Annotated in this window: 57 protein-coding genes and 2 tRNA genes (2 of these 59 cut by a window edge); 27 read left to right on the plus strand and 32 right to left on the minus strand. The window is 71.4% G+C overall.

The genetic code is table 11. The annotated features are described in order from the left end of the window. Together GA0111570_RS10635 and GA0111570_RS10640 are read left to right on the plus strand one after the other, a co-directional pair. On the plus strand, positions 1-498 hold the 3' portion of the coding sequence (locus GA0111570_RS10635; RefSeq protein ID WP_092610529.1) for a type 1 glutamine amidotransferase. It extends 255 nt beyond the left edge of the window; the window shows 498 of its 753 coding nt (coding positions 256-753); its start codon lies off the left edge, out of view; its stop codon occupies positions 496-498. A 39-nt stretch (positions 499-537) separates the two neighbouring features. Beyond that, on the plus strand, positions 538-1,065 hold the full coding sequence (locus tag GA0111570_RS10640; protein WP_092610532.1) for a hypothetical protein: 528 nt from the start codon (positions 538-540) through the stop codon (positions 1,063-1,065). A 13-nt stretch (positions 1,066-1,078) separates the two neighbouring features. On the opposite strand, the gene GA0111570_RS10645 is transcribed toward GA0111570_RS10640, so the two are convergent. The 3 genes from GA0111570_RS10645 to GA0111570_RS10655 form a co-directional block, all read right to left on the minus strand. Continuing rightward, positions 1,079-1,765, minus strand: coding sequence for an exonuclease domain-containing protein (locus GA0111570_RS10645; protein ID WP_092610535.1), 687 nt, complete (start codon positions 1,763-1,765; stop codon positions 1,079-1,081). A gap of 39 nt (positions 1,766-1,804) precedes the next feature. Continuing rightward, positions 1,805-3,682, minus strand: a complete 1,878-nt coding sequence (locus GA0111570_RS10650) for a DUF294 nucleotidyltransferase-like domain-containing protein (RefSeq protein WP_175557447.1) — start codon at positions 3,680-3,682, stop codon at positions 1,805-1,807. Positions 3,683-3,900: 218 nt separating this feature from the next. Then, the gene (locus GA0111570_RS10655; RefSeq protein ID WP_092610541.1) at positions 3,901-4,251 is read right to left on the minus strand and encodes a Rieske (2Fe-2S) protein; all 351 of its coding nucleotides are present in this window, start codon (positions 4,249-4,251) and stop codon (positions 3,901-3,903) included. Positions 4,252-4,393: 142 nt separating this feature from the next. Here GA0111570_RS10655 and GA0111570_RS18075 point away from each other — a divergent pair, with 142 nt between their 5' ends. Continuing rightward, the gene (locus tag GA0111570_RS18075) at positions 4,394-4,885 is read left to right on the plus strand and encodes an FMN-binding protein (protein ID WP_092610544.1); all 492 of its coding nucleotides are present in this window, start codon (positions 4,394-4,396) and stop codon (positions 4,883-4,885) included. A gap of 41 nt (positions 4,886-4,926) precedes the next feature. Here the strand turns inward: GA0111570_RS18075 and GA0111570_RS10665 are convergent, their stop codons facing one another. Further along, complete coding sequence (locus GA0111570_RS10665; protein WP_092610547.1) at positions 4,927-5,631, minus strand: Crp/Fnr family transcriptional regulator; 705 nt, start codon at positions 5,629-5,631, stop codon at positions 4,927-4,929. Positions 5,632-5,816: 185 nt separating this feature from the next. On the opposite strand from GA0111570_RS10665, the gene GA0111570_RS10670 reads away from it, so the two are divergent. The 3 genes from GA0111570_RS10670 to GA0111570_RS10680 are packed head-to-tail and all read left to right on the plus strand — an operon-like array spanning position 5,817 to position 10,532. Then, entirely contained in the window at positions 5,817-7,052 is a 1,236-nt protein-coding gene (locus GA0111570_RS10670) for a hypothetical protein (RefSeq protein ID WP_175557448.1), read from the plus strand. A 1-nt stretch (position 7,053) separates the two neighbouring features. Beyond that, positions 7,054-9,825, plus strand: a complete 2,772-nt coding sequence (locus GA0111570_RS10675; protein ID WP_217634114.1) for a multicopper oxidase domain-containing protein — start codon at positions 7,054-7,056, stop codon at positions 9,823-9,825. 59 nt (positions 9,826-9,884) lie between these two features. Further along, on the plus strand, positions 9,885-10,532 hold the full coding sequence (locus tag GA0111570_RS10680; protein WP_092610550.1) for a PIG-L deacetylase family protein: 648 nt from the start codon (positions 9,885-9,887) through the stop codon (positions 10,530-10,532). Between the two features lie 39 nt (positions 10,533-10,571). On the opposite strand, the gene GA0111570_RS10685 is transcribed toward GA0111570_RS10680, so the two are convergent. Further along, positions 10,572-11,594, minus strand: a complete 1,023-nt coding sequence (locus tag GA0111570_RS10685; protein ID WP_092610553.1) for an ArsO family NAD(P)H-dependent flavin-containing monooxygenase — start codon at positions 11,592-11,594, stop codon at positions 10,572-10,574. 195 nt (positions 11,595-11,789) lie between these two features. On the opposite strand from GA0111570_RS10685, the gene GA0111570_RS10690 reads away from it, so the two are divergent. From GA0111570_RS10690 to GA0111570_RS10700, 3 genes are all read left to right on the plus strand, one after another. After that, complete coding sequence (locus tag GA0111570_RS10690; RefSeq protein ID WP_175557449.1) at positions 11,790-13,067, plus strand: DUF2254 domain-containing protein; 1,278 nt, start codon at positions 11,790-11,792, stop codon at positions 13,065-13,067. A gap of 89 nt (positions 13,068-13,156) precedes the next feature. Next, positions 13,157-13,567, plus strand: coding sequence for a hypothetical protein (locus GA0111570_RS10695; protein ID WP_092610559.1), 411 nt, complete (start codon positions 13,157-13,159; stop codon positions 13,565-13,567). A 31-nt stretch (positions 13,568-13,598) separates the two neighbouring features. Beyond that, positions 13,599-13,979: a COX15/CtaA family protein gene (locus GA0111570_RS10700; protein ID WP_092610562.1), complete on the plus strand. Its 381-nt coding sequence runs from the start codon at positions 13,599-13,601 to the stop codon at positions 13,977-13,979. Positions 13,980-13,983: 4 nt separating this feature from the next. Here the strand turns inward: GA0111570_RS10700 and GA0111570_RS10705 are convergent, their stop codons facing one another. After that, on the minus strand, positions 13,984-14,418 hold the full coding sequence (locus GA0111570_RS10705) for an OsmC family protein (protein WP_092610565.1): 435 nt from the start codon (positions 14,416-14,418) through the stop codon (positions 13,984-13,986). Positions 14,419-14,541: 123 nt separating this feature from the next. Here GA0111570_RS10705 and GA0111570_RS10710 point away from each other — a divergent pair, with 123 nt between their 5' ends. From GA0111570_RS10710 to GA0111570_RS10720, 3 genes are read left to right on the plus strand one after another with little or no spacing between them, the layout of a single operon-like run. After that, complete coding sequence (locus GA0111570_RS10710; protein ID WP_092610568.1) at positions 14,542-15,930, plus strand: uridine kinase family protein; 1,389 nt, start codon at positions 14,542-14,544, stop codon at positions 15,928-15,930. 2 nt (positions 15,931-15,932) lie between these two features. Further along, positions 15,933-16,934 (plus strand): ABC transporter ATP-binding protein, encoded by a 1,002-nt coding sequence (locus GA0111570_RS10715; protein ID WP_092610571.1) that lies wholly within the window; start codon positions 15,933-15,935, stop codon positions 16,932-16,934. Then, on the plus strand, positions 16,931-17,734 hold the full coding sequence (locus GA0111570_RS10720; protein WP_092610574.1) for an ABC transporter permease: 804 nt from the start codon (positions 16,931-16,933) through the stop codon (positions 17,732-17,734). Before GA0111570_RS10715 ends, GA0111570_RS10720 begins: the two co-directional genes overlap by 4 nt. A 16-nt stretch (positions 17,735-17,750) precedes the next feature. Here the strand turns inward: GA0111570_RS10720 and GA0111570_RS10725 are convergent, their stop codons facing one another. Next, positions 17,751-18,596, minus strand: a complete 846-nt coding sequence (locus tag GA0111570_RS10725; protein ID WP_092610577.1) for a hypothetical protein — start codon at positions 18,594-18,596, stop codon at positions 17,751-17,753. Positions 18,597-18,720: 124 nt separating this feature from the next. On the opposite strand from GA0111570_RS10725, the gene GA0111570_RS10730 reads away from it, so the two are divergent. After that, a complete protein-coding gene (locus tag GA0111570_RS10730) occupies positions 18,721-19,485 on the plus strand; it encodes a DUF5995 family protein (RefSeq protein WP_217634115.1) in 765 nt (254 codons plus the stop codon). A gap of 61 nt (positions 19,486-19,546) precedes the next feature. Then, positions 19,547-20,005 (plus strand): group II truncated hemoglobin, encoded by a 459-nt coding sequence (locus GA0111570_RS10735; RefSeq protein ID WP_092610580.1) that lies wholly within the window; start codon positions 19,547-19,549, stop codon positions 20,003-20,005. A gap of 31 nt (positions 20,006-20,036) precedes the next feature. On the opposite strand, the gene GA0111570_RS10740 is transcribed toward GA0111570_RS10735, so the two are convergent. Continuing rightward, positions 20,037-20,942, minus strand: a complete 906-nt coding sequence (locus tag GA0111570_RS10740) for a DUF4253 domain-containing protein (RefSeq protein WP_092610582.1) — start codon at positions 20,940-20,942, stop codon at positions 20,037-20,039. Between the two features lie 83 nt (positions 20,943-21,025). Here GA0111570_RS10740 and GA0111570_RS10745 point away from each other — a divergent pair, with 83 nt between their 5' ends. After that, positions 21,026-21,793 (plus strand): PIG-L deacetylase family protein, encoded by a 768-nt coding sequence (locus GA0111570_RS10745; protein WP_092610585.1) that lies wholly within the window; start codon positions 21,026-21,028, stop codon positions 21,791-21,793. A 94-nt stretch (positions 21,794-21,887) separates the two neighbouring features. Here the strand turns inward: GA0111570_RS10745 and GA0111570_RS10750 are convergent, their stop codons facing one another. Beyond that, positions 21,888-22,310: a hemerythrin domain-containing protein gene (locus tag GA0111570_RS10750; RefSeq protein WP_092610587.1), complete on the minus strand. Its 423-nt coding sequence runs from the start codon at positions 22,308-22,310 to the stop codon at positions 21,888-21,890. Between the two features lie 161 nt (positions 22,311-22,471). On the opposite strand from GA0111570_RS10750, the gene GA0111570_RS10755 reads away from it, so the two are divergent. The 3 genes from GA0111570_RS10755 (at position 22,472) to GA0111570_RS10765 (ending at position 26,630) form a co-directional block, all read left to right on the plus strand. Next, positions 22,472-23,788: an MFS transporter gene (locus GA0111570_RS10755; RefSeq protein ID WP_092610590.1), complete on the plus strand. Its 1,317-nt coding sequence runs from the start codon at positions 22,472-22,474 to the stop codon at positions 23,786-23,788. A gap of 45 nt (positions 23,789-23,833) precedes the next feature. Further along, positions 23,834-24,661, plus strand: coding sequence for an IclR family transcriptional regulator (locus tag GA0111570_RS10760; RefSeq protein ID WP_092610593.1), 828 nt, complete (start codon positions 23,834-23,836; stop codon positions 24,659-24,661). A gap of 64 nt (positions 24,662-24,725) precedes the next feature. After that, positions 24,726-26,630, plus strand: a complete 1,905-nt coding sequence (locus GA0111570_RS10765; RefSeq protein ID WP_175557450.1) for an alkaline phosphatase family protein — start codon at positions 24,726-24,728, stop codon at positions 26,628-26,630. A gap of 99 nt (positions 26,631-26,729) precedes the next feature. Here GA0111570_RS10765 and GA0111570_RS10770 read toward each other — a convergent pair whose 3' ends face one another. From GA0111570_RS10770 to GA0111570_RS10785, 4 genes are all read right to left on the minus strand, one after another. Beyond that, positions 26,730-27,548, minus strand: a complete 819-nt coding sequence (locus GA0111570_RS10770) for a TspO/MBR family protein (protein ID WP_092610595.1) — start codon at positions 27,546-27,548, stop codon at positions 26,730-26,732. A 177-nt stretch (positions 27,549-27,725) separates the two neighbouring features. Further along, positions 27,726-27,801: transfer RNA gene (locus tag GA0111570_RS10775), tRNA-Lys, on the minus strand. Positions 27,802-27,877: 76 nt separating this feature from the next. Continuing rightward, positions 27,878-28,174, minus strand: a complete 297-nt coding sequence (locus GA0111570_RS10780) for a GroES family chaperonin (RefSeq protein WP_092610970.1) — start codon at positions 28,172-28,174, stop codon at positions 27,878-27,880. 58 nt (positions 28,175-28,232) lie between these two features. After that, complete coding sequence (locus tag GA0111570_RS10785) at positions 28,233-28,625, minus strand: DUF3618 domain-containing protein (RefSeq protein WP_175557451.1); 393 nt, start codon at positions 28,623-28,625, stop codon at positions 28,233-28,235. Positions 28,626-28,750: 125 nt separating this feature from the next. On the opposite strand from GA0111570_RS10785, the gene bcp reads away from it, so the two are divergent. The 3 genes from bcp to GA0111570_RS10800 all read left to right on the plus strand — a co-directional run bounded on the left by bcp (position 28,751) and on the right by GA0111570_RS10800 (position 30,063). Next, complete coding sequence (gene bcp, locus GA0111570_RS10790; RefSeq protein WP_092610601.1) at positions 28,751-29,236, plus strand: thioredoxin-dependent thiol peroxidase; 486 nt, start codon at positions 28,751-28,753, stop codon at positions 29,234-29,236. 64 nt (positions 29,237-29,300) lie between these two features. Next, a tRNA-Leu gene (locus GA0111570_RS10795) sits at positions 29,301-29,385 on the plus strand. Between the two features lie 72 nt (positions 29,386-29,457). Then, positions 29,458-30,063, plus strand: a complete 606-nt coding sequence (locus tag GA0111570_RS10800) for a pentapeptide repeat-containing protein (protein ID WP_245703155.1) — start codon at positions 29,458-29,460, stop codon at positions 30,061-30,063. A 138-nt stretch (positions 30,064-30,201) separates the two neighbouring features. Here the strand turns inward: GA0111570_RS10800 and aqpZ are convergent, their stop codons facing one another. From aqpZ to GA0111570_RS10820, 4 genes are all read right to left on the minus strand, one after another. Then, entirely contained in the window at positions 30,202-30,969 is a 768-nt protein-coding gene (gene aqpZ, locus GA0111570_RS10805; RefSeq protein ID WP_092610607.1) for an aquaporin Z, read from the minus strand. A 129-nt stretch (positions 30,970-31,098) separates the two neighbouring features. Continuing rightward, positions 31,099-32,307 (minus strand): MarP family serine protease, encoded by a 1,209-nt coding sequence (locus GA0111570_RS10810; protein WP_175557452.1) that lies wholly within the window; start codon positions 32,305-32,307, stop codon positions 31,099-31,101. 85 nt (positions 32,308-32,392) lie between these two features. After that, positions 32,393-33,178: a PIG-L deacetylase family protein gene (locus GA0111570_RS10815; protein ID WP_092610613.1), complete on the minus strand. Its 786-nt coding sequence runs from the start codon at positions 33,176-33,178 to the stop codon at positions 32,393-32,395. Between the two features lie 78 nt (positions 33,179-33,256). Further along, a complete protein-coding gene (locus GA0111570_RS10820; protein ID WP_092610616.1) occupies positions 33,257-34,465 on the minus strand; it encodes a metal-dependent hydrolase family protein in 1,209 nt (402 codons plus the stop codon). 266 nt (positions 34,466-34,731) lie between these two features. Between GA0111570_RS10820 and GA0111570_RS10825 the strand changes: the two genes are divergently transcribed. Next, positions 34,732-35,004, plus strand: coding sequence for a DUF6458 family protein (locus GA0111570_RS10825; protein WP_175557453.1), 273 nt, complete (start codon positions 34,732-34,734; stop codon positions 35,002-35,004). Between the two features lie 91 nt (positions 35,005-35,095). Here GA0111570_RS10825 and GA0111570_RS10830 read toward each other — a convergent pair whose 3' ends face one another. The 9 genes from GA0111570_RS10830 to clpS all read right to left on the minus strand — a co-directional run bounded on the left by GA0111570_RS10830 (position 35,096) and on the right by clpS (position 42,059). Continuing rightward, entirely contained in the window at positions 35,096-35,578 is a 483-nt protein-coding gene (locus GA0111570_RS10830) for a dihydrofolate reductase (protein ID WP_092610642.1), read from the minus strand. Continuing rightward, positions 35,575-36,390, minus strand: coding sequence for a thymidylate synthase (locus tag GA0111570_RS10835; protein ID WP_092610645.1), 816 nt, complete (start codon positions 36,388-36,390; stop codon positions 35,575-35,577). Before GA0111570_RS10835 ends, GA0111570_RS10830 begins: the two co-directional genes overlap by 4 nt. A 111-nt stretch (positions 36,391-36,501) precedes the next feature. Then, positions 36,502-37,164: an RdgB/HAM1 family non-canonical purine NTP pyrophosphatase gene (rdgB, locus tag GA0111570_RS10840; RefSeq protein WP_092610991.1), complete on the minus strand. Its 663-nt coding sequence runs from the start codon at positions 37,162-37,164 to the stop codon at positions 36,502-36,504. Positions 37,165-37,166: 2 nt separating this feature from the next. Continuing rightward, positions 37,167-37,949: a ribonuclease PH gene (rph, locus tag GA0111570_RS10845; RefSeq protein ID WP_092610648.1), complete on the minus strand. Its 783-nt coding sequence runs from the start codon at positions 37,947-37,949 to the stop codon at positions 37,167-37,169. A gap of 21 nt (positions 37,950-37,970) precedes the next feature. After that, the gene (locus GA0111570_RS10850) at positions 37,971-39,368 is read right to left on the minus strand and encodes a glycoside-pentoside-hexuronide (GPH):cation symporter (RefSeq protein ID WP_092610651.1); all 1,398 of its coding nucleotides are present in this window, start codon (positions 39,366-39,368) and stop codon (positions 37,971-37,973) included. Positions 39,369-39,434: 66 nt separating this feature from the next. Continuing rightward, complete coding sequence (locus tag GA0111570_RS10855; protein WP_092610654.1) at positions 39,435-40,205, minus strand: MBL fold metallo-hydrolase; 771 nt, start codon at positions 40,203-40,205, stop codon at positions 39,435-39,437. Positions 40,206-40,224: 19 nt separating this feature from the next. Next, positions 40,225-41,031, minus strand: coding sequence for a glutamate racemase (gene murI, locus GA0111570_RS10860; protein ID WP_281245200.1), 807 nt, complete (start codon positions 41,029-41,031; stop codon positions 40,225-40,227). 19 nt (positions 41,032-41,050) lie between these two features. Beyond that, a complete protein-coding gene (locus tag GA0111570_RS10865; protein WP_092610659.1) occupies positions 41,051-41,743 on the minus strand; it encodes a DUF2017 domain-containing protein in 693 nt (230 codons plus the stop codon). A 4-nt stretch (positions 41,744-41,747) separates the two neighbouring features. Next, positions 41,748-42,059 (minus strand): ATP-dependent Clp protease adapter ClpS, encoded by a 312-nt coding sequence (clpS, locus tag GA0111570_RS10870; protein ID WP_092610664.1) that lies wholly within the window; start codon positions 42,057-42,059, stop codon positions 41,748-41,750. Positions 42,060-42,257: 198 nt separating this feature from the next. Here clpS and GA0111570_RS10875 point away from each other — a divergent pair, with 198 nt between their 5' ends. Both GA0111570_RS10875 and GA0111570_RS10880 read left to right on the plus strand, forming a co-directional pair. Then, positions 42,258-43,754 carry a hypothetical protein gene (locus GA0111570_RS10875; protein WP_092610667.1) on the plus strand — a complete coding sequence of 499 codons (1,497 nt, stop codon included), beginning with the start codon at positions 42,258-42,260 and terminating at the stop codon, positions 43,752-43,754. Between the two features lie 163 nt (positions 43,755-43,917). After that, complete coding sequence (locus tag GA0111570_RS10880; RefSeq protein WP_281245201.1) at positions 43,918-45,225, plus strand: nicotinate phosphoribosyltransferase; 1,308 nt, start codon at positions 43,918-43,920, stop codon at positions 45,223-45,225. A gap of 3 nt (positions 45,226-45,228) precedes the next feature. Here GA0111570_RS10880 and malQ read toward each other — a convergent pair whose 3' ends face one another. From malQ to GA0111570_RS10895, 3 genes are all read right to left on the minus strand, one after another. After that, positions 45,229-47,436, minus strand: coding sequence for a 4-alpha-glucanotransferase (gene malQ / locus GA0111570_RS10885; RefSeq protein WP_092610670.1), 2,208 nt, complete (start codon positions 47,434-47,436; stop codon positions 45,229-45,231). Positions 47,437-47,569: 133 nt separating this feature from the next. Then, positions 47,570-48,556 carry an RDD family protein gene (locus GA0111570_RS10890; RefSeq protein WP_092610673.1) on the minus strand — a complete coding sequence of 329 codons (987 nt, stop codon included), beginning with the start codon at positions 48,554-48,556 and terminating at the stop codon, positions 47,570-47,572. 43 nt (positions 48,557-48,599) lie between these two features. Beyond that, entirely contained in the window at positions 48,600-50,405 is a 1,806-nt protein-coding gene (locus GA0111570_RS10895; RefSeq protein ID WP_092610676.1) for a DEAD/DEAH box helicase, read from the minus strand. A 121-nt stretch (positions 50,406-50,526) separates the two neighbouring features. On the opposite strand from GA0111570_RS10895, the gene GA0111570_RS10900 reads away from it, so the two are divergent. Both GA0111570_RS10900 and GA0111570_RS17685 read left to right on the plus strand, forming a co-directional pair. Then, positions 50,527-50,787 (plus strand): DUF3039 domain-containing protein, encoded by a 261-nt coding sequence (locus GA0111570_RS10900; protein ID WP_092610679.1) that lies wholly within the window; start codon positions 50,527-50,529, stop codon positions 50,785-50,787. Continuing rightward, positions 50,784-51,473, plus strand: a complete 690-nt coding sequence (locus GA0111570_RS17685; protein WP_092610682.1) for a hypothetical protein — start codon at positions 50,784-50,786, stop codon at positions 51,471-51,473. Before GA0111570_RS10900 ends, GA0111570_RS17685 begins: the two co-directional genes overlap by 4 nt. 39 nt (positions 51,474-51,512) lie before the next feature. Here the strand turns inward: GA0111570_RS17685 and GA0111570_RS10910 are convergent, their stop codons facing one another. Continuing rightward, the gene (locus GA0111570_RS10910; protein WP_175557454.1) at positions 51,513-52,100 is read right to left on the minus strand and encodes a TetR/AcrR family transcriptional regulator; all 588 of its coding nucleotides are present in this window, start codon (positions 52,098-52,100) and stop codon (positions 51,513-51,515) included. Between the two features lie 215 nt (positions 52,101-52,315). Between GA0111570_RS10910 and GA0111570_RS10915 the strand changes: the two genes are divergently transcribed. After that, a complete protein-coding gene (locus GA0111570_RS10915; protein WP_092610688.1) occupies positions 52,316-53,956 on the plus strand; it encodes an MFS transporter in 1,641 nt (546 codons plus the stop codon). 15 nt (positions 53,957-53,971) lie between these two features. Here the strand turns inward: GA0111570_RS10915 and GA0111570_RS10920 are convergent, their stop codons facing one another. Together GA0111570_RS10920 and GA0111570_RS10925 are read right to left on the minus strand one after the other, a co-directional pair. After that, positions 53,972-54,871, minus strand: a complete 900-nt coding sequence (locus GA0111570_RS10920) for a transglutaminase family protein (protein ID WP_092610691.1) — start codon at positions 54,869-54,871, stop codon at positions 53,972-53,974. Beyond that, positions 54,868-55,067: the final stretch of a circularly permuted type 2 ATP-grasp protein gene (locus GA0111570_RS10925; RefSeq protein WP_092610694.1), read on the minus strand. It continues 2,476 nt past the right edge of the window; only the last 200 of its 2,676 coding nucleotides appear in the window; its start codon lies off the right edge, out of view; it ends in the stop codon at positions 54,868-54,870. Before GA0111570_RS10925 ends, GA0111570_RS10920 begins: the two co-directional genes overlap by 4 nt.

A 55,067-nucleotide genomic window follows, 5' to 3' on the forward strand; every position in this document is an offset into this window, starting at 1 on the left:
GGCTCGGTCGTCTTCGGGGTCTGCGCCGGCTACCAGATCCTCGGCACGACCTTCACGGTCGGCGAGATGGACCGGGTGATGCCTGGGCTGGGCCTGCTCGACGTCTCGACCCGCCGCGGCACCACCCGCGCCGTCGGCGAGGTACTGACCCGGCTGCGCCCGCTGCCCGGCGACGTCTCGCCGCTGGCCGGCGACGACGCGCTGGTCACCGGCTTCGAGAACCACGGCGGCTTCACCACCCTCGGCGCCGACGCGCTCCCGCTGGCCGACGTGGAGATCGGGATCGGGAACGGGGACGCCACCCGGACCGAGGGCGCGATCCAGGGTTCGGTCATCGGCACCTATCCGCATGGCCCGGTGCTGGCCCGCAACCCGGCGCTGGCCGACTTCCTGCTCGAGACGGCCCTGGGGCACCGTCTCGACCCGCTCCCCCGCCCCGAGATCGACAAACTCCGCCAGGAGCGGATCGGCACCATCCGCCGGTCCTCCCGAGGCTGAGCCCTGACCGCCCCCTCCCCCCATCCGACGGAGATCGACGTGGACGTTCCTGACGAGGACATGCCCCCGACGCCCGACGACGACCTGCTCGCGCTGGTCGCCGCCGTGCTCAGCCGGGCCCAGGACCGCGAGGCCGCCGCGGTGGTGAGCGATGGCGACGAGCGCTACGAGGTGGCGGTCGCCCCCGGGGACCGGTGGGTCGTCCAGGCCTCGAGCACCGAGTGGATCGGCACCGGCGACTCGGTGGTCTCGTACGAGACGCAGCTGGCCGCCGGCGCACGACAGCGCACCGAGGAGTTCCCGCCCGGCTGGTACCACCCGGCGCTGGCCCTGCTGTGGCCCCACCTGCTGCCGGTATGGGGCCGGCTGGGAGACGAGTACCGTCCCGCGCGCATCATCGACGGCCTGAACGGGCCGGCCGGGATCGTCTGCGAGGCACTCGACGCCCCGGTCGTCGGCGGGGAGTCGCTCGGGCCCTGGGCGCACGTCCTGCTGAACGACGACCTGCGGATCACCCTGGTGGAGCTGGAGCAACGGACCTGGACCCTGCTCGACATCCACGAGTGAGGCCCGGCCGGGCTCAGGAGCGTACGGAGCGCAGCGGCTCGGACTCCAGGCCCAGCTCGGCGACCTGGGCCAGGTAGAGCTCCGCCGCCGCCAGGGCGTCGTCCAGGGCGTCGTGCGCGCCCATCACCGGCAGCCCGAACCGCGCCCGGGCGTTCCAGAGCCGCAGCTCGTCCGACCGCGGCTCGTCGTCGAAGCCGGGCGCCACGATCCGCTGCTGCAGCCGCATCGTGTCGACCACCGCGACATCGGGTCGTACGCCCCACAGACGCTGGCAGGCCGCCGTCAGGAAGCCGGTCTCCAGACCGGCGTGGTGGGCGACCAGCACCCGCCCGCGCAGCGCCTCCAGCAGTTCGCCGACCGCCTCGCCGAGCGGCTCACCGGCGGCGAGCCGGTCATCGGTCAGCCCGTGGATGGTCGCGCTCTGGCCCACCCCCGTCGCCCCCAGCTCCTCGCCCGAGACCAGCACCAGACCGGCCCCGCCGAGCACGATCGTGGTCGCCTCGATCGGCACCCAGCCGATGCTGAGGATCGCGTCGCTGCGCGGGTCGAGCCCGGTGGTCTCCATGTCGACCGCCAGCAGGGACAGCTCGGCCAGCGGCGTACGCCCCGAGGGGATCGGCGCCGCCAGGTACCGCTTCAGCGGGCCCTCGGGCAGGTTCGCCGCGCGCCGGCGCCCGCCACCCCCGAACCATCCGGCCATCAGTGCATTCCCCGTACGTCCGCGTGCATCGGGCCCGCCTCAGGAGACCGCGTGCAGGCGGTAGGTGTAGGCCAGCTCCTGCTGGGCGTCCCGGATGATCTTGAACGCGTCGCGCAGGCTGTTGCGGTCGATCGTCGGCAGTGCCGAGGGATCGATCACGTTGTCGGTGGGCTGTCCGTGCTCGGCCTGGTCGGACTGGTGGCGCAGCCGCAGGTGGCTGATCATGTCGTACGCCCCGCGCAGGTCGTCGGCGCGCTGCTGGGAGATGGTGCCGGTGGCCGCCGCGGCCCCCAGCCGGGCCCCGGTGCTGACCTCGGGCAGCCCTGCGGCCAGGGCGTGGATACGGGCGATCTGGACGATCGGGGCGATCCCGCCGGCCTTGAGGTCGAGGCCCTTGGTGCCCTGGCCGGCCCGGTCCAGCACGAAGCCGCGGAAGAAGCCGATCGGCGGCTGCCAGCTGACCGCCTCGCGGGCCAGCCGGGCCAGGAAGCGCGGGCTGGCCGAGGACCGGTGCACCGCTCCCAGCAGCGGTTCGACCAGTTCGGGGCCGGTCAGCGGGCGCATGTCGAAGAACGTGTCCGCGTTGAGCACGGCGGTGGAGTCCGGCTCGTTGATCCAGCCCCAGAACACGTGCTGCCACTGGTCACGGGTGAGGCGCCAGGCCGGGTTGGAGGCCATGATGTCGCCCGGGCACAGCGGATAGCCGCACGCGGCCATGCCCTGGGTGACCCGTTCGGCCAGCCCGGCGAACCACGCCGCGGCCGCCTCGTCGGGTTCCTCGGCGAGCACCAGCGCGTTGTCCTGGTCAGAGGACAACCCCAGCTCCAGCCGCCCCTGGGAGCCCAGGGCCACCCAGGCATATGCGAACGGCGCCGGGCCCAGGTCCTGCTCGGCGATCCGCAGCAGCGTACGGGTCACGGCGTCCCCGACCGCCGTGACGATCCGGCCGATCTCCGGGGCGGAGACATCCTGGCGGACCAGGTCGTGCACCAGGGCCGGCAGTCGGCCGCGGGCCGCGATGAGTTCCTCCAGGGAGCCACTGCTGGCGATGGTCCCGACGATCGCCACCGGATTGGCCTGCTGCAACCGCATCAGGTCGCCGCTGGTCACCATCCCGACCGGTTGGCCCCCGGAGACCACCGGCAGGTGGTGGAAGCCGCGCTGCATCATCGCCAGCATCGCATCGACGGCCGTCGCCTCGGTGCCGATGGTGAAGGGGTCGGCGGTCATGATCGTGGCAACCGCCGCATCGGCGGGGCGGCCCTCCCCGACCACCAGCCGGCGCATGTCCCGGTCCGTGACGATCCCGCTGAGCACGAGCCGGTCGGCCCCACCCTGGTCCGCACGGGTGACCAGTAGGGCGGAGACGCCCTGGCCGGTCATCAACCGGGCCGCGTCGCGGATGGAGACGGCCTCGTCGACGGCCACCGGCGGGCGCGCGACCAGGTCCCCCAGCTCGGTGCGCAGGACGTCGTGGCCCGCCTCCGGCGTACGCAGCGCCTCGACCGCGGCCCGGACCCGCTCGGCCGACTGCACGTCGAAGAACCGGGAGAAGTCGCGGTGCTCGGCCAGCAGCCGCCGGAAGTCCTCCGGCGACATCAGCAGGGCGAGGCTGTCCTCCAGCGCGACCATGGTGAAGCGCGACGGCGAGTCGTCGCGGACCGAGGAGACGCCGAAGACGTCGCCCTCGACACACCGGTCGGCGAGGGCTCCGTTGGTATCGGTGATGTCGACCACCCCGCTGCGCAGCACGTACGCCGCCTCGGCTCGCCGGCCCGCGGTGAGGATCACCGTGTCACGGCGGTAGTACCGGCTGGTCATCCGCGTCACCAGGTCCTCGAGGACCGGGCCGGGCAACCGGTCGAAGGGGTGGTGGGCGGCCAGGAAGTCCCGGATGGCGGTGAGCTCGACGTTCATCGGTCTCCTGTCACGGGTGGCAGGGCGGCCACACCAGCAGGCGTGGTCCGCGCTCTGCGGCAAGGATCTCATGCCTGCACCGGAGCGTCCCGGCTTTCCCGGTCCGGGTCGCCAGGCCTGGTAGGAGGATCCTGGTCGCCGACGGGTCCGAGCGCGGCGCCAGGATCTACGGGTGGGAGTACTGCCTGGAGTTCACGGTCGGCGGAGTCCGCCCCGGGTCAGAGGACCGGTGCCCCCTCGGCGGGGACGCCGGGGAACAGCCAGAGCTCCTCGTCACGTACCTCGACCCGGTGCGTGGGGGTGGGCCAGTTCGCCGGGAAGCAGGTCGGCATGCCGTCGGTCAGCCGGAACCGGGCCAGGTGCAGCGGGCAGACGACCTCGCCCTCCTCCAGCCACCCACGCGACAGCAGGGCCTCCTGGTGGCTGCACATGTCGTCGAGCGCGTAGTAGGCCTCGCCGTCCCGGAACACCGCGATGTCCTCCACCGTGCCGGTCGTCGCCTTCGGAACGACCAGGACCCCCTGGTCGGCGATGTCGCCCACGGCGGCGATCCTGATGCCCTCGGCCATCGTTGCGTCCCTTTCCCTGTGCTGCGATCGACCCATGGATCGTACGCGGGAAGCTCCCAACCTCGCCCCACACGTCTCACAGCACCGGCAAAGCCTCCCGGCGTGACATGGAGTCACCAGTCCGAGTCGCAGGAGGAACGCCATGAAATTCGCCAAACCCGCCGCCATCGCCGGGGCCACACTGGCCGCCGTCACCGGCGTCCTGGTCCTCAACCCGACCCAGAGCACCGTCTCGGCCCTCTCCCGCACCACCACGTCGGGACAGTCCGTCGGCACCACCAGCACGAGCGGAACCACGTCCGGCTCCGGTTCCACCAGCTCCAGTGGCTCCAGCAGCAGCTCCAGCTCCAGGGGCACCAAGACGGTCACCGGCGCCGCCGCCTCCTCGCCGTACGGGGACATGCAGGTGCAGGCGACGATCACCAACGGCAAGATCACTGCCATCAAGTGGGTCTCCCTGCCCAGCGACGGGCACTCGCAGCGGATCAACAGTTACGCGGCCCCGGCCCTGGTCCAGCAGGCACTGACCGCACAGTCGGCCAACGTCGACGGGGTCTCGGGCGCGTCGTACACCACGGACGGCTTCCGCACGTCCCTGCAGTCGGCGCTGACCCAGGCCGGCTTCACGTCCTGACGTCCCCTCCCTCCTGACCGCGACCGCGACCGTGGCCCGGGCTATCGCCCGCCGACCAGGTCCACCAGGGTGCCGGGCTCCAGCAGGTCGATCTCGCGCGTGCCGTGCAGCGCGACCACCCCGTCGTGGGCCCACCGGGCCAGGGTGCGGCTGAGAGTCTCCGGGGTGGTGCCCAGCAGTGAGGCGATGTCCTTCTTGGCCAGCGGCAACCGGAGGCGTACGCACCCCTCGATCCGCTCCGAGGGAAGGTCCAGCAGGTAGTCCGCCAGGCGTACGTCCACGTCGGCCGAGCTGAGGGCGGCGAGGCGGTGCTCGGTCTCGGAGAGCCGCCGGCTGATGGTGGTCAGGATGCCCAGGCCGATGCTGGGGTGCCCGGCGACCAGGCCGGCCAGGTCATCGTGCCGGAAGACGCACATCCGGCTGTCGGTCATCGCCGTGGCCCAGTGGTCGGGCCGCTCCCCGGTGAGGAAGGCGCCCTCGCCGATGAAGTCACCAGGTCCGAGCACCCGGATCAGCTGCTCGTGGCCGTCGGGGCTGTACCGGGAGATCCGGACCTTGCCGGTGTGGACGACCATCAGCTGCGAGGTCTCCTGGCCGGCGCGGTAGATCACCTCGCCCTTGGCCACCGTGGTCGAGCGGGCCAGCCCGGCGACGGCGTCCTGGTCCTGGGCCGACAGGGCACCGAAGATCGGCACCCTGCTGACGCAGGTGTCGCCGCGCGGCGCGAGCGGGAGGGTCGTCCTCATGGTGTCGTGCTCCTGACTGCCGGGACGCCGACCGTCCCGACCCGGGCGCGGTGGTGTCCACCACCTGCCTACCCCACGGGTGCCGACCCGTCCGGCGATCCGTCGGATCGGCGGCGTCCGGTGCTGTCCGACACCCACGTCGGCCCCGAGTGGCAGCGCTTCGACATTATTTATACACTCGTTCCGTGATTAATTTGAGCGCCTCCCGCCGCAGGTCGCTGGCGCGTGGCCGGATGGCCCTGCTGGTCCCCAGCGGGATCGCCCTCCTGCTCGGCCTGGACGCCGGACTGCTGCTGCTCGGGCTGCCGGCCCCGCTGAGCACCCGGCGCCTGCCGGAGGTGCACGGCATGGTGATGACGATCGGTTTCGTGGGATCCCTGATCGCCCTGGAGCGCGCGGTCGCCCAGGGCCGCAAGCTCGCCTATACCGCCCCGCTCGGCATGTCGCTGGGGGCGCTGCTCGCGCTCTCCCCCGCCCCGTTGTGGGTCGGCCAGGCGGTGATGCTGGTCGGCGCGTTCGCGATGGTGCTCGGCTACCTGCCGCTGTGGCGCCGGTCGTACGACCCCGCGGTGGCGATCCAGTTCTCCGGCGCCTTCCTGGCCGTCGGCGCGACCGGTCTGTGGCTCGGCGGGGTGGCGATCCCGCAACTGGTGCCCTGGCTGACCGGCTTCCTGGTGCTCACCATCGCCGGCGAACGCGTCGAGCTGGCCCGGATCGGCCAGCTGACCGCCGACCCCACTCGCCAGGAACGCCATGACGGCCAGGCGCTCGCCCTGGCCATGGCACTCGTGGTCGTCATCGCCGCCGCGAGCCTGTGGCCGGATGTCGGCCTGCCCGTCTTCGGCGGGCTCCTGGTCCTGGTCTCGGCGGTCTTCGCGTTCCGTGACATCGCCCGCCGGACCGTACGCTCCACCGGCCTGCCCCGCTTCAGCGCCGCCTGCCTGCTGGCCGGCTACGCCTGGCTGGCGGTGGCCGGGGTGCTGTGGTTCCGGCCGGCGCTCTCCGGACTGCGCTACGACGCGGTGCTGCACGCCACCTTCCTGGGCTTCGTGATGTCGATGATCCTGGCGCACGCCCCGGTGATCCTGCCGGCCGTGCTGCGCCGCCCCTTGCCGTACACGCCGGCGTTCTGGGGGGTGGCCGTGCTGCTGCACGGCTCCCTGCTGGTCCGGGTGGTCGGCGACCTCGCCGGCAGCGAGCCCGTCCGGGCCGTCGCCGGCACCCTGAACGTGTTGGCACTGCTCGCCCTCGTCGCCACAGCAGTGGCGAGCAGTGCCAACGCAACCCGTGTGGCGGGCCTGGCTCCGGCAGTGCCGGTGGGACGCCCGCGACGTACGCCCACGCCGCCGACCCCCGTGGCCGAGCCGAACCCGACCCCTGCCGCCGACCCGGCCACCCCCGACCAGCACCAGAAGGCCTGACATGCAGATCGCCGAACCGACCCGGACGCCCGAGCGTCGCCCCACCGGCCGTCGCCGCCGGATGCTGGTGCGCTCGCTGCCGATGTTCGCCTGGCTGTTCGCCGACGTCGTGATCGTGATGATGCACCGGTTCGTGCCGGAGCCGCGCTGGCTGATGGTCCACCTGCTGCTGCTCGGCGCGGTGTCCAACGCCATCGTCGTCTGGTCCTCCTACTTCGCCGACGCCGTCCTGCGCGGCACCGCCGACCATGCCCGCCGCGACGCGCTCGTGATCGGCCTGCTCAACGTCGGCGCGCTCGGCGTGGTGGCCTCCGCCGTGACCGACCGGCACGACCTGCTGTACGGCGGAGCCGTCCTCGTCGGGCTCGCCGCGGTGGTGCACGCGGCCGCACTGGTCCGCCAGCTGCGCACCTCGCTGCCGGCCCGCTTCACCATCGCGGTGCGCTACTACGTCACCGCCGCGCTGATGCTGCCGGTCGGAGCCTGGCTGGGCACCCGGCTGGCATCCTCCGAGGGCGAGGTGTTCGCCCGGGAACTGCTGGCCCACCTGGCGCTCAACCTGCTCGGCTGGGTCGGCCTGACCATCGCCGGCACCGTCATCACGCTCTGGCCGACGATGTTGCGCACCCGCGCGGACGACGCCACCGTCATGGTCGGGCGCCGCGCCTGGTGGCTGCTGACCGGCTCGACCGTCCTGCTGGCGGGTGCCGGGCTGGCCGGCTGGCGCTGGATCGCGGTGCTGGCGGTGCTCGGCTACCTCGCCGGCCTGGCCACGATCGCCGGCCCACTGGTCCGCGAGGCCCTCGGCCGTCGCCCGTCCGACTTCGGCACCTGGTCGATGCTGGCCGGGCTGCTGTGGTGGGCCGGCTGCATGGTGGCGGTCGGGGTGCAGCTGACCGGCGCCCGGGACCTGACCGCGGCGCTGGGCGGCATCCGGACCCTGGTCGGCCCGTTCGCCGCAGGCTTCGTGGCCCAGGTCGTCCTGGGCGCGCTCAGCTACCTGCTGCCGGTCGTGATCGGCGGCGGACCCTCGATCGTCCGCCGGACCACCGGGGTCGTCGACGCCGGTGCCGCCACCCGGGTGGTGCTGGCCAACGCCAGTGGGCTGGTTTTCCTGCTGCCGGTGCCGAGCCTGGTCAAGGTCACCACCTCGCTGACCGTGTACGCGGTGATGGCCTGGACGATCGGCCTGCTGGTCGCCACCGTCGTCACCGGGCTACGACTGGTCGGCCGCCGCAGTGGCGTCGCCCAGGCTTCGTACGTCCCGGCACCGTACGTCCCGGAGGACGACGCGACCCGGCGCCGCCGGGCCCAGGGACAGTCCGCGGCGGCGATCGGCGTGCTCGCCCTCCTGGTCGTGCTCGCCGGGGTCGTCGACCCGGTCGCCGTCGTCCGCTCCCCGACCCCGCGCGCCGCGGCGATGACCGGGACCGCTGCGCAGCAGACCTCCTCGATCCCCGCCACCGGCCACACCACGACCGTGCAGGTCAGCGCGGCCAACATGCGCTTCACCCCCTCCTCGATCGACGTCCCGGTCGGCGACCGGCTGGTCCTCGAGGTGACCAACACCGAGACCAGCGGCCAGGTGCACGACCTGGTCCTGGCCAACGGCGCCACCACCGGCAAGCTCGCCCCTGGCGACACCGCGACCCTCGACGCGGGGATCATCGGGGCCTCCACCGAGGCCTGGTGCTCGATCGCCGGACACCGCCAGATGGGGATGACCCTGACGATCAACGCGGTCGGCGCCGCCGGGGCTCCCGCTCCGGCCACCGGCTCCGCGGCTCCGGCCGCCGGGTCCGCGACGCACGGCATGGCCGGCATGTCCGCCGCAGCCACCGCCCCGGGTCCCGACGCGGTCTGGAACCGCAGCGCCACCCCGGCGGCGGGCCGGCAGGCGTACGCCCCCGAGCTGCCCCCGGTCGGGCCGGAGCGTACGCACAAGCTGACCTTCACCGTCAAGGAACTCCAGCAGGAGGTCGCCCCGGGGGTGACCCAGGAGGTCTGGACGTTCAACGGCACCGTGCCGGGCACCCCGCTGCACGGACGGATCGGGGACGTCTTCGAGATCACCCTGGTCAACGACGGGACGATGGGCCACGGCATCGACTTCCACGCCGGCGCACTCGCCCCCGACAAGCCGATGCGGACGATCGCCCCGGGCCAGTCCCTCACCTACCGGTTCACCGCGACCCGGGCCGGGGTCTGGATGTACCACTGCTCCACCATGCCGATGTCGACCCACATCGCCAACGGCATGTACGGGGCGGTGGTGATCGACCCGCCCGACCTCCCCCCGGTCGCCCACGAGTACCTGCTGGTCCAGGGCGAGCAGTACTACGGCCCGCAGGGAGCCGCCGGGAACGCCGACAAGATCGCCGCCCGCACCCCCGATGCCGTCGTCTTCAACGGCTATCCCAACCAGTACGACACGACCCCGCTGAGGGCCCGTACCGGCGAGCGCGTCCGCCTCTGGGTCCTCGATGCCGGACCGAACGAGTCGCTGGCCTTCCATGTCGTCGGTGCCCAGTTCGACTCGGTCTGGAAGGAGGGTAGCTGGCTGCTGCGCTGCGGGCGCGGCCCCGGCGAGGTCACCGGTTCCACGGCGTGTACGGACCAGGGTCCGGGCGGCAGCCAGACCCTGGACCTGCTGGCCAGCCAGGGCGGCTTCGTCGAACTGGTCCCGCCCGAGGCCGGCCACTACTCCATCGTCAACCACGAGATGACGCTGGCCGAGCGCGGCGCACACGGCACCCTGGCCGTCACCGACTGATCCGCCGGGCCGGGGTGGCCCGGCTCGGCCGACCGCCGGCGCTCTGGCATGCTGGCCCCATGCCATGGTCGTCAGTCCTCGCCGTCGTCGCCCATCCGGACGACGAGTCCTTCGGTCTCGGTGCGGTGCTCGACACCCTGGTCAGCCAGGGAGCGGTCGGCGGCGTGCTCTGCTACACCCGCGGCGAGGCCTCCACGCTGCACGGCGTGGAGGGCGACCTGACGCAGATCAGGGTCGCCGAGCTGACCGAGGCCGCCGACCACCTGGGCCTGACGCACGTGCGGCTGTGCGAGTTCCCCGACGGCGACCTGGCCTCGGTCGACCGGGCCGAGCTGGCCGCCCTCGCGGTGGAGCAGGCACGCGCCCAGCAGGCCGACCTGGTCATGGTGATGGACGAGTCCGGGATCACCGGCCATCCCGACCACCGGGCCGCGACCGCGGCCGGCCTGGCCGCCGCCGACGAACTCGGGCTCCCGGTGCTGGCCTGGACCCTCTCCCCCGCCATCACCGACCAGCTGAACGCCGAGTTCCCGGCAGGCTTCATCGGCACGACCGGTGACGAGGTCTGGCGGGTCTCCCGCGAGCACCAACTGGAGGCCGCCAAGGCCCACGCCAGCCAGGCCCTGCCGACGTCGGTGCTGTGGCGTCGGCTGGAGCTGATGGGCGACGAGGAGCACGTCCGCTGGCTGCGCCGCCCGGTCGCCTGACCCCCGCCGGCTCCGCCCGGTCGTACGCGCCGCGGGCGATCAGTGCCCCAGGAAGGCCCCGGCCTGCTCCGCCGCCGCCCGGGCCCCCGGCGCGACGCCGGCCAGGGTGGCCGACCCCGGGCCGGTCCAGTCCCCGTAGCCGACCAGGAACAGTCCCGGGACCGTCGGCGTACGACCCGCCAGCAGCCCTCGCAGGTGCCGGAGCGCCGGCCGGAAGCCGGTGCACCAGATCAGGTGGTCGGCCTCGATCCGGTCCAGGCTCGTGACCATCGGGGTGGCGACCAGGCGCCCCGCGTCCCGTGCCTCGCGGACCGGCGGGACCATGACGATGTCGCCGAGGCGGTCGGCGGGACCGGGGTCGGGCTCGCCGCGGACCAGGGCCAGCGCCCGCACCCGGTTGCGCCGGAACAGCACGCGCCCGTCGACCTCGTCGGGCATCCAGCGCGGCGGCCATGTCGTGTACCAGGTCAGGTCGGCCACTGCCCCCAGCTCCGCGGCGATCTGGGCCCCCGAGTTGGCCCCGCCGACGACCGCCACCCGAGAGCCGGCGAAGGGCTCGGTCCCGGGGTAGTGCGCACTGTGCCACTGCCCGCCGCGGAAATGGCCGGGATACCAGGGCACGAAGGGCCGCGACCAGGTACCCGTCGCGCTGACCACCGCCCTGGCCCGCCAAGTGCGCCGGCCGGTGCGGACGTGGAAGACACCCTGCGAGTGGGTGACCTGTTCCACCCGGACGGGGCGCTCGATCGGCAGGTCGTAGCGGGACTCGTACGCGGCCAGGTACTCGATGACGTGCCGGGCAGGCGGAAAACCGTCGTAGCCGGGCATCATGATGCCCGGCAGGTTGGAGAACTCGGCGGTGGAGAACAGCGTCAGGCTGGGCCAGGTGTGCTGCCAGGCGCCCCCCGGCGCGGGCTGGTCGTCGAGGATGACGAACGAGAGGCCGGCCCGCCGCAGGTAGTAGCCGGTGGCCAGCCCGGCCTGGCCGCCACCGATCACCACCACGTCCGGATCGTACGGGGATCCGACGTCCTCGGGTGCGTGGGGCGCACGACCGGACATGACGACTCCTGGGGGACGGCGGGAGGACGGGAGGGCGGCGCTGCGTCGCCTCGGGCCACCCTACCGAGCGCGCACCGGCCGATACGGCGCCGGCTCGTCGGGCGGCTCGTGGGTCGGCTCGTGGCTCGGCGACCTGCTGGAGGAGTCCGCTCTGGTTGGATGAACCTGTCAGACCCCGACACGAGGAGGTGGGACATGGACCGGCATGCCGACATCCAGCGCCGACGCGGCTCGGTGCCCCAGGTGGACAGGCCGACGCCGTGGCAACGGATCTGGCGGCGCTTCTGGGCCCTGCCCTTCGCCATAGTGATCGGCGCCCTGCTGCTGGCCTGGCTGCTGCCCTGGCTCGACCAGCACGTCTCCACCAAGATGCCGCTGCTGTTCGAGGGCGGCCCGGACGGGGCACGCAGCCTGCTGTCCACGATCGCCAGTGCGATGATCTCCGTCACCGGCCTGGTGTTCTCCATCACCATGGTGGTGCTGCAGCTGGCGCAGTCGCAGTTCACCCCCCGGCTTCTGGACAGCTTCCTGCAGAACCGGGTCACCCAGACCACCCTGGGCGTCTTCACCGCCTCTTTCGTCTACGCGCTGGCCGTGCTGCGGACCGTGCGGGGCGCCAACTCGGGGGGACAGGACTTCGTTCCCCAGTTGTCGGTCTCGGCCGCCTTCCTACTGGTGCTCGCCGCGGTCGCGATGTTCATCGCCTTCATCCACAACATCACCACCAGCGTCCAGATCGCCACCGTGGTCGACCGGGTGGGTGGCCGCGCCGCCGAACTGGTCACCGAACAGTTCGGCGAACCCGAGGACGAGGCCATCGGGTTCGGTGCCACCTGGTCCCCGTACGAGGGCGAGGCGCGAACGGCGCTGGTCACGACCGGCCGCCACGGCACCCTGGACCACCTCGACCTGCCCCGGCTGGTGGCGCTGGCGCGCAAGCACGACGTCGTCGTGCACCTGGACGTCTGCCTGGGCGACTTCATCGCCTCCGGCCAGCAGGTCGGCACCCTCTGGGGCAGCGACGACCTGGACCGGGACGTGATCGCCTCCTTCGACAGGACACTCGGCATGGCCCGCACGCGGACCATGACCCAGGACATCTCGTTCGGGCTGCGCCAGCTGGTCGACATCGCCGAGCGCGCCCTGTCACCCTCGATGAACGACCCGACCACGGCGGTCCAGGTGCTCGACGAGCTCCACGCCCTGCTGCGCGAGGTGGCACTCCGGCGCAGCATCTCGCCCTACATCGCCGACGCGGACCACGTCGTCCGGGTGGTGCACCGGCCCCCGAGGTTCGCCGACCTGCTGGACCTGGCCGTGGACGAGATCCTGCACTACGGCAAGGACGGGATCCAGGTGCCCCGCAAGCTCGAGGGCATGCTGGGCGATCTGCAGGCGACGGCCCGGCCCGAGCACCGGGCGCCGATCCAGGCCAAGCTCGCCCAGGTCCGCGCGGTCTGTGATCGGCCCTGACTGCCGTCTGTGAGCGGCCCTGACCTGCCGGTGCAGCCCGGCACGGCGCCGTACGATGGAAGGGTCCAGCCATCGATCGGAGGTGCGCGATGAAGCGTCTCCTGTTCACCGTCCTGTGGGGCCTGGCCGTCTACGTCGCGGTGATGCTCGCCGAGTTCGCGGTCACCCTCCCCTTTCCGATGGGCGAGGACACGACCCCTGACCTGACGGTGGAGTTCGGGCTGACCGCACCGCTGGCCTTCCTGATCACCTGGGTTCTGGCCCGCCTGCTGCACACCACCCGGAAGGACGGCACGCTCCGCGGGGTCGTCTGGGCGGCAGTGGCGCTGGTCCTCTACGTGGTCGTCGGGCTCGGCAACGGCACGCTCGGCCTGTTCATGGTGTGGACCTTCCCGCTGCTGATCCTCGCGATCCTGCTGGGCCCGATCATCGCCGGACAGGTCGCTGGTCGCACCCGGACACCGCACCTCCCCCGGACAGGGCACCACACCCCTGCATGAGTCGACGTCGCCGGTCTGCCACAGTGGAGCCATGCCCCTGCCGCATCCGCACCTCATCGTGCTCCGGAGCGCCGCGACCGTGGTGCTGAGCTGCCTGATCGCCCAGGCCGGCTGGGCCGCGGCGATGCTCGGCGACGACCCCGGCTACCGGTGGAACCACCGGGTCGGCGCCTGGGTGACACTTGTCATCTGCCTGCTGTCGGCGCTGGTCTACCTGGTGCTGCGGCGCTCGGCCGGACCGGTGAACGTGACGATGGCGCTCCTGCTGGCCGCCGGCGTTGCCGTCCAGTTCTTCCTCGGCGCCACCGACCGGGAGGCGGTCCACATCTTCCTCGGCGTCCTGCTCGCGATGCTGGGTACGGCGCTGACCTCCTGGACCTACCGGCACAGCCTGCCCGTCGCGGCCGGCTGAGGGCTCAGCCCTCCGCCAGGTGGAGGTCGATCGTCGTCGGCGCGCTCAGCGAGTTGCTGACCAGGCAGGCACCCTCGGTCTTGTCGACCAGGGCGCCGATCCGGTCCGGGTCGGTACCGGCCGGGACCGTGAGGTGGACGGCCAGCCGGATCTCGGTGAACCGGGTGACGCGCTCGACCCGGTCCAGCACGCCGCTCGCCTCCACCCTCAGGTCGGACCACTCGACGTGGTTGGCGGTCGCCACGGAGCGCCAGGTCAGCGCGAAGCAGTCCGCCGCGGCGGCCACCAACAAGGTCTCGGGTGACCAGTAGCCCGCCGGGCCCCCGAACTCGGGGGGTGACTCCACCGGCAGGTCGGGCAGCTCGGGCGACGACATGGTGAGGGATCCGGTCGGGGTCCCGGCCACCGACGCGGAGTACTGGTGCGGGAACCTCTGCATGTCCGCAGGCTAGTCCCCAAAGGCGTCCGGCGGGAGCGATTCGCGGGTGCACAGCGGTTCCATTGCCCACGCCTGCCAGAAGTCCTACGCTCGGATGATCCGAACCTCGGGACGGGGACCACGATGAGGGAGACCCACCTGCGCCAAGGGCGCCAGACGGTGAAGCTCGGCCTGATCAAGGTCGTGCAGGACCTCTTCCCCGAGGAGCGCCTCAAGACCTCCTACTCCATCCTCGAGGGCGTCTTCTGCCACCTGGACGGCTCGGTGCTCTCGACCCGCGAGGTACGCCTGATCGGGGAGCGGCTGGCCGCCTGGGTGCAGCGCAACGAGCCGATCCAGCTGCTGGGGCGCGCCGGCGGCTACTACGTCTACGACGTGGACGGGCTCGTGGTGAACGCCCTCTATCCCGCCCTGACCGCGCCGGCGGAGGTGGAGCCCTTCACACTGGTGCCGTTCTCGGACGGGTTCATCGTCGACTTCGGCGACGCGGACAAGGGCGCTGACCTCCCCCTGATCCCGCCGGTCAAGCTGCAGGCGACGTACACCGAGCGGCGCCGCTGGCTGGCCCAGGTCGGCATCACGGTGGTCGGGGACGTCAACGCCTACATCCGCTCCGGGCAGCACCAGGAGCTGATCAGCATCTCCGAGGCGCTGCACGAGAAGAAGATCTCGCTGATCGCCGACTCGATCCTGGCCGAGCAGCGCGCGCTGCGCGTCCTGCTGATCGCGGGCCCCACGTCCTCGGGCAAGACCTCCTTCCTGCGCCGGCTCAACACCCAGTTGCTCGTCAACGGCTTCCAGCCGGTGGGGCTGTCCCTCGACAACTACTTCGTGGACCGCGACGCGACCCCACTGGGTCCCGACGGCAAGCCCGACTTCGACGTGCTGGACGCGCTCGACCTTCCCCTGCTGCGCGAGCACATCAGCCGCCTGGTGGAGGGCGAGAGGATCGAGGTGCCGCGCTTCGACTTCGTCACCGGCCAGCGCAGCCCCGTCCACCATCCGTTGCAGGTCGGCCCGCACCAGATCCTGGTGATCGAGGGCCTGCACGCCCTCAACCCCGAACTTGTCGGCCGGATCCACCGCAACCAGCTGTACAAGATCCACGTCAGCCCGCTCGGGGGGCTCAACATCGACCTCGTCAACCGGGTGCCCACCACCGAGGTACGGCTGATCCGCCGGATGGTCCGCGACGACCGCAGCCGCGGCATCTCCCCGGAACGCACCCTGGACCAATGGTCCAGCGTGCGACGTGGGGAGTACGACTGCATCTTCCGCTTCCAGGAGGACGCCGACGCGATGTTCAACTCCAGCATGGTCTACGAGCTGAACGCGCTGCGCCGCCCGGCCGAGGCGGTCCTGGACAAGATCGGTGACAACAGCCCGCACCGCGACACCCGCGACCGATTGCTGAACCTGCTCAGCTTCTTCGACCCGATCGACACCAGCAAGGTGCCGTTCAACTCCCTCCTGCGCGAGTTCATCGGCGGCAGCCTGTACGCGGAGGACTGAGCGTGATCACCGCCCGCGGCCTGACCCGGACCTTCCGACGCGGCAAGGACGTGATCGAGGCGGTCCGGGCGATCGACGTCGACGTACGCCAGGGCGAGCTCGTCGCCTTCCTGGGCCCCAACGGTGCCGGGAAGTCGACCACGCTGCGGATGCTGACCAGCCTGCTGCTGCCCACCTCGGGCACGGCGGTGGTGGCCGGGTACGACGTGGTCACCGACCCCGCCCGGGTCCGGGCCCGGATCGGCTACATCGGCCAGGGGACCGGCGGCGGGTACTCCTACCGGGTCCTCGACGAGCTCCACAACCAGGGCCGGTTCTACCACCTGCCCCGCCCCGAGTACCGGGCCCGCGCGCGGGACCTGATGGAGACCCTGGAGCTGACCGGGCTCGACAAGCGCAAGGTCAGCTCGCTGTCCGGTGGGCAACGTCGCCGCCTCGACGTCGCCCTCGGCCTGATGAACCGGCCCCCGCTGCTGTTCCTGGACGAGCCGACCACCGGCCTGGACCCGCAGTCCCGGGCCAACCTGTGGCAGCACATCACCGGGATGCGCGAGCAGTACGGCATGACGCTGGTGCTCACCACGCACTACCTGGAGGAGGCCGACAGCGTGGCCGAGCGGGTGGTGATCATCGACCACGGCCGGATCGTCGCCGACGCCCCTCCCGACGCCCTGAAGCGCGACCACGCCGACGACGTGGTCACCCTGCAGGTGGCCTCGGCCGATGCCGCAGCGGTCCGGGCGGCGCTGCCCGACGGTCTCGGCCAGGTCGCTGTCCACCCCGGGAACGCCCAGCCGGGAGCCGTCCACCCCGGCGCCGAGCCGTACGCCTCCGTGCGCGCCACCATCGCCACGACTCACGGCTCGCTGGTCCTGCCCGCCGCCATCGAGCAGCTGCGCAACCACGGGCTCGTGGTGACGTCGGCGGAGCTGGCACAGGCGAGCCTGGACGACGTGTTCCTCAACCTGACCGGCCGGAGCCTGCGCGAGGAGGCGAAGGCATGAGAGCCGGTCCGGGCCCGGCCAAGTTCGTCGGCGACACCGCCGCGGTCTTCGTCCGCGAGATCCTGTTGTTCCTGCGCGATCCGTTCTCGCTGGTCTTCTCCCTGCTGCAGCCGCTGATCTTCCTGGCCCTCTTCGCGCCCCTGCTGCGCGGCGCGGTCGCCACCGGCGGGGCCGGGGCGGCCGGGATGGGAACGGGTGGGACGGGCACCCTGCAGTGGTTCGTCCCCGGGGTGATCGTGATGATCAGCCTGTTCGGGACGTCGATGACCGGGTCGGGCCTGTTGTACGAGCTGATGACCGGCTCGTACGAACGGGTGCTCGCCACGCCGCTGGACCGGTCGGCGATCCTGGTCGGACGGTCCCTGAAGGAGTTCGCGCCGCTGTTCATCCAGGGCCTGCTGATCGCGGTCTTCTGCGTGCCGTTCGGCTTCCGCTTCTACCCGGTGCACCTGCTGGTCGGGCTGGTGCTGCTGGGGGTCTTCGGGATCGGGCTCGGCGCGCTGTCGTACGCCCTGGGGCTGGCCTGCAAGGGCCGGGAGTGGCTGTTCTGGAGCGTCCAGCAGACCCTGCTGTTCCCACTGCTGATCCTGTCCGGGATCATGCTGCCGCTGGAGACCGGGCCCGAGTGGATGCGGCTGGTCTCCCGCTTCAATCCGCTCACCTACATCGTGGATGCGGAGCGGACCCTGCTGGGCGGGACGCTCGGCTCCACCGCGGTGCTGTGGGGAGCGGTGGCGGCGGGGCTGATCGCGGTCGTCGGCCTGGTGGTCGGGATCCGTACGACGCGCACGACCATCTAGGCCCCGGGGACGTCTCCTAACCGGATCTGCGGGTTCCGCGGCGGGTAGCAGCGATCTCGAAGCGGTACCACAGGTAGGCCGAGCCGGCGAGGACCCCCATGAAGCCGACGAACAACAGCCAGGTGAGTGGCCGTTCAGGGTGGAACTCACCCGAGGCCCGCAGCGCCGCGATGGCCATCAGCACGATCATCAGCGCCTCCACCTGCAGCATCAACCGGATCGTGATCCACCGGGGATCCCGAACGACCCCGAGGCCCGCGCTGCCAAGGCAGAAGATCGCGCCCACCACCCGGCAGGTCAGCGGCGTGAGTGCCCATGGCCAGACCGGGATCATCTGGCCCGGCGCCACGAACATGGTGATGCCGGTGGACAGGGCGGCCAGCCCCACAAGCGCGACCATCCAACGGGAGACACCTCCCAGCCGCAGTTCCGACGCTTCCGTGGGGGCAGCGAACCGGCGGTTGGACAGGTAGGCGAAGATCACGAGGAAGGGCGCGGTGAAGTACAGGCCCGTCCAGAGCCAGAATGCGAAGTGGTGGTGGTTGAACTTGTCCCAATGGATCACAGTGGCCACACCGAGCAACGTCGCGAACAGCGCCACCGACAGGAAGCCCACCCGCAACGAGGACCACCGCGCTGTCCACAGGGCGCGGACGAAGAAGTAGAAGCCGCCGAGATAGGCCGAGGCGAGCACCATGGGAGTCATCGTGGGGCGCATGGTCCACGCGAAGAGGCGACCGGTCTCAGTGGGAAATCCGTACAGCACGACGAAGGCGACGATCAGGAATGGCGCTATGAAGGCTGACAGGCCCTTCGTGAACCGCAGGACCCGATCATCTGCCCCGCGTTGCTGGACTTTCATTCCCCTGCCCCCGTCCGGCTCCAAGGGCCACCGCCCATCGGGCCTGGAGGAACCAACGGTGACACCGCACTGAGCCGTGACTACATTAAGCCCACACTGGTGGCTGGCTGGCAAGGGGAGACAGATGACCATCGGACCGTCCAGCGGGCGTTTCAGGTCCATCGCCGGGCTGATGACCGACATGCGGCGCCGGCTCGGCGCGCTGCCCGCCGACGATCCTGCGCGAGCCTTCCTCTCCACCTACCTGCGCACCACCGCAGCCGTGGCAGAGGCGATCGATGCCGGGACGTTCGAGGACCCGGTCTGGGTGGAGGAATGGGATCTCGCATTCGCTGATCTCTACCTGCGCGCCCTTGACGCGCACCTGTCCGGAGCCGGTACGCCGGCAAGCCCCTGGCTGCTCGCCTTCGATGCCGCCCCTCGCCTGACACCCCTGCTGAACGTGTTGCTCGGCATCAACGCCCACATCAACTACGACCTGCCCCAGGCACTGCTCGCGGTCATTTCCGACACCGAGGTCACGGACGGTGACCTGCTGGCACGACGACGACGGGACCACGAGCGCATCGACCAGATCCTGGCCAGCCGCGTGGCCGCGGAAGACCTCGAGATCTCGGCACGCTCCGTCCGCAGCCTGCTGGATCGCGCGCTGCGGCCGATCAATCGATGGGCCGCCAAGCGGTTCCTCAAAGAGGCACGCGCAAAGGTCTGGAGCAACACCCTGCAGCTGTCGCAGGCCAGGGCCGCCGGTGCTGATGTCTACGAGTCACGGCTGCGCGAGCTGGAACTGCTCGCGGCGGCCAGGATCGCCGACCTGCTGGCGCCGGGTCAGGTGTTGCTCCGACTGGCCAGGGTCGGCTTCGGGGTGACGTTGCCATTGCAGCGCTAGGCCGCCGCGCCCCAGTCAGCGGATCCTTGTGGAGACCAGCTCCGGTCCCCATCATGAGGACATGCAGACCGTGTACGAGGCCGCCGGAGGCGAGCTGGGCGTGCTGCGCCTCGCCCAGGCCTGGCATGACCGGGTGATGGCCGACGAGGTCGTCGCGCACGCCTTCAGCCACGGCTTCCACCCTCGGCACACCCAGCGGCTCGCCGCTTACTGGGCCGAGGCGTGGGGCGGTCCGCCGACCTACTCCGCGCAGTACGGGGACGAGACCACAGTGGTCCGGATCCACAGCGGCAACGGCCTGCACGAGGACATGGACCGCCGCGCGATCGCCTGCTTCGATGCGGCGATGGCCGACGTCGACCTGGCCGACGACCTGCGTACGGTCCTGCACGACTACTTCGCCTGGGCGACGACCACCACGATGGGCGGCTACCCCCGCTCCCCCGACGACGTCCCGGAGGGCCTGCGCCTGCCGCACTGGTCCTGGGACGGGCTGCAGCCCGACGGCCTGTCCGACTAGCACAGGTCACCGCAGCGGCGCACGACGATTCTCAGTCCCACCAGAAGGTCCAGTGGTGTGCCCGGACGACGGGGGCGTACGCCGGGAGCGACCCGACGCCCTGGTCGATGTTGTCGGGGCAGAAGGCGTAGTGCTCCAGGATGAGGGTGGCCACGTCGTTGCTGCTGGAGGGCGGAGCGGCCACCTCCAGGTGGATGGTGTCGAAGCCCATCGCCACCAGCGTCGCGCCGAACCGGTCCTCCCAGCTGCGCAGCACCGCTGCGACGTCCGAGCCGTCCAGGTCCACGTTGGCGGTCCCCCACCAGCCGATGGCGGAGGGCACGTCAGCGGGACGCCCAACCGGGACGAGGGCGAGTCCACTCGTGCCGGCGCCCAGCTCGAGCTGCACCGTCGCCCCGACCGGCTGGGCCGGGGCCAGGGCGAGGACCGGCCCGGCATCACGCACCCGACGCTGGTCGTCGTCGAGCTCATCCTCGTCGTACTCCTCCAGCACCTCCACGGCCTCGCTCCAGCGCTCCTGGAGCACCTCGGCAACGTCGGGGACCGGACCCTGTGGGCCGTCCAGCTCCCCTCCGTACCAGGGTCGCTCCAGGTCCTCGCCGAGCCCCTGGACCAGCACGGGCCACAGCCCGGTCTGCGGGAACCGTGCCGCGAGGGCGGCCCAGGTGGCGCGGTGGTCGGCCACGGAGTCGGCGAGCCAGAGCACCGGATCGGCTGTCTCGTCCTCGTCCGGGCGGACGATCCGGCCCGGGGGGAGTCCGAGCGCCCCCAGGCTGCCGAGGTCACCGGGACGCTCGGCCCGGATCGGCCACGGCAGCTCGACCCGCAGGTCGCCATCGCCGTCCTCGTCCGTCGTGCGGTGGCCGGGGGCACCCGGCCGGGTCCGCCGCTCGGTACTGAGCCCCACGAACCGCAGCATCGACTCCAGGATTCCCATGGGCACGAAACTAGGGCATCCGGGGCTCGCCGTGCGTACCGTTGGGGTGTCCGAAGCCCGCTGCCTCGCCCAAGGACTCCCCCATGACCGACGACGCCGCTGCCGCACCGCAGCACCTCCCCGTCCTGCCGGATGCCGACTGGGCGCGGGTGCTGTGCGCGGTCGCCCATCCGGACGACATGGAGTACGGCACCTCGGCCGCCGTCGCCACCTGGGCCGGCCGCGGCGTCGAGGTGACCTACCTGTTGCTCACCGCCGGGGAGGCCGGGATGGACGAGCCGCCCGAACACGTCGCGCCCCTGCGCGCCCGCGAGCAGCGGGCCGCCTGTGCTGCCGTCGGCGTGAGCGACCTGCGGATCCTCGACCATCCCGACGGCATGCTCGAGTACGGCCTGCGGCTGCGCCGGGACGTGGCCCGGGTGGTCCGGCAGGTGCGGCCCGATGTCGTGGTGACGGCGAACTTCGACCTCGAGGCGTACGGCGGGCTGAACCAGGCCGACCACCGGGTGGCCGGCCTCGCCGTGGTCGACGGGGTGCGTGACGCCGCGAACCGGTGGGTGTTCCGTGCACTGGCCGAGCAGGAGGGTCTCGAACCGTGGCAGGCCCGGGCCGTCCTGGTCTCCGGCCATGGCCGCCCCACGCACGCCGTCCAGGTCGACGAGGAGGCGGTTGCGGCGTCGGTGGCCTCCCTCGCCAGCCACGAGGCCTACCTGCGGCACGTGGCCGGCCACCCGGCACCCGAGGTGTTCGTCCCGCAGATGCTGCGCGCGGGCGGTCGCCTGGCCGGCACCGAGTACGCCGTGACGTTCCGGGTGCATGACCTCGGCGGCCTGGGTGCCAAGGGGGACTGACCGGCTCCACCCGTTGTCGCGCCGTCCCGGTTCCCCGTCCTGCGGGTCTCCCGTCGGGCCGGTCCCCCGTCGGACGGTCCCCCGGCCTGACGGGTCAGGCGGCCAGCAGGCGGGTGAAGAGGAGTTCCTCCTCCTTGTGCTGGTGGGCGTCGAAGGCCTCGTACAGGCTCCGGGCCCAGGTCCGGGCAGCCGCGGCCTGCCAGACCTCCGAGAAGCGCCCGACCGCCTCGCACAGGTTCCGGTGCTCGGTGCGGATCGACTCGGACAGCGCTCCGCCGGGGTCCGCGGCGGCGACCAGCGCGTACACGTCCTGTTCGCTGTCAGCGTGCGGGACCAGGACCCGGCCGAGCCAGTCCTCCAGCGCGGCGCGCGCGGCGGGGTAGTCCTGCTTGGGCGCGCACAGCAGCGCCCGGCTGAGCCGGTCGAGCTCGGTGAGCATGCTGGCGTGCTCGGCGCGCAGGTTCGCGACGAGGCTGGTCGGGGAGATGGTGGTTGGTGCGTGCGGCTGGTCGGCCATGGTTTGTCGTCCGTCCGGGTATGAGTGGTCTGTGTCGTGCCCCCAGTGCACCTCGGCCACGGTGCCGGTTCCTTGACGTACGTCAAGTCCGGCGACCCGAAAAGTTCCGGTGACCGAAACTTGCCCGCCCCGCACGGTGTGACGCGCCTTACAGTCGAGGAGTGACCACCCTCGACGCCGCGCCCAGCCAGGGCCTGCCCACCCGCCCGCTCCCCCAGCAGCCCCAGGCCGCTGCGGCGGCGCGTCGGGTATGGCTGCCCGCTGCGCTGGCCAGCACGGCGGTCGCCTGGGGCGGCAACCAGTTCACCCCGCTGCTGGGCCCGTACGAGACGCTGCGCGGCCTGGACCAGATCACGGTCAACATGCTGCTCTTCGCCTACGTCGGCGGGATCGTCCCTGCCCTCTTCCTGGCCGCCCGCCTGCAACGGCGCTTCCATCCACGCACGCTCGTGGCCGGCGCGGTGGCCCTCGGCCTGGTCGGCAGCATCCTGCTCGCCACTGCCGGCGACCACGTCGGGCAACTGGTCGCCGGACGGGTCCTCAGCGGCATCGCGCTGGCCTCCGGGATGGTGAACGGCGGCGCCTGGATCCGCCGGCTGGTCCTGACCAGCGGCGGTGTCACCTCCGCGTCACTGGCCCGGACGGCCCGGGTGTCGGCGCTCAGCCTGACCACCGGCTTCGGTCTCGGTGCGGGGGCCGCCGGCCTGCTGGCGTACGCCGCGCCGGCGCCGCTGGTCAGCGCGTACGTGCCGCACATGCTGCTCGCCGTGGTGACGCTGGTCGTCATCGTGGCGACCCGCCGGCACACCTCGGTGCCCGCCGTCCTGCCGCCGCCCGCCCCGGCCGCCGGTGGGGAGCACGGGCACCCCGGCCTCGGCCGGCTGCTGCTCACCGTCCTGCCCGTCGCGCCGTGGATCTTCGGCTCCCTCGGGCTGGCGTACGCGGTCCTTCCGCAGCGGCTGGCGGCCACCCACGGACCCGTGTCGGTGATCTACCTGACGCTGCTGTGCACCACCGCGCTGACCTGCGGTTTCTTCATCCAGCAGGCGGTCCGCCGGGTCCGGCTCCCGCTGCGCTTCCCCGCCCCGACCCTGGGCATGGTGCTCGTCATCGGCACCCTCGTCGTGGCGGCCTGGCGGCTGCCCCTGATGGGGCCGGTCGAGCTGTGGGTCATGTCCGGCCTGCTCGGCACCGCGTACGGGCTGGTGATCAGCGGCCTGCTGGTCCGGATCCAGCTGTCCTCCCCGCCGCGGACCGAGGCGCTGATGACGGCCCTGCTCTACACCTTCGCGTACACCGGGTTCGGCCTGCCGGTGACGCTGTCCTGGGCGAGCACCTGGGCCGGCTACTCGGTCCTGCTGTACGGCGTCGCCGCCCTCGCCGTTCCGCTCACGGTCATCGCGCACGTCGCCGGGCGCCGACTGCGCCCCCATCCCAGCCACGATCGGGCCCACGGAACCGACCGCGCCGCTGCATGATGGGGGCGTGACCCCGCTCCTGCCACCTGTTCCGGGCGCACCGGCATGACCGGACCCAAGCCAGCCACGGCCGTCCCGCCGCCCGGGCAGCAGCCGTCCCGGCCGTCGATCCTGTCCAAGGCGTTCCTGCTGCTGGAGTGCTTCTCGGCCGAGGAACGCGTCCTGACGCTGACCGAACTGGCCGACCGCAGCGGCCTGCCGAAGTCGACGGTGCACCGGGTGCTGGACCGGCTGGTGTCGCTGGGCATCATCGAGGGGCACGACCGCAAGTACCGGATCGGGATGCGGCTGTTCGCCATCACCACCGCGATGCCGGCCTCGAACCTGCGCGAGCTGTGCCTGCCGGCGCTGGCCCGGCTGCAGGCATGGGCCGGCGGTGTGGCGCACCTGGCCGTGCTGCGCGGGGTGCACGTGGTCTACCTGGAGCGGATCGTCGGGTCCGGCAACACGGTGCCCGCCCCTGCCCCGGGCAACATCCTGCCCGCCCACGGCAGCGCCCTCGGCAAGGCCCTGCTGGCCCGCCTGACCGTCGAGGAGCGGTCGGCGATCCTGCCCGACCCGCTGCCCCGGATGACCCCTGCCACGATCACCGACCGGGCCGCCCTGGAACGCCAACTGCAGGAGATCCGGCGCAGCAACATCGCCCTCAGCCTCGCCGAGTGGAACCCCGGGGTCTATTCCGTCGCCAGCGCACTGGTGGTGCACCGGCGCCAGGTCGGGGCCATCGCCATCTCGAAGGCCTCCCCCGCCGAGCTCACCGACGAGCTGAAGGTGGCCCTTCGCCGGACCGCCGAGACCCTCGGCGAACTGATCCGCGAGCGCATCGATGCCGGCGAGACCGGCTGGCACCCGGTGGAGGACCTGACCAGTTGATCCTTCGCCGACCACCTACCCGACCTGACCCACCCCGACCCGCCGCCTCTGCCAGGAGCACGCCATGGCCACCCACCGCACCGCCAACATCTATGTCAGGAACGAGACCGACGGAACCGCCCGGATCCGCCTGATCCACCAGTACGGCTCCAGCGACCCCCGGTCAGGGTCGTGGGTCGTCGGCCCGGGCCAGACTGCGGGCCCGCTCGCGGTGGAGTTCGAGACCGGCTTCGGGTCCTGGGGGACGCCCGACCGGTGGAGCGTGACGATGTCGGTCCCCGACGGCACCGCTCCGGGCATCTACCAGAACACCGGAGCCTCTTCCCACCCGCACTGGACGGAGTGCCGGCTGCGGCGCTCCGACGCCGACGAGGACATCGTCTTCACCGCGAGCACGACGGCCCTGGGCACGGAGCTGGCCTCGGGCGGGTGCGTCGACGAGATGGAACGGCTCGCCGACTACTCCCCGATCACCAACGTCTTCGTCCTCATGCTGGAGAACCGATCCTTCGACCACATCTTCGGGCACTCGGGCATCCCGGGCCTGACCGTGGCACCCGCGGGGACGTGCAACACGTACGAGGGGATCGACTACCCGGTGGCCTCGCCGGCACCCACGCGGCTGACCACCGACCCGGGACACGAGTTCCCCGACGTCGTCGAGCAACTGGCCGGCGCCGGCGCCACGTATCCTCCGGGCGGCCCGTACCCGCCGATCTCGATGAGCGGCTTCGCCGCGAACTACGCCACCTCGACCGACGAGGGCACCGCGGCCCCTACGGCCGCCCACATCGGTGACGTCATGCGCGGCTTCGACACCCCGGACCAACTGCCGACCTCCTACGCGCTGGCCACCGAGTTCGCGATCTGCGACCACTGGTTCTCCTCCCTGCCGGGCCCCACGTGGCCCAACCGGATGTTCGTGCATGCCGCGACCTCGGCGGGGCTGGACCACAGCCCGACCGGCGAGGAGATGGTGGCGTGGGAGACCCTGCGCGGCTTCTCCTTCCCGCACGGCACGATCTTCGACTCCCTCTCGGCCGCCGGCCTGGCCTGGCGGCTGTACCACGACAACACCAACGCCTACAGCGACGACCCGGGCGAGGGATCGGTGCTGGGCGCCATCGCCCAGGTCTCGGCCCTGAAGGGGATCAACACCTGGGACGTGCACTCCCTCACCGAGTTCGCGCGGGACCTGGACGGGCCCTACCCCTACCAGTACACGTTCATCGAGCCGCACTACGGGGACGTCACCGCGGGCAACTACGCGGGAGGGTCGTCCCAGCACCCGATGGACGACGTCTTCGGCGGGGAGGCACTGGTCAAGGGCGTGTACGAGGCCATCCGCAACTCCCCGCTGTGGGACTCCAGCCTGCTGGTCGTCACGTACGACGAGCACGGCGGCCTGTACGACTCGGTCCCGCCCGTCGCCGCCACCCCGCCGGGCGACGGGAGCGGCCCGAGCTACAACAGGTCCGGCTTCGCCTTCGACCGGCTCGGCGTACGGGTCCCGGCGCTGGTCATCTCACCGCTCATCCCCAAGGGGCGGGTCGACCACACGGTCTACGACCACAGCTCGGTCCCGAAGACGGTGCAGAGCCTGTTCGGGCTCCCTCCGCTGACCGAACGGGACAAGGCCGCCAACGACCTGCTCCACCTGCTCACCCTGGACACGCCCCGGACCGACTGCCCCAGCACCCTGCCCCCACCGGTCCCGGCGGCACCTCGGCCGGACCGCAAGGCCGAGGCCGACGACGCGCCGGACGATGACCACCCGATCGCGCGCGGCAACCTGCCAGGCTTCCTCGGCGCGGCCTACAAGGCCGCGACGGAGACGTACGCGACCACCGATGCCGACCTGGCGAAGCTGGACGAGGACTTTCGGGCGATCCGGACCAAGGGCCAAGCCCGGTCGTTCCTCGGCCGGATCACCAGCAAGGTCGAGGAGACGAAGGTGTCCAAGCGCTAGGAGGCCGGGGCTCGCTCGTCGCGGAGGACGACCTCAACCTGCGGATCGAGTGCGGGGAGATGTTCGCCCTGTAGCTACGCGGCCGGTCCGCAGGACGGGTCAGCCGACGGCACCGACCGGGCGGGTGGTGGACCTCATCCGGGCGACGAGTGTCGCGGCGATGACGATCAGGGCGGCGACCACGGCGGCCGCGGCCACCGGCACCGAGAGCGGACCGTCGGCCAGGCGACCGACGGCGATCCACGCCAGGCCCCAGGCCAGCGCGGCCGCCACGGCGATCCGCCCGCCCAGTCGTACGGCCAGCACCACGCCGATCGCGGCGGCGACCAGCAGGACGACGACGGCGATGACCTGGTCACCGCTCGCCCCCAGCGAGATGCCGGAGGCGGCTCCGGCTGCGCTGACGTTGGCGCAGGTGGCGACCGTCACCCATCCCAGGTAGAGACCGAAGGTCCCGTCGACGACGATGCGCTCGGCCGGGCCGTGGCCGGGGCTGTCGGCCAGGTTGCGGACCAGCATGCCCAGGACGACGACCAGGGCGAAGATGACCAGCACGCTGAGCCAGATCCACCCCTGTTGGGTGACCAGGAGCCAGGCGGCGTTGAGCAGCATGGACACCCCCGCCAGCCAACCGGTCCTCCGCTCCCGAAGCGACCGGTCGGCCACGCCGAACCACTGCCAGATCGTGTAGGCGGCCAGCCCGAGGTAGATCACCGACCAGATCGAGAAGGCCGGTCCCGCCGGGGCGAGCAACGTGGCGTCCGCTGCCAGTGCGCCGCCGGAGGACTCCTCGACCCGCTTCCCGAGCACCCCGATCCCGAACAACGTGCCGACCACGCAGACCAGCAGGCTGATCGTGACGAAGATCCGCTGCCCCAGCAGGCCGGTCGTCATCCGGCTCTGCACACCTTGGTCCATGCTCTGACTGTACGGGGGCGGGAGGTCCTCTTGCTTCACCACTCGGCTCTCTCAGCACCGGAAACTTGACCGGACTTCCGCCCGGTCCAAGGCTTCGGAAGCCAACCGCCGAGGTCAGGATCCGCGGCCACAAAAAGGAACTGGCCCCGACTCCCGAAGGAGTCGAGGCCAGCTGTTTGGTACACCGCCAGGGACTTGAACCCTGAACCCGCTGATTAAGAGTCAGCTGCTCTGCCAGTTGAGCTAGCGGTGCGCGCGAGAAGAAACTCTAGCAGCCCTCCCCGCCAACGCCAAATCGGCGTCATTGCGTGGGTCGGAGGCGCCACGGGTCAGAGGTACAGGCCCGTGGTCGTCTCGTCACCCTCCCCCGCGCCGATCGCGTGCAGGTCGCGCTCGCGCAGCAGGATGTAGTTCTTGCCCTTGAGCTCCACCTCGGCGCGATCCTCGGGGTCGTACAGCACCCGGTCGCCGACCCGCACCGTACGTACGTTGGGACCGGAGGCCACCACAGTGGCCCAGCTCAGGCGCTTGCCGATCGCGACCGTCGCAGGGATGACGATGCCGCCACCGCTGCGTCGTTCACCGGCCTCCCCCTCGGAGGAGACCAGCACCCGGTCGTGCAGCATGCGGATGGGCAGCGGGCCGGACTGCGCCTGGGGCGTGTCGTTCTGCTCCTGCAACGGGTCAGCTCCTCTTGACAGTGATCTTGACCGGACCCGCCGCGATCGCCGCGGCCTGCTTGCGGGCGACCCTGCGCACCTTGCGGCGCTGGCCACCGCGGTAGATGCCGCGCAGGGTCAGCATGGTGGCCACGACGCCGGCGACGGAGCCGGCGATCATGCCGACCCGGTCGAGCCGTACGCCGTTCTCGTCGACGAACTGGCCCTTGACCGACTGGTACTGGGCGTCGGCCATAGCCTTCACCTGGTCCACGGCGTTGTTCTTCAGGGTCTTGGGCTGAGCTTCCTTGGCCAGCTGCTCGATCGAGGCAGCCAGACGCGCACGCGCCTCGGCGATGTCCGCCTTGATCTGCGCCTCGGTCCGGGGGTACAGGCGCTCACGGGTCTCAGTGGCCACGGGTGTCACTCCTCAGGTGTCGGGTGGGGCACGGCCGTAGTGCGTAGCGAGCTACGCGCTACGGCCGGACAAGGACAGACTATGGCCTCCCGGCTGGCCCCTCTACCCCGCTTAGACTGTCGAACATGGAAAACCGTCTGGAAAAGGGCGCTGTCGCCCCGGCCTTCACCCTGACCGATGCCGACGGCAACGCGGTCTCGCTCGCCGACTTCGCCGGCCGGCGCGTGGTCGTCTACTTCTACCCCGCCGCGATGACCCCGGGCTGCACCAAGGAGGCGTGTGACTTCACCACCTTCCGGACCGACCTGGAGGACACCGGCATCGCGGCCGTGCTCGGGATCTCGCCCGACAAGCCGGAGAAGCTGGCGAAGTTCCGCGACAAGGAGTCGCTCACCGTCACGCTTCTCTCCGACCCGGATCGTACGACCCTGGAGGCGTACGGCGCGTACGGGGAGAAGACGATGTACGGCAAGAAGACCGTCGGCGTGATCCGATCCACGTTCCTGGTGGACGTCGACGACAAGGGCGTGGGGACGATCACCGACCCGCGCTACAACGTGAAGGCGACCGGCCATGTCGAGCGGCTGCTGAAGGACTGGCAGACCGCCTGACCTGACCACGGACCGGTGCCCGCGACGGCTCCCCCGACGCTCGGGCACAATGGTCCCTGCTCCTGCCGGAGTGGTGGAATTGGCAGACACGCAGGATTTAGGTTCCTGTGCCTTCGGGCGTGAGGGTTCAAGTCCCTTCTCCGGCACCAGGTCGCCCTCGCCGGCGACAGACCGTGGACGCCCACCCATGGGCGACCACCCATGGACGAGGTGGCGTGGACATGGACCTGACCGAGGTCATCGACGCTCGCGACCACGTGCGCGGGCAACGGCTCACCGGGGACATGGCACCGGGTGGATCGGTCCGCGGGGTCTCGTTCGAGGCCTGTACGTTCGCCGACTGCAGGCTGGACAAGGCTGAGTTCCGGGGCTGCGAGTTCGACGGGTGCACGTTCACCAACTGCTCGCTGTCCTTCGCCGTATTCGGCTCCTCGACCTTCTCCGAGTGCCGCTTCGAGGCCTGCAAGGGCCTGTCGGTCGACTGGGCCCGGGCGCACGTCAACCCGCTGAGCACCGCGCCGATGGCGTTCGCGGACTGCCGGCTGGACTATTCCCGCTTCACCCGGATGGACCTGCGCCAGTGGGACTTCCTCCGCTGCTCCCTGAAGGACGTCGACTTCGACTCCACCAGGCTGGCCGGCGCCCGGATGGCCGACTGCGACCTGGAGTCGGCGGTGTTCACCGACTCCGACCTGCGCGGACTGGACCTGCGCGGCTCCTCGAACTACTTCTTCGACGTACGACGCAACCGGGTCGAGGGCCTGAAGGTCAGCCCCGGTGCGGGCGTCGCCCTGCTCGGCGCCTTCGACATCGACTACCTGGGCTGATCCGGGGGCGGCACGAACGAACCCGGCGCCCGTCCCCTTCGGGGAGCGGACGCCGGGCGTCGGTCCAACTGCTGCCACTGCGTGCCCACGGGTCGGTGCCGATCCCGGGGTCGTGTCAGGGGCAGGAGTCGTGCGGCCTCAGGCCTCGGCGCCGACCCGGGCCTCCTCCTCCTGCGGCTCGGTGTCCTCGTCGCCGGTCAGGGCGGCGTACGAGAAGCCCGCGATGGCCGCGCCGACGAGTGGCGCGACGATGAACAGCCAGACCTGCGACATCGCGCCGGTGCCGGCGAACCAGGCGACGCCCAGCGAGCGGGCCGGGTTGACCGAGGTGTTGGTCACCGGGATGGAGATCAGGTGGATCAGGGTCAGGGTCAGGCCGATCGCCAGCGGGGCGAAACCGGCCGGCGCCTTCTTCGAGGTGGTGCCGAGGATGACCCAGACGAAGACGGCGGTCAGGACGACCTCGGTGACCAGGGCCGCAAGCATCCCGTAGCCGTCCGGTGAGCGATCGCCGAAGCCGTTGGAGGCGAAGCCCGACTGGACGGGGTTGAAGCCGTCCTTGCCGGAGGCGATCAGGTAGAGGACGCCACCGGCGACGCTGGCGCCGATCACCTGGGTGACCATGTACGGGGCGACGGCTGCCCACTCCACTCGCTTGGCGATCGCGCAGCCGAGGGTGACCGCCGGGTTGAAGTGGCCGCCGGAGATATGGCCGAGGGCATAGGCGCCGGTCAGGACGGTGAGGCCGAAGGCCAGGGCGACACCAACGAAGCCGATGCCCATGTTGACGCCGGGTGCGGCAATGACCTTGGCGGCCAGGACGGCCGAGCCACAGCCGCCGAGAACCAGCCAGAAGGTGCCGAGGAACTCGGCCCACAGTCGCTTGCTCATGGAGGGTTTGCGCATGGAAAGTGCTCCGATCCGCCCGCCCGGGTGGCGGGCTTGCCCTCAGCCTAAGGTGCGGCGGGGGCAAGACAACCTGGCCCACTCCGACCGGAATCGGACCGGAATCCTCCGAACGTCCCAACCCCGACCTCACTGGTGCAGGCAGGCGGTGGCGGGGACCTCGCTGACCAGGTGCGCCGACCGGTCGACCAGACCACTGGTCTGGGCGTCTGTCAGCGCGTAGCCCGTCTGTGGATCATCGACAGAGCGTGCGAAGACCGTCCCGGCCACGTGGCCGTCGGTGGTGAGGACAGGGCCGCCGGAGTCACCTTCCTCGAGCGATGCGCGCAACGCGTAGATCTGGCGGGTGGCGCCGGGCTGGTCGTAGATGTCCGCCCCGGTCGCCCGGATCGTGCTACGGACCCGGCCGGCCTGCACCTCGTACGCCCCGCCTCCCGGGAACCCGGCGACGACCACGTCGGCCTGGTCCGGCAGCGCCGAGGCGGTGGGCAGCGGGGCAGCGGTGAGGCCCGGCACGTACAGCACGGCCAGGTCCACCTTGGGGTCGAAGGCGACCAGGGTGGCCCGACGCGGACGGCCCACGCCCTCCACCTGTACGGCGAGGTCGGTGCCGCCGGCGACGACGTGGGCGTTGGTGACCACCCGCTGGTCCGACGACACCCAGCCGCTGCCGCTGGATACTCCGCCGCAGCCGATCGAGGTCACCTTCACCACGCTCGCCCCGGCCGCCTTCACCCCGGCCGACCCGGTCGCCCGGGCATCGGGGGTCGGGGCGGGCAGGACCGGTTCGGGGGTGGGGCCGATGAAGACCCGCGGGAAGCCCGCCGACTTCAGCGTCTGGCCCAGGCCGGCGGCGGCTCGCTGCCAGGGAGCGGGCAGCACAGTGGTGAACGCGCCCACCGCCCGGGAGTCCCGCAGGACCTGGCCCCAGGGAGCCGGGACGATCGGGCGCACCGCGACCGCGAGCAGACCCAGCACCAGGACGGTGACGACGACGGCGCCGGCAGCCCCGAGCAGCCGGTCGACCGCATGCACCATCGCGATGCCGTGCGCGCGCAGCCGCCGGCCGATGGTCCCCAGCACAGCCTCCCCCAGCGCGGCGCCGAGGAGCACGAGGACGACCAGGACCACGATCTGCTGGAGGGCACCGAACCCGCCGGGCAGCTGTCCGAGCACCCGCGGCCAGGCCCACAGGCCGAGCGCGGCGCCGCCGACCTGGCCGAGCAGCCCGAGCCCCCCGGCCAGCAATCCGCCGTGCCAGCCACGCACCGCGTTGCCCACGACCAGGAGCACCAGGACCAGGTCCAGCACCAGCGCGAGCCCCACGACGTTGTCCATGCCCTCCATCGTGACAGGGAGCGCCAACACTCCCACCGTCGGCGACCACGGGCGAAGGCAGGTCCAGGACCGTCGCGGGGCGGGTTCAGAGGCCGTCGAACACGTCGGTGAGCAGACGGCACGGAGGCTCGGTCGGCGGCCAGGCGACGACTGCCCATTCCCGGCCCACGGTCCGCTGCATGTGCAGCACGTCGATCGGCTGGTCGGCGATCACGTGCAGCTGGCTGCGGTGCTCGAGGATGCCCGCCAGGACACGGTCCCGTACGCCGCGACAGTTGACGACCAGACCGACCTCGCAGTCCGGCACCCCGCGCCAGTGGTAGACCCGGGTCGGGTCGAAGACCGGCAGGTTCGACGCCTGCCGCTTGCGCTGCCAGCGCTCGAAGACCGACTGGGGCAGCACGTGGTGCAGCAGTCGCCGGAAACCCGGGCCTTCGGCCGCCGCCAACTGCGCGAAGGCGATGTCGGTGGCCAGTCCGACCGCGATGTGGTCGGGATGGCCGGTGATGCCGTCAGGGCCGAAGGTCGCCACGACGTCGGGCGCCTCCGTCTCCAGCACGGCGCCGATCCGCTCCACCGCCCCCGTCAGCGGCACCTCGGCAACCCGGCCGTCGGGGAGGCCGAGCCACTCCAGGCGGTCGGGTGGACGGCCCACGGCCCGCCACGCGGCGGCGCATTCATCGCGGCGGATCGCCCCGAGCGTCTCCCGTGTGGCGGGGAATCCCTCCCGGATGTCGCCGGCCTCCCCGTCGGTGGCCTGGACCAGGACGAAGCGGAAGTCGGCCTCGTCGGCGTGCTTCGCCACGGTGCCCGCCCAGGTCAGGGCATCGTCATCGGGGTGTGCCACGACCAGGGCGAAGGTTCTGGTCATGTGTCCAGCTTGCCACGACGAACGGCGATTGTGACCCTGCTCACATCCTTGTTTCTGGATGTCCGTGCCCGAGGCCTGTCAGTCGTGGCGTACGACCCGGCCGCCCTGCATCACGAAGTCCACCCGCTCGGTCGCGGTGATGTCGTCCAGCGGGTCCCCCGGCATCGCGACGATGTCGGCGGCCCGGCCGACCTCCAGCACGCCGAGGTCGTCGCGGCGCAGCAACTCGGCCGCCACCGACATGCCCGCGCGCAGCGCACGGGCCGGTGCGATCCCGCACTGCACCATCGCGGCGAACTCCCTGGCGCCCTCGCTGAACGGGAACATCCCGGCGTCGGTGCCGAAGGCCACCTTGACGCTGCTGGAGGCGATCAGCTTCTGGGCGGTCTGGATCTTCTCCACGTCGCGCTCGAACTTCACCTTGATGTAGGCGGGCATGTTGCCGCTCGCGTAGAGCTGCTGGTCGGCGACGTTGAGGTACATGGTGGGGACGATGAAGGTGCCCGCCTCCTCGGCCAGCCGGACGCCCTCCTCGTCGATCATGTACGCGTGCTCCAGCGAGCGGACGCCGGAGCGGATCGCCTGGGTGATCGACTCGGCCGAGCCGCAGTGCACGGCGACGTCCAGGCCCAGCCGGGCGGCGGCCGCGCAGACGGCGTCCATCTCCTCGTCGAACCACGTGCACACGGCCGGGTCGTCGCCCGCGGAGTGGTAGCCGCCGGCGTTGGTGGTCTTGATCCAGTCGGCCCCGCCGCGCTGCTCACGCCGGACCGTACGCCGGATCTCCCCGATCGAGTCGGCCGGATCGGAGACCCGGAAGCCCCACCGCTCGGAGTAGAAGTTGTCGATGTCGCCGTGGCCCCCGGTCGGGGAGATGAAGTGCGGCGCCACCACCAGCCGCGGTCCGGGCACCTCCCCCGCGTTGATGGCGTTGCGGAGGTCGACCACCGGCCAGTCCGGATCCGCCGCCCCCAGGTCGCGGATCGTGGTGAAGCCCAGTTGCTGGTACGAGAGGGCGAGCGAGAGTCCGGTCAGCGCCTTGCGTGCCGACGACTGCAGCGTCTGCTGCGGGAGCGGGGATCCCATTGTCAGGTGCACGTGCGTGTCGATGAAGCCGGGCGTCACGGTCCGGTCCCGCAGGTCGATCTCCTCGATGCCGTCGGGGGCGTCGATTTGCTGGTCCATCGCGGTGATCGTGCCCTCCTCGACGAGGATGTCGACGGGCCCACCGAGGTGGTCGGCGGCGCCGTCGAAGTGGTTGCCGCAGTGCAGAAGCGTGGCTGTCATGGTGACTCCTTCGGTCCGGACCGGTCGACCGGACCGGTATCGGTATCAGCATGTACCCCGGCGCCACCGCCCGTACGGGTCCCGGTGGGGAACGTTCGGGGGCGCCGGGATGTCGGTCCGGGCGCTCTTGGAACCCTGCGGTATATGTTTACTTATCGGTACCCAACGGCCGGTGGCCCCGGCGCAGGTGACGACCCGCCTCGAGGCCTCTCGGCACCAGCTGCACCGGATCGACCGGTGTGACGACCCGACCGAAAGGCAGAACCATGCGCAGTGCCCGAATCGGCACCCCGATCGCGCTCATCGTGATCGGTGCCATCCTCAAGTGGGCGGTAGCCGACGCCATCAGCGGCATCAACCTGCCCATGATCGGCCTCATCCTGATCGTGGCCGGCGCGATCTGGCTGGTCCTGGAGATCATCCTCGGCCGCCCGCGCACCCATGTCACCACCGAGCGCACCAACGTCCAGGGCACCGGCACGACCGGCCCGGCGGGTGACCAGCACGTCGAGCGGGAGATCCGCCGCGACGATATCTGACCGACCACCACTCACGTACATCGCCTGACGGACGTGCGCCCACCTCTCCAGGTGGGCGCACGTTCGCCGTGATCTCGTGGGGCGCGACCGCTCAGCGCCGGACGTACGTCACGAAGTCGAAGCCCTCGTGCTCCTCGCGCCCGGTCGCGACCCACCGGTCCGGCTCGACCGCCGGGAAGGTGGTGTCGCCGGCCGGGGTGGCGTGCACCTCGGTCAGTTCGAGGCGGTCGATCCGGTCCCAGGCGAGCCGGTAGATCTCCCCGCCGCCGAAGACCCACACGATCCTGTCCGGCGCCGGCTCGGCGGCCAGGTCGAGCGCGGTGTCGAGGTCGTGCGCGACCAGGACGCCCTCGGCGCTCCAGTCGGGGTCACGGGTGAGCACGATCGTGGTCCGCCCGGGCAGCGGACGGCCCAGTGTGTCGTACGTCCGGCGGCCCATCAGCAGCACGTGCCCCATGGTGAGGCGCTTCAGTCGCGGCAGGTCGCCGGGCAGGCGCCACGGGATGTCCCCGTCGGCACCGATCACCCCGTTGTCGGCCACCGCGGCGATAGCGACGATCTCTTGCTGGCTCACACCGCCACCGGGGCCTTGATCGCCGGGTGCGGGTCGTAGCCGACGATGCGGATGTCCTCGAGGGTGAAGCCGTCGATGTCGTGTACGGCGGGGTTCAGCTCCAGCCGGGGCAGCGGCCGCGGCGTACGCGAGAGCTGCTCGTGCACCTGCTCGAGGTGGTTGAGGTAGATGTGCGCGTCACCGAAGGTGTGCACGAAGTCGCCGACGTGGAGGTCACAGACCTGCGCCACCATGTGGGTCAGCAGCGCGTACGAGGCGATGTTGAACGGGACGCCGAGGAACATGTCCGCCGAGCGCTGGTAGAGCTGGCACGACAGCCGGCCGCGGGTCTCCCCCTCCTGCGGCGGGGCGACGTAGAACTGGAAGAACGCGTGGCAGGGCGGCAGCGCCATCTGCGGGAGGTCAGCGACGTTCCAGGCCGAGACGATGTGCCGGCGCGAGTCGGGGTTGGTCCGGATCGACTCGATCACCTGGGCGAGTTGGTCGATCGCCCCGCCCTGCGGGTCGGGCCAGGACCGCCACTGGTAGCCGTAGATCGGTCCCAGCTCGCCGTCCTCCCGGGCCCACTCGTCCCAGATCGAGATCCGGTTCTCGTGCAGCCACTCGACGTTCGTGGAGCCCTTGATGAACCACAGCAGCTCCCCGAACACCGACCGGGTGTGCACCTTCTTGGTGGTCAGCAGCGGGAACCCCTCGCGCAGGTCGAACCGCAGCTGGGCACCGAAGACGCTGATGGTCCCGGTCCCGGTGCGGTCCTGCTTGCGGACCCCGGTGTCGAGGATGTGCTGGAGCAGGTCCAGGTACTGCTTCACGGACGACCTTCCTGTCGATGCGAGTACGGTGCTTCCCTGCGGGGCGTACGGAGTTCCCTGCGGGGCGCACGGACCATGGTCGGTCGATCGGCGGCCTGCGCAGGCGCCGTCTCAGTCCAGCGCGGGGCCGGACGGCGCCCCGTGCTCGGCCATCCCCTTGATGAACGAGGCCATCGCCCGGACGGCCTTGCCACGGTGGCTGATCGCGTCCTTCTCCTCCGGGCTGAGCTGCGCGCTGGTGCGCTCCTGGTCGACCGGGCGGAAGATCGGGTCGTAGCCGAACCCGTTCTCCCCCTCCGGGGCCCGGGTGATGTGGCCCTCCATCTCCCCGCGCTGCAGGAACTCCTGGCCCTGCGTCCGACCCGACGGGTCGACCGCGTGGTCGGGCAGCACCAGCGCCATCGCGCAGACGAACCGGGCCGTCCGCCGCTCGTCGGGCACGTCCTCGATCTGGGCCAGCACGAGCTGCAGGTTCGCCTCGTCGTCACAGGACGGGCCCGCCCAGCGCGAGGAGCGTACGCCGGGCATCCGGTTGAGCACGTCGATCTCCAGCCCGGAGTCGTCGGCGAGGGCCGGCAGCCCGAGGTTGGCCACTGCGGCCCGCGCCTTGATCAGCGCGTTCTCCTCGAAGGTGCCACCGTCCTCGACCGGCTCGGCGTACGCGGGGAAGTCCGCCAGGCCGAGTACCTCGATCTCCAGGCCGGTCTCGGCGAGCACCCGGCGCAGCTCGACCAGCTTCTTGGCGTTGTTGGTCGCCAGCACCACCCGGTCGATGATCACGCGTTCGGCCCTACCCCGTCGAACCCCAGCGGCTGGGCAGGGGTGGACAGGCCCAGGGCCTGCAGCTGGAGGTCGCGCAGTTCGGCGGTGCCCTTCGCGGCCAGGTCGAGCAGCTCGTCCAGCGCCCTCCGGTCGAACGGGGTGGCCTCGGCGGTGCCCTGGACCTCGATGAAGCGGCCGTCCCCGGACATCACCACGTTCATGTCGGTGTCGGCGGTGGAGTCCTCGTCGTACTTCAGGTCCAGCATCGGGACGCCGTTGACGACGCCGACCGAGATCGCCGCGACCGAGTCGGTGAGCGGCTCGCCGGCCAGCAGGTTGCGCTCGCGCAGCCACGAGACGGCGTCGTGCAGCGCCACGTACGCACCGGTGATCGAGGCGGTCCGGGTGCCCCCGTCGGCCTGCAGCACGTCGCAGTCGATCATGATGGTGTTCTCGCCGAGCGCCTTGTAGTCGATCACCGCGCGAAGGCTGCGGCCGATCAGGCGGGAGATCTCGTGCGTCCGCCCGCCGATCCGGCCCTTGGTGGCCTCGCGCTGGGAGCGGGTGTTGGTCGCGCGCGGCAGCATGGAGTACTCGGCGGTCACCCAGCCCAGCCCCGAGCCCTTGCGCCAGCGCGGGACGCCGGCCTCGACGCTCGCCGCGACCAGGACCCGGGTCTTGCCGGCCTCGATCAGCACCGACCCCTCGGCGTGGTCCAGCCAGTTGCGGGTGATCCTGGTGTCGCGCAACTGGTCGAGGGCGCGGCCGTCGGTGCGGGCGGTGGGTGAAACGGTCATGGGGGTCAGGTTACCTGCCGCCTAGACTCGCCCACTGCTGCCGGGGTGCGTGCCGCTCCGCAGGTCGGCCAGGATCCTGTCGTGTCGCTGTTCGCTGAGCGGGTAGCGCCACATCGCCACGAACGCGACCAGGAGGGCGAGTGCGGGGAACCCCGCCAGGGCCCCCCGGACGGCCATCGCGGCCTGCGGAGCCAACGCATGACCGGCGGTGGGGCCGTAGTGGCCGGCCGCCAGGATCCACCCGGCCACGGCACCGCCGAGTCCCTGGCCCACCTTCCGGCTGAACGAGACGAGCGAGTAGTTGGTGCCGTCGGAACGCTTCCCGGTGATCCACTCGCCGTAGTCGACCGTGTCGGCCTGGATGGACCAGACCAGGGTGTTCACCACCCCGATACCGAACCCGACGATGCCGAAGAGCACCACCGCGACCGTCACCCATCCGGCCGGGACCACGACCAGCCCCAGGCAGCCGACGACCGCCACCGCCAGGGCGACCATGTAGGAGCGCTTCTGGCCTACGCGGGCCACCGTCCGTGGGACGGCCATCGCGGCCAGGATCATGCCGACCGTCTGGGCCAGGGTGAGGATCGCGAACAGGTTGGCATCGCCCAGGACGTCGCGGGCGAAGTACATGGCGACCGCCCCCATGGCGAAGGTGGCAGCCAGGACGACCACCGATTGCAGGCAGAGCAGGGCCAGTGGCACGTTCCGGGTGAGCGCCCGCACCATCTCGGCCGCGCTGGGCCTGGCGGTGCGCCGGGGAGCGACCGCCTCCGTCGAGGTGGCGAAGCAGAACAGGTAGAGGGCGACGCCCGCCACGGCGAAGCCGATGGTGCTGATGGTGAGGGAGTGCTGCAGGTCCCTGGCGTGGGCGACCTGGGGAGAGACCACGATGGCGATCAGCAACCCCGTGGACGCCGCCCCGAGCGAACGCGCGGCGGACAGTTTGGTCCGTTCGTCGGAGCGCTGCGTGACCGAGGCCGCCAGCGAACCGTACGGGACGTTGACGAAGCTGTAGAGCAACGAGAAGAGGGCGTAGGTGGCGTACGCCCAGACGATCCGGCCCGCGAGCGGCAGGCCTGCCGGGACCGTGAAGACGGCTACCAGCGAGGCCAGCAGCGGGACCGAGCCGAAGACGAGGTAGGGACGGAACCTTCCCCACCGGGTACGGGTCCGGTCGATGGTCGCTCCGGCGACCAGGTCGGTGAGGCCGCCCCATACGCGGACGACCAGGAACAGGGTCCCGGCCGTCGCCGCGGCGATGCCGGCGACGTCGGTGTAATACACCAGGAGGAAGGCGGAGATCATCGAGAACGTCATGTTGTTCGCGACGTCGCCGGCGGCGTAGCCCCAGTAGGTGATGGCCCGAAGGCCCTGTCTGTCGGTCTCCGACGCCGTCCGCTCGTCCGTGTCCTGCATGGTCCTCCTGTGTGTCCTCAGGGGCTTCCGCCCGGGGTGAGGATACGCGCACCCCGTCGGTCCTCCTCAGAACTCCAGCCTGGCCCCCGGCTCCGCCAGCACGATCCGGCCGTCGAAGGACGTACGGGCCTCCTCGGCCCGGGCCAGCGGGTCCTCCCAGGCCGGCACGTGCGTGATGACCAGGGTCTGCACCCCGGCGGCCGCGGCGCACTCCCCCGCCTGGCGCCCCGACAGGTGCAGGTCGGCGGGCAGCCCGGCCACGTCAGGGAAGGACGCCTCCGCCAGCAGCACCGACGCCCCGCGGGCCAGTTCGTCCAGTGCCGGCGTCGGTCCGGTGTCGCCCGAGTAGACCAGCGATCCCTGGGGCCCGTCCAACCGGATCGCGTACGACTCGACCGGGTGCGCGACGCGGGCAACGGTCATCGTGAAGCACCCGATGGTCACCGTGGAGCCTTCGCGGATCGTCCGGAAGTCGAAGGAACGCTCCAGTTCCGCCTCCCGCGGGTCCTCGACCTCCGATGCCCGGGCGATCCGGTCCCTCGCCCCGGCTGGGGCGTACGTGGGGACGGGGCCCCAGGGTGCGGTCGAGGAGTACGTCGCGGCGACGTCCCAGGCCGCCAGGTCCAGGCAGTGGTCCGCGTGCAGGTGGCTGAGGACGATCGCGTCGACCTCGCGGGGATCGAGGTGTCGCTGCAGCGGCCCGAAGGCGCCCGACCCCAGGTCCAGCAGGACGGTGGTGGTACGACCCTCCTCGGTGCACCGGACCAGGTAGGACGATGCCGCCGATGCGGGTCCCGGTCCCGATCCGCTGCAGCCGACGATCACCAGCTCGCTCATGCTTCCCCCGTCCAGGCTCCTACAGGAACTGTGACACCGACTCGATGAACCCCTTGCCCATCAGCCGCTCCCCGATGCTGCGGAACTGCTCGGGCTGGCCGGTGGTCAGGAACGTACGGCTACCCACCTCGGTGCCACCGTTCACCATGCCGGTTTCGGTCAGCTTGCGGTAGACCGCCCGGGCGCAGGCATCCGAGCTGGAGACCAGCGAGACGCCGTCACCCATCACGTAGGAGATGACGCCGGCCAGCAGCGGGTAGTGGGTGCAGCCGAGGATCAGGGTGTCGATCTGCGCCTCCTGCAGCGGGCGCAGGTAGCTGCGCGCGACCCTTTCGATCTCCGGTCCCGAGGTCACCCCGCGCTCCACGTACTCGACGAACTGCGGGCAGGGGCGGGTCCGCAGGTGGACGTCCGGCACCGCGGCCAAGGCATCGGCGTACGCACCGGAGCGAGCCGTGGAGGCCGTGCAGACCACTCCCACGTTGCCGCTGCGGGTCACACCGGCGGCCGCACTGGCCGCCGGTGTGATCACCTCGACCACCGGGACGTCGTAGCGCTCCCGCGCGTCGTGCAGCACCGCCGAGGAAGCGGTGTTGCAGGCGATGACGAGCATCTTCACGCCGCGCTCGTACAGGTGGTCCAGGCACTCCAGCGCGAACTCGCGCACCGCCGCCAGCGGCTGGGTGCCGTACGGGGCCCGGGCGGTGTCGCCCAGGTAGATGATGTCCTCGTCGGGCAACTGGTCGACGACCGCCCGCATGACCGTGAGGCCGCCGAACCCCGAGTCGAAGATACCGATCGGGGCATGCTGGTCGCGAGTGGTCACCGGAAGAATCTAGCGCGCCTCACAGCGCCCTCAGCAGGGACTCCTGCACGAACCCCAGCCAGTCGTACACCTCGTGCATGAACTCGTGGGCGTCCGGGAGGACCGCCTCGGGGTCGCCGTCGGGGGTGTCAGTGGTGATCCCGAGCCGCTCGGCGACCACCAGCCGCAGGGCGGTGAGCGTACGCAACCAGGGCTCGACCTGCTCCGGTTCCACCCTGACCGGCTTCAGGCCCCGCTCGCTCGCCTCCAGGGAGCTCAGCACGACCAGGGCCTCGTCGATCTTGCGCTGGCGCAGGTCGGACTCGGTGTAGCGCCGGAACTCCTCCGAGGCTGCGGGGTCGTCGCGGTAGGCGTCGGGGAACAGCCTCAGCAGCACCGGATCGGTCGGCCGCTGGGCGTCGGGCCGGTGTGGGTCCAGCTCCTGCTCCCACAGGGCGAAGGGGTCGAAGCCCTGCTCCTCGCCGTCGCCGTCAGGATCCTCCCCGGCGGGATCGGGAGCGACAGTGATCAGGTCGTCGAAGGCAGCGGCCTGCGGATGCTCCGGAGCAGTGGGGTCCCCTTCGGCATCGTCCTCGTCCGCCTCCAGGTCCAGGTCGGACATCTCGGGGCTGAGCAGGTCGATGAACTGCCCGCACAGGGACAGCATCAGGCCGACCTCGAACTCGTCCATCACGCTCTGGAAGTGGCGGCCACGCCGGCGGAAGCGCTTCACCGGCTCACTCCCCCCGGCCGAGGGTCGCCCACAGGCCGAACTGGTGCATCGCGTTCACGTCGCGTTCCATCTCCTCGCGGGTGCCCATCGAGACGACGGCCCGGCCCTCGTTGTGGACCTGCAGCATCAATCGCTGGGCCTTCTGCCGCGAGTAGTGGAAGTAGGTGACGAAGACATGGGTCACGTACGACATCAGGTTGACCGGGTCGTCCCAGACCACTGTGGTCCAGGGCAGCTCGACGGTCGCCTCCTCCGCGGGACGTTCGATGACCGCCGTCCCTCCGGACGGAGACGAAGGATGATCAGGTGCGGTCATACCTGACAGTGTCTCACCCGGGCCGAAGGAGGCCCAATCGGACAGCACGACGCCCGGGCGCAGAGTGGCCGTCACCTGGACGTCCCGAGGAATTCACCCGCTGCTCACCCGCAGGATTCCTGAGAGCACACGAAGAGGAGCACAGGGCAGATGAACCTGAGAATAGCTTGGGTCTCGTAGCCTCGAAAGGACACCCTCGTGCCGAATCGCAAGCGCTGGCTGGCTGTCGCCGCCGTTGCCGCGGCCCTCCCGGTCGTCATCACCACCGCGGCCCAGGCCGCCCCCCAGACCACCACCGGCCCGTCCTCCTCCCAGTCCCCCTACCTGATCCCCACCGCCCCCGGCGTGACCAACGAGTCCCTGCTCTCGGTCGGCGACGCAGTGGGAGCCGACGGCTACCGGATGGCCGGCATCCCCGACGGGCTGGGCGCGTACGACAACGGTGACGGCACCATCACCCTGCTGATGAACCACGAGCTCGGCACCACCGCGGGCGTCACCCGTACCCACGGCGCCAAGGGATCCTTCGTCTCGCAGTGGGTCATCGACAAGAAGACCCACAAGGTCCTCTCCGGATCCGACCTGATCCAGAAGCTCAAGCTCGTCGACCCGAAGCTCGGTCCGGCGATCGCTCGCCTGTGCTCGGCCGACCTGCCGGCCAAGTCCGCGTTCTACAACGCCGCGACGGGCAAGGGCTACGACGGCCGCATCTTCATGAACGGCGAGGAGGACTCCAAGAGCGGCCGCGCCTTCGCCCACGTCGCTACGGGCTCGGAGAAGGGCACCTCCTACGAGGTCGCCGCCATGGGCAACTCCTCCTGGGAGAACGTCCTCGCCAACCCGGCGACCGGCGACAAGACGGTCATGATCGGCACCGACGACTCCACCCCCGGCCAGCTGTATATGTACGTGGGTGACAAGAAGTCCGAGGGCGACGCCCTCGTGAAGGCCGGCCTCACCGGGGGCACCCTGTTCGGCCTGCAGGCCAACGGGGCCACCGACAAGCCGATGAACGAGTACGACCCGGTCACGAAGGCCGGCACCGTCGGGTTCCCGATGAAGGGCAAGCTGGGCGCTGCCGACCTCGGCGACGTCTCCGGTCTGGACACCGTTGGCCTGGAGAAGCTCTCCGACGACAACCACGTGACCGAGTGGTGGCGTCCGGAGGACGGCGCCTGGGACACCAAGAACCCGAACGTCTTCTACGTCAACACCACCGCCACGTTCGGCGGGCCCTCGCGGACCTGGAAGCTGACCTTCAACGACGTCACGGACCCCGCGAAGGGTGGCACCTTCGAGGCGATCCTGGACGGCACCGAGGGCCAGCACATGCTGGACAACATGGCCGCCGCGGACAACGGCAAGCAGCTCATCCTTAACGAGGACCCGGGCGAGAATGACTACCAGGCCAAGGTCTACAGCTACAACCTGGCCACCGACCGCAAGACCACGATCCTGCAGCACGACCCCTCCCGCTTCGTCCCGGACAGCACGTTCGGCGTGGACGAGGAGTCCTCGGCCACCATCGACGTGTCGAAGTTCTTCGGCCAGGGCTACTACCTGATGACCACCCAGGCGCACAGCAGCACCCGCGACGGGATCGACAAGGATCCCGCACTGGTCGAGGACGGCCAGCTGCAGCTGGTCCGCGTGCCGTGGACCGACAACGGCACCGGCACCAAGGGCACCAAGTGACCTCGGCGCCGGGCCACCAGGCCTGAACCGTGGACCGGGCGGGCGCGACCGATCGGGTCGTGTCCGCCCGGTCCTGCGTCTCCCGGGGCAGGTCGACCCGGCACCGCGGGAACAGTCGGAAACACCCTGACACCAGCGGCCGCCCGGCCACTAGGCTGCGGACGTGACCAGTTCTGCGCTGTACACCGACCACTACGAGCTCACGATGGTCGAAGCGGCCATGCAAGCCGGCACGGCCTCGCGCCGCAGCATCTTCGAGCTGTTCCCGCGCCGCCTGCCCACGGGCCGTCGCTACGGCGTGGTGGCCGGGGTGGGCCGCGCAATGGAGGCACTGGAGCACTTCCGCTTCCGGGACGAGGAGCTCGCCTTCCTGCGCGAGGAGCAGATCGTCTCGGCAGAGGTGCTCGACTGGCTGGCGGACTACCGCTTCACCGGCAGTATCTGGGGCTACCCCGAGGGTGAGCTCTACTTCCCCGGCTCCCCGCTGATGGTGGTCGAGGGCGGCTTCGCCGAGGCGTGCGTGCTGGAGACGGTGATGCTGTCGATCTACAACTACGACTCGGCGGTGGCCTCGGCCGGTTCCCGGATGACGCTGATGGCCGGAGACCGGCCCTGCATCGAGATGGGCGCGCGGCGGATGCACGAGGAGGCGGCGGTCGCCGCCGCCCGCGCCGCGTACATCGCCGGCTTCGCGTCCACCTCCAACCTGGAGGCCGGCCGACGCCACGGCATCCCCACCGCCGGGACGGCCGCGCACTCGTTCACGCTGCTGCACGAGACCGAGCGGGAGGCGTTCGAGGCCCAGCTGCGGACCCAGGGCAAGGGCACCACCCTGCTGGTGGACACCTACTCGATCTCCGACGCGGTGCGGACCGCGGTCGAGCTGGCCGGCCCGGAGCTGGGCGCCGTACGGATCGACTCCGGGGACCTGGCGATCACCGCCCGCGAGGTTCGCGAGCAGCTGGACGCACTGGGCGCCACGAAGACCCGTATCCTCGTCACCTCCGACCTGGACGAGTGGCAGATCGGCGCGCTGGCGGCGGCGCCGGTCGACGGCTACGGCGTGGGGACCAACCTGGTCATCGGTTCGGGCCACCCGACCTGCGGTTTCGTCTACAAGCTGGTTGCCCGTGCCCTGACCGACGGTCCGGACGCGGAGCTGCTGCCGGTCGCGAAGACCTCGGCCAACAAGTCGACCCGCGGCGGCCGCAAGTACGCGGTCCGGCGGCTGGACGAGCGCGGCATCGCCGAGGCCGAGGTGGTGGGGGTGGGCAGCCGCCCCGAGAGCGACCACAACGACCGCCCGCTGCTGGTCGAACTGGTCACCGACGGCAAGGTACTGGCCGGGGAGGACCTGGAGGCCGCCCGCCGGCGCCACTGGGACAGCCTGGCCGAGCTGCCGCGAGCGGCACGCAAGATGTCGCAGGGCGACCCCGTCATCCCGACCCTGTACGAGTCCGACTACGAGTGAGGCTCACTCACCGCGCAGGACCGCGGCCAGTTCGGCCGCCCGGTCCCCGGCGAGCGCGTCCTCCAGCAGCACAGGACGGCCGTCGGGACCCGACAGCGGGACCCGCCAGTTCGGGTGCTCCCACGAGGTGCCCGGCTGGTTCTGGATCCGCCGGTCGCCGACCATGTCGGTGAGGGCCACGTTCAGCAGCCGGGCACGGCTGCGGACCAGGTAGCCGTAGAGCGCCTGCACGGCCGTCCGGATCGCAGCGTCGTCGGACGGCACGACAGCTCCAGAGGGGACGCCAGCTTCGGAGGCCACGCCCTGCTCGATCCGTACCTGGCGGGCCAGCCGATCGGCCTCGGTGAACAACACGAAGTCGTGAGGGAGCAGCCCCTGGGCGCGGCAGGCGTCGAGGAACTTCGCCTGCTCGCGCTCCTCATCGGCCAGCACGTCGAGGACCGGGCGGGTCAGCACGCCGAGCTCCTGGCGCAGCTGCACGTGGGCCATCTCCAGGTAGCCGGCCGTCGGGGGAAGGTCGTGCGTGGTGACCGATGCCATGCAGGCCTCCCGGTACCACTGCGGCTCCAGCGGACGGTCGTCGTGGTTCTTCTCCCACCACAGGATCGAGGTGCCGAGCACCCCACGGTCCCGCAGGTAGTCACGGACGTACGGCTCGACGGTGCCGAGGTCCTCCCCCACCACCACCGCGCCGGCCCGATGGGCCTCCAGGGTCAGCACCCCGACCATCGCCTCGTGGTCGTAGTAGACGTACGTGCCCTCGGTCGGCGCCATGCCCTCGGGGATCCACCAGAGCCGGAACAGCCCCATGATGTGGTCCACGCGCAGGCCGCCGCTGTGGCGCAACAGGGTGCCGACCAGGGCCCGGAGCGGGGCGTAGCCGGTGGCGGCCAGCACGTCTGGCCGCATCGGCGGCTGGCTCCAGTTCTGGCCGAGCATGTTGTACGGGTCCGGCGGGGCTCCGACGGTGACGCCGCGGGCGTACAGGTCCGGGTTGGCCCAGGTCTCGGCGCCGTACTCGTTCACGCCGACCGCGAGGTCGCCCATCACGCCGATCGGCATGCCGGCGGCGATGGCCGCGTCCTGCACGTTCGCCATCTGCTCGTCCAGCAGCCACTGCAGCCAGATGTGGAACTCGACGGCGGCGACGTGCCGGGCCGCCCACACGTCCAGCTCCGGGGAGTGCACGTCGCGCAGCGGCGGGTCCCACAGCCGCCAGTCGGCACCGTACGTCTCGGCCAGGGCCATCCAGCGGGCGAAGTGGACCAGGCCGGCCTCCTGCTCGGCGCGGTAGCGCTTGTAGGCCGCCTGCCGCTCGGGGCTGCGACGCACCTCGTGGATCAGGTAGAGGGCCTCCATCTTGGCAGGCCACACGGTGTCGCGGTCGATCCGGTCGTGGGTCGCCGGGTCCTGCTGGACCTGCCGGCGCAGCTCGGCGACGTGGGCGGCGCGCTCCTCGGACAGCTGCCCGAACTCCGGCACGTCCTCGATCCGCAGGTAGACCGGGTGGCTGAACCGCCTGCTGGTCGGCAGGTAGGGCGAGGCCTCCTGGGGAACCGTCGGCTCGGCGGCATGCATCGGGTTGGTCAGCACGTAGCCGGCCTGCTGCTCGGCACACCAGTCGACCAGCGTCCGCAGGTCACCCAGGTCGCCCAACCCCCACGAGTCCCGCGAGCGCACCGAGTACAGCTGCACCATCGGCCCCCACGTACGCTCCGGGAGTTCCAGGGTGTCGGGGGTGACGATCATCGTCGACCAGGCGGACTTGCCGTCCCAGTCCGCGCGCAGCCGGTGGTAGCCCAGCGGCAGCCCGGTCGGCATCTGGAAGGTCGCCTCACCGATCGGGACGCCCTCCACCTCGCGCGGCGGCTCCCAGTTCTCGACCTGCTCGGCCGGGACGAGGTCGCCACCTTCCAGCACGACGGTCAGCTCGACCGCGTGGCCGGCCGGGACGTGGACGGCGACCGTACGCTCCTGCGAGGTGCGCATCACCACCGAGGGCGGCAGGATCCGCGCCCAGATCGCGTCCTGGCGGGCCCGGATCGCGGCGTCGGCCGCCCCCGGCGTACCGGCCTCGACCCCCATGCTCGCGAGCACGGCGACCAGGGTCTCCGCCGAGGCGTCGATGTACTGGCCGCTGGTGTTGTAGTAACCCGTCGCGATGCCGTAGTCGCTCGCGAGCTGCTGGAGGGAGGGGCTCGGTGCTGCCACGTTGATCCTTGTCAGAACGGTGGGCGGGAGGAGGGAGGAGAGGCCGCCGCCGGCGGCTGTTCCACCCTAGCGGCTGCCCCGACCGATCAGCGGGAGGACTCCGCGCGCCGGACGCTAACCCTGCCGAGGCGGATCAGCGGGTACGGATCACCTGGGTGCGGGCCACCTTGTCGTGGATCGCCTGACGCTTGCGGTCCCAGGCGGCCCACAGTCCGTCCAGGTAGCGGAACAGGGTGAGGAAGCTGAAGGCGGTGCCCAGCGAGGACAGCAGCGGCACCACCCACACGGCGGCACGCAGTGCGGCGACCCCCCAGCCGAGGCGCTCGGTCGAGCGGCCCTTGCCGACCGGGACGACGCGCAGGCCGAGCATGGTCTTGCCCAGGGTCGCGCCCCGGAAGTGGGTCAGCAGCGTGTAGTAGAGGAACCAGACCGCCATCGGCGCCAGCACGCCGAGCAGCGCCGGCCAGAAGCCCATCACCCCGATCGGCTGGGGCATGCCGCCCAGCACCGAGGCGAGGTCCCCGGAGAGGGTGCCCTGCATGGCCTCGCGCAGGATGTCGTCCATCCACTGGGTGAGCGCGGTGGTGTAGGGCGCCATCAGCGGAGCGGTGACCACACTGGTGAACAGGGCCAGCAGGATGGAGTCGATCGCGAAGGCGATCAGGCGGAGCCACCAGCCGGCCAGCGGCACCCCGTCCTCGGTGGTCGGACCCGATCGCTCGGCAGCGTAGCCCCAGCCGTAGGGCTGGGTCGGGCCGGACTGCTGCCCGTACGGGGAGACGCCGCGCTGCTCGTACGGCTGCTGGCCGTACTGCTGGCCGTAGGGCTGGGTACCCTGCTGGCCGTACGGTTGCGCACCCTGGCCGTAGGCCTGCCCGCCCTGCTGGCCGTACGGTTGCGCACCCTGGCCGTAGGCCTGCCCGCCCTGCTGGCCGTACTGCCCGTACGCGGCGCCGGCCTGCTGGCCGTAGGCCTGCTCCTCACCCGAGGCCGGGTTGGTGTACTGGGTCCACTGGCCGCCGTCCCAGTAGCGCTGGCGGGCCGGGTCGGCCGGATCCGGGTACCAGCCGGCCGGCACGGCGGGCGGGGTCGAGAGGCTGTCGGCAGGGTAGTCGTTCACGACCCCAAGCCTACGTGGCCGACGGGTTAGGCCCGGGGCGCGCTCAGCGGGGTCCGGAGCCGCTGATCGCCCACTGCCGGATCAGCTCGATCCGCTTCTCCAGCGTCTCCTCGTCGGCCGCCGCCGAGGGCGGTCCGCCGGTCACCGACACGAGCTTGTTGTGGATCACGCCGTGCGGCAGGTCGGTGCGGTGGTTCCAGGCCGAGACCAGCGAGTTGAGTTCCTTGCGCAGCGCGCGCAGCCGCTGGTGGGTCGCCTGCTTGCGCTCCTGGCCGGCATCGTCGGCCATCCCCCGCGCGGGCTGCGCCTCGCTGCGCGCCAACTGGTCGGCCTGCCTGCGCTGCAGCAGGTCCTTGACCTGGGTCGGGTCGAGCAGCCCGGGCAGGCCCAGGTACTCCTGCTCCTCGGCCGAACCCGCCATCGTGGTCAGGCCGAACTCGCCACCGTCGAACAGCACCTTCTCGAAGTCCGCCTCGGACCCGAGGGCCTGGTACTGGTGCTTCTCCCCGTCCAGGTCGGCGTCCGGGGAGTTGCGCTCCATCAGCGCCTCGGCCAGCAGGTTCGTCTCGTCCTCGGAGCGCCGCTTCAGCGCGTGGTCGCGCTGCACCTCCAGTTCGGAGGCGAACGTCAGCAGCCTGGGAACGCTGGGCACGAACACGGTGGCGGTCTCCCCGCGCGAGCGCGCCCGGACGAAGCGTCCGATCGCCTGGGCGAAGAACAGCGGGGTGGCGGTCATCGTGGCGTAGACCCCGACCGACAGCCGGGGGACGTCGACGCCCTCGGACACCATCCGCACCGCGACCATCCAGCGATCGTTCGACTCGGAGAACTCGGTGATCCTGGCCCCGGACTTCGGCTCGTCGGAGAGCACGACGGTCGGCTTCTCGCCGGTGATGTTGTGCAGCATCCGCGCGTACGCCCTGGCCGAGGTCTGGTCGTTGGCGATCACCAGCGCGCCGGCGTCCGGCACGGTCTGGCGCACCTCGGTCAGGCGGGTGTCGGCCGCCCGCAGGACAGCCGGGATCCAGGCCCCGCTCGGGTCCAGGGCCGTCCGCAACGCCTGGGAGATCATGTCCTTGGTCATCGGCTCGCCGAGGCGCGCGCTGACCTCGTCCCCGGCATTGGTGCGCCAGTGCATGTCGCCGGAGTAGGCCATGAACAGCACCGGGCGGACGATGCCGTCGGCGAGCGCCTCCGCGTAGCCGTAGCTGTAGTCCGCGTGCGAGCGCATCGTGCCCTCCCCGTCCGGTTCGTACGTGACGAACGGGATCGGGTTGGTGTCGGAACGGAACGGCGTGCCGGTCAGGGCGAGCCGGCGCCGGGCCGGCTCACAGGCCTCGCGGACCGCCTCTCCCCAGCTCAGGGCGTCACCGGCGTGGTGGATCTCGTCGAAGATGACCAGCGTGTTGTGGTGCTCGATCCGGATCCGCAACGCGTTCGGGTTGACCGCGGCCCCGGCGTACGTGAGGGCGGTGCCGACGTAGTGCTTGCCCGCCGCGCCGCCCTTGGCCGTGCCCTCGGGGTCGATCGGCAGGCCTACCCGGTCGGCCGCCCCGGCCCACTGGGTCTTCAGGTGCTCGGTGGGGGTGATGATGATGATCCGGTCCACGATCCGCCGGTTCAGCAGGTCGGCCGCCACCGTCAGCGCGAACGAGGTCTTGCCGGCGCCCGGGGTCGCGACGGTGAGGAAGTCACGCGGCTCCTCCTCGCGGTACTGCTGCAGGGCGGCGGCCTGCCAGGCGCGCAGGTTCTTGACGGTTCCCCACGCGGCCCGATCCGGATAGGCCGGTGACAGACCACGGGACCGCAGGTCAGGGGCTTCGGGGAGACGGGCACTCACTGGCCCCATGGTAGGCGACCGTGCGCGCCCCGCCCCTGATCGCCCGGGAGCCGGCAGGTCGCCGCCGGCTCACCCGCGTACGGCACCACGCCGGCGGGTGAACCCGGAGATCAGAACGTAGACTCGTCCCATGAGCCAGAAGTTGAGCCCCGGTGCCGAGACCCTCGTCGACGAGCGCGTCGAGCAGGAGGAGGACCTCCGCTACGAGGATGGCGACCATGAGCGCTTCTCCCACTTCGTGCCCAAGGACAAGCTGACCGAGGCGATGGTGATGGGCACTCCCGTCATCGCGCTGTGCGGAAAGGTCTGGGTGCCCTCGCGCAACCCCGACCGGTTCCCGGTCTGCCCCGAGTGCAAGGAGATCTGGGAGACCCTGCAGGACGGTAAGTGACGGGCGGCCCGGCCCGATCGCCGCGCTACCTCGCGGCGTTCGCCCTTACCGGGCTCGTGCTTGCCCTGGTGGCGGGTCTGGGACTGCTGCTGCTCGGGGTCATTCCGGGTAGCCGCCCCAGCACGGGGTCATCGCCCTCGCCCTCCGTGGTGTCGACCGGCCCGGTCCCCGCCGCCAGCCCGACCTCAGCAGTCCCCGCGACCCCCACTGCCACACCGACCGCCACTGCCACCCCGACCGCCACACCCACCCCCTCACGTACGGCCACCCCCTCACGTACGGTCACGCCGACCCCGTCGCCGAGCGGGAACGCGACCCTCGACGTGTCGGGCCGCCCGGCCTACCAGTTCGCCTCGCCCACCGGCAATATCGTCTGCCGGCTGGGGCCCTCCACCGTGCGCTGCGACGCGCAGGAGAAGGCGTGGTCACCGCCCGCACCGGCGGGTTGCCAGCAGGCCCATGACGACCTGGCCATCGACCCCGGCGGCCACGCCACCGTGGCGTGCCACACCGATTCGATCCGCCAGCCACTGGACGGCGGCACGATCCCCACGCTCGCCTACGGCACGTCGGTCCGGATGGGCGACGTCCTGTGCACCAGCCGGCCCGACGGCGTCGGCTGCACCCAGGCGGTGACCGGCGCCGGCATCTTCCTCGCCCGGGAGCGCTACGAGGTCAACCCCTGACCAGGGCCGGACGGCTCTGACCGACCTTGCCGGTGGACCTCACTCCCGTGCTGTGGAGGCGACACCCGCCCGGACGTACGCCACCACCAGCGCGACCGCCCGATCGACCGGCATGCCGTGGCCGATCAACGGGACGACCCCGTTGATCGCCCCCCAGGAGATCGCCGTCAGCGCGGGCACGTCCTCGGCACCGGCACCCTGGATCGCCGCGGCGAGGGGCGCCATCAGGTCATCGTGCAGGTGCCGGAGCCGCGCCTGCTGCCCATCGCGGAGCGCTGCGACGTCGACCGACTGGTCGGGGGCATGGCCGTCCGCCGCACCCTGCAGGACCGTCCGGATGATCGCCTCCAGCCGGTCGACCGGATCAGGACCGGCGGCCTCGAGCGCATCGGCGAGCGCCGCGTTGACGCGGACGAACACCTCCTCGACGGCGAGGGCGACCAGGTCGTTCCCGGACCGTGCGTACTGGTAGACACTCGTGCGCGCCAGCCCGGCCCGTTCGGCCACGGCCGCCGGCGTGACGGCCGAGGGTCCCTCACCGGTGAGCAGCTCCACGGCGGCACCGACGACCTGGCGCTCCTTCATGGCGCGGTGTTCCGCCACGGTTCCAGCTGTGATCTTCGGCACCGGACCATTCTTCCACGGAGCCCCTGACCTTCCCGGGCAGAACCTCTCGGCCCCTCCGGCGTCGGGGAGCCGGAGGGGACGGGCTTGCACCACACTTTGCCGACAGACTGTCGGCATGTTACGGTCGCCGTGCCAGGAAGTACGGGTCCCGCGTCTGCGGTCCGGGACCCCGAACAGGTTCGCCGCGTACGCGCGGCCCCACCAGGGAGCATCCCTTGTCCGATCCCATCGGCGCCCACGGGGGCACCATCCCGATCCCCGACGCGGCACCGGCCAGCGCCCTGACACCCCATCGGTGGTGGGCGATGGCAGCCATCGCGTTGGGAACGTCCCTGATCATCATGGACGCCACCATCGCCAACGTCGCCCTGCCCGTCGTGATCGACGACCTGGGCCTGTCCGCCACCCAGGCCCAGTGGATCGGCGCCGTCTACGCGCTCGTCTTCGCCTCCCTGATGCTCACCTCCGGACGCCTGGGCGACCTCTTCGGGCGGCGGATGATGTTCGTCGCCGGCCTCGTGGTGTTCATGGTCGCCTCCCTCGGCGCGGGCGGGGCGGTCGCGCCGGGGATGCTGATCGCGGCCAGGCTGGTCCAGGGCATCGGAGCCGCGATGGCCCTGCCGGCGACCGTCTCGACGATCAACGCGATGTTCGTGGGCCGGGACCGCAGCATCGCCTTCGCCATCTACGGCTCGGCGATCGGTGGCATGGCTGCGGTCGGTCCCCTGGTCGGCGGCTGGCTGGCGACCGACGTGAGCTGGCGGTGGGCGTTCTGGCTCAACATCCCCTTCGGTCTGGTCGCGGTCGGCCTGGCGGTCCGCTTCATGGCGGAGACGAGGGACCGTACGCTGCAACGCGGTATCGACTGGACCGGGACCGTGCTGGCCACCCTCGGCCTGGCCGCGATCGTCTTCGGCCTGGTCGAGTCGTCCCGGTACGGCTGGCTGCGCCAGTCAGACGGCTCCCTCTCCCCCGTCGTCGTCGCCCTCGTCGGCGGCGTCGCGGCGATGCTGGTCTGGATCCGGTTGGAGCACCGGCGGGAGCGCCGCGGACAGGTGGTCCAGTCCCACCTCGGCCTGTGGCGGATCGGGAACTTCCGTGGCGGCGCGATCGCCTCCCTGGTGATCAGCTTCGGTGAGTTCGGCATGCTGTTCACCCTGCCGCTGGTGGCGCAGGGCGCACTCGGCTACGACGCACTGGGCACCGGCTGGCTGATGCTGGTGCTGGCGATGGGCACGTTCGTGATGTCGGCCGCGGTTCCGCAGCTGACCCAGCGGATCGGTGCCCGTCGGGTGGTGCAGATCGGCGTGCTGGTCGAGGCCCTGGCCGTGGGCGCCCTGGCACTCCTGCTGCCGGGTACCTGGTGGTCCCTGGGCGCCTGCCTGTTCGGGTACGGCCTCGGCGTGGGGATGGCGACCGCCCAGGTCACCAACGTCTCGCTGGCAGAGGTGCCGGTCGGCCTGTCCGGGGAGGCCTCCGGCATGCTCACCACGGTCCGCCAGATCGGCTCGGCGCTGGGCGTCGCCCTGCTCGGCGGCCTGCTGATCAGTGCCCTCACCTCCGGCACGACCTCCCGGCTGGAGGCCGCCGGCGTGCCCCAGACCGCGCAGATGCCGGTGGTCGCGGCCGTGCACGACTCGATCGGCGCCGCGATCCCGGGCCTGCAGGCCGACCCGCGCACCGCCGGTGCAGCGGGCCTGGCCTCCCAGGCCCTGGTCCAGGCGGCGCGCAGCTCCACGGGAGTGGCCGCCGGCATCCTCGGCCTCGGCTTCCTGGCCACGCTGGCCCTGCGCGAGATGCCGCAGGAGGCCACCCGCCGCCGGCGCGAGCAGTCCGAGGATGCGCTCGAGGTCTGAGCCCGAGGAACCCGATCAGGGCGCGGGGAAGGTGGACTGCTCGATCGGGGCCATGTCCACGCTGACCTTCATCGACGATCCCCCGCCGGCCCCGAAGATCACGCCGCGGACCGGCGCCACGTCGGAGTAGTCCCGTCCCCAGGCGACGGTCGCGTGCGACTCGTCGACCGGCCGGTCGTTGGTCGGGTCCAGGTCGTACCAGCCGGCGCCGGGCACCCAGACCCCGGCCCAGGCATGGGTGGCGTCGGCGCCGATGTTGCGTGGCCTCCCGGGCGCGGGGACGGTGGCCAGGTAACCGCTGACGTAGCGGCCGGCCAACCCGACCGAGCGCAGGCAGGCCACCATCAGCTGGGAGAAGTCCTGGCAGACCCCGGCGCGGATCCGCAGCACGTCCGCCACCCGGGTGGTCACCGACGTGGCCCGGGGATCGTACGCGAAGTCGGCGTGGATGCGGTGGTTGAGCTCCTCCACCGCCTCCCCCAGCGGCCGGGCCCTCCCGAACGACGGCGCGGCATACTCGCCGACCTGGGGCAGCACGTCCACCCGCGGCGAGGGCAGGGTGAAGTCGACCGCCTCCCACCAGTCCGGCACGTCGCGGCGCAGGTCGGGCCGGCACTGCTCCCACGGCAGCGCGAGCAGGTCGGCGTCGAGGCACTGGGGGCCGATGTCGATGTCGGTGGTGCCGACGATGACCAGGTCGGTGTGCGGCTCGGTCACGTGGTACCAGGTGCGCAGGTTGCCGTACACGTCGACGTACGAGGACCGGTCGGCCGGCACGGGGGTGACGTCGACCCGGTGGCCGAGCACGTGCTGGCGCTCGATCTCGCGCGGGGACAGGTGGTAGAGGCCGTAGCTGGAGGTGATCGGGCCGCCGTAGTGGTAGGCCGTCTCGTGCCGGATCCGGAAGGTCCTCACATGCCGCTCCCGGCGGGCCCGGGCGGCAGGTCGGCGGCGACCCAGAGCGGGCGCGGCTGCGGCTCGCGGGTCAGGTAGGCCTCGGAGATCGCCTCCGACAGGCTGAACAGCCGCGAGCGCAGGTCGACGAGGTACCCATCGACGCACTGGACCGGGTTCGGTCCCGGCGCCGCCACCGGCACGGTCTCCACCCCCG

The sequence above is a fragment of the Raineyella antarctica genome (assembly GCF_900092135.1).
GTDB lineage: Bacteria > Actinomycetota > Actinomycetes > Propionibacteriales > Propionibacteriaceae > Raineyella > Raineyella antarctica.

What these genes read in the sequence shown, in the direction of transcription:
- GA0111570_RS10645 (WP_092610535.1), bottom strand. Translation starts at nt 1,765, where the DNA reads ATGGCCGGATGGTTCGGGGGTGGCGGGCGCCGGCGCGCGGCGAACCTG.
- GA0111570_RS10650 (WP_175557447.1), bottom strand. Translation starts at nt 3,682, where the DNA reads ATGAACGTCGAGCTCACCGCCATCCGGGACTTCCTGGCCGCCCACCAC.
- GA0111570_RS10655 (WP_092610541.1), bottom strand. Translation starts at nt 4,251, where the DNA reads ATGGCCGAGGGCATCAGGATCGCCGCCGTGGGCGACATCGCCGACCAG.
- GA0111570_RS18075 (WP_092610544.1), top strand. Translation starts at nt 4,394, where the DNA reads ATGAAATTCGCCAAACCCGCCGCCATCGCCGGGGCCACACTGGCCGCC.
- GA0111570_RS10665 (WP_092610547.1), bottom strand. Translation starts at nt 5,631, where the DNA reads ATGAGGACGACCCTCCCGCTCGCGCCGCGCGGCGACACCTGCGTCAGC.
- GA0111570_RS10675 (WP_217634114.1), top strand. Translation starts at nt 7,054, where the DNA reads ATGCAGATCGCCGAACCGACCCGGACGCCCGAGCGTCGCCCCACCGGC.
- GA0111570_RS10680 (WP_092610550.1), top strand. Translation starts at nt 9,885, where the DNA reads ATGCCATGGTCGTCAGTCCTCGCCGTCGTCGCCCATCCGGACGACGAG.
- GA0111570_RS10685 (WP_092610553.1), bottom strand. Translation starts at nt 11,594, where the DNA reads ATGTCCGGTCGTGCGCCCCACGCACCCGAGGACGTCGGATCCCCGTAC.
- GA0111570_RS10690 (WP_175557449.1), top strand. Translation starts at nt 11,790, where the DNA reads ATGGACCGGCATGCCGACATCCAGCGCCGACGCGGCTCGGTGCCCCAG.
- GA0111570_RS10695 (WP_092610559.1), top strand. Translation starts at nt 13,157, where the DNA reads ATGAAGCGTCTCCTGTTCACCGTCCTGTGGGGCCTGGCCGTCTACGTC.
- GA0111570_RS10700 (WP_092610562.1), top strand. Translation starts at nt 13,599, where the DNA reads ATGCCCCTGCCGCATCCGCACCTCATCGTGCTCCGGAGCGCCGCGACC.
- GA0111570_RS10705 (WP_092610565.1), bottom strand. Translation starts at nt 14,418, where the DNA reads ATGCAGAGGTTCCCGCACCAGTACTCCGCGTCGGTGGCCGGGACCCCG.
- GA0111570_RS10710 (WP_092610568.1), top strand. Translation starts at nt 14,542, where the DNA reads ATGAGGGAGACCCACCTGCGCCAAGGGCGCCAGACGGTGAAGCTCGGC.
- GA0111570_RS10720 (WP_092610574.1), top strand. Translation starts at nt 16,931, where the DNA reads ATGAGAGCCGGTCCGGGCCCGGCCAAGTTCGTCGGCGACACCGCCGCG.
- GA0111570_RS10725 (WP_092610577.1), bottom strand. Translation starts at nt 18,596, where the DNA reads ATGAAAGTCCAGCAACGCGGGGCAGATGATCGGGTCCTGCGGTTCACG.
- GA0111570_RS10730 (WP_217634115.1), top strand. Translation starts at nt 18,721, where the DNA reads ATGACCATCGGACCGTCCAGCGGGCGTTTCAGGTCCATCGCCGGGCTG.
- GA0111570_RS10735 (WP_092610580.1), top strand. Translation starts at nt 19,547, where the DNA reads ATGCAGACCGTGTACGAGGCCGCCGGAGGCGAGCTGGGCGTGCTGCGC.
- GA0111570_RS10740 (WP_092610582.1), bottom strand. Translation starts at nt 20,942, where the DNA reads ATGGGAATCCTGGAGTCGATGCTGCGGTTCGTGGGGCTCAGTACCGAG.
- GA0111570_RS10745 (WP_092610585.1), top strand. Translation starts at nt 21,026, where the DNA reads ATGACCGACGACGCCGCTGCCGCACCGCAGCACCTCCCCGTCCTGCCG.
- GA0111570_RS10750 (WP_092610587.1), bottom strand. Translation starts at nt 22,310, where the DNA reads ATGGCCGACCAGCCGCACGCACCAACCACCATCTCCCCGACCAGCCTC.
- GA0111570_RS10760 (WP_092610593.1), top strand. Translation starts at nt 23,834, where the DNA reads ATGACCGGACCCAAGCCAGCCACGGCCGTCCCGCCGCCCGGGCAGCAG.
- GA0111570_RS10765 (WP_175557450.1), top strand. Translation starts at nt 24,726, where the DNA reads ATGGCCACCCACCGCACCGCCAACATCTATGTCAGGAACGAGACCGAC.
- GA0111570_RS10770 (WP_092610595.1), bottom strand. Translation starts at nt 27,548, where the DNA reads ATGGACCAAGGTGTGCAGAGCCGGATGACGACCGGCCTGCTGGGGCAG.
- GA0111570_RS10780 (WP_092610970.1), bottom strand. Translation starts at nt 28,174, where the DNA reads ATGCTGCACGACCGGGTGCTGGTCTCCTCCGAGGGGGAGGCCGGTGAA.
- bcp (WP_092610601.1), top strand. Translation starts at nt 28,751, where the DNA reads ATGGAAAACCGTCTGGAAAAGGGCGCTGTCGCCCCGGCCTTCACCCTG.
- GA0111570_RS10800 (WP_245703155.1), top strand. Translation starts at nt 29,458, where the DNA reads ATGGACCTGACCGAGGTCATCGACGCTCGCGACCACGTGCGCGGGCAA.
- aqpZ (WP_092610607.1), bottom strand. Translation starts at nt 30,969, where the DNA reads ATGCGCAAACCCTCCATGAGCAAGCGACTGTGGGCCGAGTTCCTCGGC.
- GA0111570_RS10810 (WP_175557452.1), bottom strand. Translation starts at nt 32,307, where the DNA reads ATGGACAACGTCGTGGGGCTCGCGCTGGTGCTGGACCTGGTCCTGGTG.
- GA0111570_RS10815 (WP_092610613.1), bottom strand. Translation starts at nt 33,178, where the DNA reads ATGACCAGAACCTTCGCCCTGGTCGTGGCACACCCCGATGACGATGCC.
- GA0111570_RS10820 (WP_092610616.1), bottom strand. Translation starts at nt 34,465, where the DNA reads ATGACAGCCACGCTTCTGCACTGCGGCAACCACTTCGACGGCGCCGCC.
- GA0111570_RS10825 (WP_175557453.1), top strand. Translation starts at nt 34,732, where the DNA reads ATGCGCAGTGCCCGAATCGGCACCCCGATCGCGCTCATCGTGATCGGT.
- rph (WP_092610648.1), bottom strand. Translation starts at nt 37,949, where the DNA reads ATGACCGTTTCACCCACCGCCCGCACCGACGGCCGCGCCCTCGACCAG.
- GA0111570_RS10850 (WP_092610651.1), bottom strand. Translation starts at nt 39,368, where the DNA reads ATGCAGGACACGGACGAGCGGACGGCGTCGGAGACCGACAGACAGGGC.
- GA0111570_RS10855 (WP_092610654.1), bottom strand. Translation starts at nt 40,205, where the DNA reads ATGAGCGAGCTGGTGATCGTCGGCTGCAGCGGATCGGGACCGGGACCC.
- clpS (WP_092610664.1), bottom strand. Translation starts at nt 42,059, where the DNA reads ATGACCGCACCTGATCATCCTTCGTCTCCGTCCGGAGGGACGGCGGTC.
- GA0111570_RS10895 (WP_092610676.1), bottom strand. Translation starts at nt 50,405, where the DNA reads ATGGGGCCAGTGAGTGCCCGTCTCCCCGAAGCCCCTGACCTGCGGTCC.
- GA0111570_RS10900 (WP_092610679.1), top strand. Translation starts at nt 50,527, where the DNA reads ATGAGCCAGAAGTTGAGCCCCGGTGCCGAGACCCTCGTCGACGAGCGC.